This is a genomic window from Mastigocladopsis repens PCC 10914, from assembly GCF_000315565.1.
In the GTDB taxonomy this organism is placed as follows: Bacteria; Cyanobacteriota; Cyanobacteriia; order Cyanobacteriales; family Nostocaceae; genus Mastigocladopsis; species Mastigocladopsis repens.
Genome location: NZ_JH992900.1, coordinates 225,594 through 283,264, shown reverse-complemented (window position 1 = coordinate 283,264; position 57,671 = coordinate 225,594). Strand labels below are relative to the sequence as shown.

49 protein-coding genes and 3 pseudogenes are annotated in these 57,671 nt (G+C 43.0%); 23 read left to right on the top strand and 29 right to left on the bottom strand.

What is annotated here, in order from left to right; genetic code table 11:
- Window positions 1–41: 41 nt before the first annotated feature.
- Complete coding sequence (locus MAS10914_RS33805) at window positions 42–203, bottom strand: hypothetical protein (RefSeq protein ID WP_017314148.1); 162 nt, start codon at window positions 201–203, stop codon at window positions 42–44.
- 753 nt (window positions 204–956) lie between these two features.
- On the opposite strand from MAS10914_RS33805, the gene MAS10914_RS32440 reads away from it, so the two are divergent.
- A protein-coding gene (locus MAS10914_RS32440) for an IS1 family transposase (RefSeq protein WP_156818064.1) occupies window positions 957–1,678 on the top strand; the annotation gives its coding sequence in 2 pieces (ribosomal slippage) (window positions 957–1,278 and window positions 1,278–1,678; 723 coding nt in all).
- A 792-nt stretch (window positions 1,679–2,470) separates the two neighbouring features.
- On the opposite strand, the gene MAS10914_RS0101545 is transcribed toward MAS10914_RS32440, so the two are convergent.
- Entirely contained in the window at window positions 2,471–3,505 is a 1,035-nt protein-coding gene (locus tag MAS10914_RS0101545) for a DUF389 domain-containing protein (protein ID WP_017314147.1), read from the bottom strand.
- 313 nt (window positions 3,506–3,818) lie between these two features.
- On the opposite strand from MAS10914_RS0101545, the gene MAS10914_RS0101540 reads away from it, so the two are divergent.
- Together MAS10914_RS0101540 and MAS10914_RS0101535 are read left to right on the top strand one after the other, a co-directional pair.
- Window positions 3,819–4,754 carry a mechanosensitive ion channel family protein gene (locus MAS10914_RS0101540; protein ID WP_017314146.1) on the top strand — a complete coding sequence of 312 codons (936 nt, stop codon included), beginning with the start codon at window positions 3,819–3,821 and terminating at the stop codon, window positions 4,752–4,754.
- A gap of 75 nt (window positions 4,755–4,829) precedes the next feature.
- Window positions 4,830–6,542, top strand: coding sequence for a mechanosensitive ion channel family protein (locus MAS10914_RS0101535; RefSeq protein WP_017314145.1), 1,713 nt, complete (start codon window positions 4,830–4,832; stop codon window positions 6,540–6,542).
- 180 nt (window positions 6,543–6,722) lie between these two features.
- On the opposite strand, the gene MAS10914_RS34815 is transcribed toward MAS10914_RS0101535, so the two are convergent.
- The 9 genes and pseudogenes from MAS10914_RS34815 to MAS10914_RS0101490 all read right to left on the bottom strand — a co-directional run bounded on the left by MAS10914_RS34815 (window position 6,723) and on the right by MAS10914_RS0101490 (window position 12,219).
- Complete coding sequence (locus MAS10914_RS34815) at window positions 6,723–6,881, bottom strand: hypothetical protein (protein ID WP_017314144.1); 159 nt, start codon at window positions 6,879–6,881, stop codon at window positions 6,723–6,725.
- Window positions 6,882–6,960: 79 nt separating this feature from the next.
- Window positions 6,961–7,419: pseudogene (locus MAS10914_RS29305) on the bottom strand (CAP domain-containing protein); the annotation flags it as partial.
- Window positions 7,398–7,691 (bottom strand): hypothetical protein, encoded by a 294-nt coding sequence (locus tag MAS10914_RS0101520; protein WP_017314142.1) that lies wholly within the window; start codon window positions 7,689–7,691, stop codon window positions 7,398–7,400. The gene MAS10914_RS0101520 and the pseudogene MAS10914_RS29305, both read right to left, overlap by 22 nt.
- A gap of 145 nt (window positions 7,692–7,836) precedes the next feature.
- Window positions 7,837–8,475, bottom strand: a complete 639-nt coding sequence (locus tag MAS10914_RS0101515; protein WP_017314141.1) for a hypothetical protein — start codon at window positions 8,473–8,475, stop codon at window positions 7,837–7,839.
- A 365-nt stretch (window positions 8,476–8,840) separates the two neighbouring features.
- Window positions 8,841–9,665 carry a hypothetical protein gene (locus MAS10914_RS0101510; protein ID WP_017314140.1) on the bottom strand — a complete coding sequence of 275 codons (825 nt, stop codon included), beginning with the start codon at window positions 9,663–9,665 and terminating at the stop codon, window positions 8,841–8,843.
- An 87-nt stretch (window positions 9,666–9,752) separates the two neighbouring features.
- Complete coding sequence (locus tag MAS10914_RS0101505) at window positions 9,753–10,337, bottom strand: hypothetical protein (protein ID WP_017314139.1); 585 nt, start codon at window positions 10,335–10,337, stop codon at window positions 9,753–9,755.
- Window positions 10,338–10,600: 263 nt separating this feature from the next.
- Entirely contained in the window at window positions 10,601–11,167 is a 567-nt protein-coding gene (locus MAS10914_RS0101500; RefSeq protein ID WP_017314138.1) for a DUF3611 family protein, read from the bottom strand.
- A 231-nt stretch (window positions 11,168–11,398) separates the two neighbouring features.
- On the bottom strand, window positions 11,399–11,791 hold the full coding sequence (locus tag MAS10914_RS0101495) for a response regulator (RefSeq protein WP_017314137.1): 393 nt from the start codon (window positions 11,789–11,791) through the stop codon (window positions 11,399–11,401).
- Between the two features lie 74 nt (window positions 11,792–11,865).
- On the bottom strand, window positions 11,866–12,219 hold the full coding sequence (locus MAS10914_RS0101490; RefSeq protein WP_017314136.1) for a hypothetical protein: 354 nt from the start codon (window positions 12,217–12,219) through the stop codon (window positions 11,866–11,868).
- 341 nt (window positions 12,220–12,560) lie between these two features.
- Here MAS10914_RS0101490 and MAS10914_RS0101480 point away from each other — a divergent pair, with 341 nt between their 5' ends.
- The 6 genes from MAS10914_RS0101480 to MAS10914_RS0101455 all read left to right on the top strand — a co-directional run bounded on the left by MAS10914_RS0101480 (window position 12,561) and on the right by MAS10914_RS0101455 (window position 21,042).
- The gene (locus tag MAS10914_RS0101480; RefSeq protein WP_017314134.1) at window positions 12,561–14,591 is read left to right on the top strand and encodes an ATP-binding response regulator; all 2,031 of its coding nucleotides are present in this window, start codon (window positions 12,561–12,563) and stop codon (window positions 14,589–14,591) included.
- A gap of 660 nt (window positions 14,592–15,251) precedes the next feature.
- Entirely contained in the window at window positions 15,252–16,586 is a 1,335-nt protein-coding gene (locus tag MAS10914_RS0101475; RefSeq protein ID WP_017314133.1) for a fasciclin domain-containing protein, read from the top strand.
- 214 nt (window positions 16,587–16,800) lie between these two features.
- Window positions 16,801–18,669, top strand: a complete 1,869-nt coding sequence (locus MAS10914_RS0101470) for a response regulator (RefSeq protein WP_017314132.1) — start codon at window positions 16,801–16,803, stop codon at window positions 18,667–18,669.
- A 534-nt stretch (window positions 18,670–19,203) separates the two neighbouring features.
- Window positions 19,204–19,887 (top strand): general stress protein, encoded by a 684-nt coding sequence (locus MAS10914_RS0101465; RefSeq protein WP_017314131.1) that lies wholly within the window; start codon window positions 19,204–19,206, stop codon window positions 19,885–19,887.
- Window positions 19,888–19,969: 82 nt separating this feature from the next.
- Window positions 19,970–20,470, top strand: coding sequence for a helix-turn-helix domain-containing protein (locus MAS10914_RS0101460; protein WP_017314015.1), 501 nt, complete (start codon window positions 19,970–19,972; stop codon window positions 20,468–20,470).
- Window positions 20,455–21,042 (top strand): IS630 family transposase, encoded by a 588-nt coding sequence (locus MAS10914_RS0101455; protein WP_332248791.1) that lies wholly within the window; start codon window positions 20,455–20,457, stop codon window positions 21,040–21,042. Before MAS10914_RS0101460 ends, MAS10914_RS0101455 begins: the two co-directional genes overlap by 16 nt.
- 315 nt (window positions 21,043–21,357) lie before the next feature.
- Here the strand turns inward: MAS10914_RS0101455 and MAS10914_RS0101450 are convergent, their stop codons facing one another.
- The 6 genes from MAS10914_RS0101450 to MAS10914_RS0101425 form a co-directional block, all read right to left on the bottom strand.
- Window positions 21,358–21,963, bottom strand: coding sequence for a hypothetical protein (locus MAS10914_RS0101450; protein ID WP_026082266.1), 606 nt, complete (start codon window positions 21,961–21,963; stop codon window positions 21,358–21,360).
- A 55-nt stretch (window positions 21,964–22,018) separates the two neighbouring features.
- Window positions 22,019–23,365, bottom strand: a complete 1,347-nt coding sequence (locus MAS10914_RS0101445; protein ID WP_017314129.1) for a DUF2254 domain-containing protein — start codon at window positions 23,363–23,365, stop codon at window positions 22,019–22,021.
- Window positions 23,362–24,375, bottom strand: coding sequence for a mechanosensitive ion channel family protein (locus MAS10914_RS0101440; RefSeq protein WP_017314128.1), 1,014 nt, complete (start codon window positions 24,373–24,375; stop codon window positions 23,362–23,364). The genes MAS10914_RS0101445 and MAS10914_RS0101440 overlap by 4 nt, the downstream gene beginning before the upstream one ends.
- Window positions 24,376–24,747: 372 nt before the next feature.
- Window positions 24,748–25,563, bottom strand: a complete 816-nt coding sequence (locus MAS10914_RS0101435; protein WP_017314127.1) for an ion transporter — start codon at window positions 25,561–25,563, stop codon at window positions 24,748–24,750.
- A 9-nt stretch (window positions 25,564–25,572) separates the two neighbouring features.
- Complete coding sequence (locus MAS10914_RS0101430; RefSeq protein WP_017314126.1) at window positions 25,573–26,859, bottom strand: DUF389 domain-containing protein; 1,287 nt, start codon at window positions 26,857–26,859, stop codon at window positions 25,573–25,575.
- Window positions 26,860–26,925: 66 nt separating this feature from the next.
- Window positions 26,926–28,605 (bottom strand): fasciclin domain-containing protein, encoded by a 1,680-nt coding sequence (locus tag MAS10914_RS0101425; protein ID WP_017314125.1) that lies wholly within the window; start codon window positions 28,603–28,605, stop codon window positions 26,926–26,928.
- A gap of 662 nt (window positions 28,606–29,267) precedes the next feature.
- Between MAS10914_RS0101425 and MAS10914_RS0101420 the strand changes: the two genes are divergently transcribed.
- Entirely contained in the window at window positions 29,268–30,209 is a 942-nt protein-coding gene (locus MAS10914_RS0101420) for an S-layer homology domain-containing protein (protein WP_017314124.1), read from the top strand.
- 239 nt (window positions 30,210–30,448) lie between these two features.
- Here MAS10914_RS0101420 and MAS10914_RS29300 read toward each other — a convergent pair.
- From MAS10914_RS29300 to MAS10914_RS0101395, 4 genes and pseudogenes are all read right to left on the bottom strand, one after another.
- Window positions 30,449–33,148, bottom strand: a pseudogene (locus MAS10914_RS29300) (cation-transporting P-type ATPase); the annotation flags it as partial.
- Between the two features lie 208 nt (window positions 33,149–33,356).
- The gene (locus MAS10914_RS0101405) at window positions 33,357–34,277 is read right to left on the bottom strand and encodes an IS5/IS1182 family transposase (protein ID WP_017314084.1); all 921 of its coding nucleotides are present in this window, start codon (window positions 34,275–34,277) and stop codon (window positions 33,357–33,359) included.
- Between the two features lie 160 nt (window positions 34,278–34,437).
- Window positions 34,438–35,158 (bottom strand): IS1 family transposase gene (locus MAS10914_RS32435; RefSeq protein WP_156818063.1). Its coding sequence is split into 2 segments (ribosomal slippage): window positions 34,438–34,831 and window positions 34,830–35,158, totalling 723 coding nucleotides; the frame shifts between segments, so codons are not numbered across the junction.
- A gap of 23 nt (window positions 35,159–35,181) precedes the next feature.
- The gene (locus MAS10914_RS0101395) at window positions 35,182–35,571 is read right to left on the bottom strand and encodes an alpha-amylase family glycosyl hydrolase (protein WP_017314121.1); all 390 of its coding nucleotides are present in this window, start codon (window positions 35,569–35,571) and stop codon (window positions 35,182–35,184) included.
- A 333-nt stretch (window positions 35,572–35,904) separates the two neighbouring features.
- On the opposite strand from MAS10914_RS0101395, the gene MAS10914_RS0101390 reads away from it, so the two are divergent.
- Together MAS10914_RS0101390 and MAS10914_RS0101385 are read left to right on the top strand one after the other, a co-directional pair.
- Window positions 35,905–37,476 carry a Na+/H+ antiporter gene (locus MAS10914_RS0101390; protein WP_017314120.1) on the top strand — a complete coding sequence of 524 codons (1,572 nt, stop codon included), beginning with the start codon at window positions 35,905–35,907 and terminating at the stop codon, window positions 37,474–37,476.
- A gap of 244 nt (window positions 37,477–37,720) precedes the next feature.
- Complete coding sequence (locus tag MAS10914_RS0101385) at window positions 37,721–39,199, top strand: cation:proton antiporter (protein WP_017314119.1); 1,479 nt, start codon at window positions 37,721–37,723, stop codon at window positions 39,197–39,199.
- Here MAS10914_RS0101385 and MAS10914_RS0101380 read toward each other — a convergent pair.
- The 4 genes and pseudogenes from MAS10914_RS0101380 to MAS10914_RS0101365 form a co-directional block, all read right to left on the bottom strand.
- Window positions 39,162–39,686, bottom strand: a complete 525-nt coding sequence (locus tag MAS10914_RS0101380; protein WP_033364721.1) for an IS630 family transposase — start codon at window positions 39,684–39,686, stop codon at window positions 39,162–39,164. The genes MAS10914_RS0101385 and MAS10914_RS0101380 overlap by 38 nt on opposite strands.
- A gap of 47 nt (window positions 39,687–39,733) precedes the next feature.
- On the bottom strand, window positions 39,734–40,234 hold the full coding sequence (locus MAS10914_RS0101375) for a helix-turn-helix domain-containing protein (protein WP_017314015.1): 501 nt from the start codon (window positions 40,232–40,234) through the stop codon (window positions 39,734–39,736).
- A 57-nt stretch (window positions 40,235–40,291) separates the two neighbouring features.
- Window positions 40,292–41,491 (bottom strand): annotated as a pseudogene (locus tag MAS10914_RS29290) (cation-translocating P-type ATPase); the annotation flags it as partial.
- A 54-nt stretch (window positions 41,492–41,545) separates the two neighbouring features.
- Window positions 41,546–42,055 (bottom strand): hypothetical protein, encoded by a 510-nt coding sequence (locus tag MAS10914_RS0101365; RefSeq protein WP_017314117.1) that lies wholly within the window; start codon window positions 42,053–42,055, stop codon window positions 41,546–41,548.
- Between the two features lie 267 nt (window positions 42,056–42,322).
- On the opposite strand from MAS10914_RS0101365, the gene rppA reads away from it, so the two are divergent.
- Together rppA and MAS10914_RS0101355 are read left to right on the top strand one after the other, a co-directional pair.
- Window positions 42,323–43,039 carry a two-component system response regulator RppA gene (gene rppA, locus MAS10914_RS0101360; protein ID WP_017314116.1) on the top strand — a complete coding sequence of 239 codons (717 nt, stop codon included), beginning with the start codon at window positions 42,323–42,325 and terminating at the stop codon, window positions 43,037–43,039.
- Between the two features lie 180 nt (window positions 43,040–43,219).
- On the top strand, window positions 43,220–43,930 hold the full coding sequence (locus MAS10914_RS0101355; RefSeq protein WP_017314115.1) for an MIP/aquaporin family protein: 711 nt from the start codon (window positions 43,220–43,222) through the stop codon (window positions 43,928–43,930).
- Window positions 43,931–44,080: 150 nt separating this feature from the next.
- Here the strand turns inward: MAS10914_RS0101355 and MAS10914_RS0101345 are convergent, their stop codons facing one another.
- Window positions 44,081–44,686 (bottom strand): hypothetical protein, encoded by a 606-nt coding sequence (locus MAS10914_RS0101345; RefSeq protein ID WP_017314113.1) that lies wholly within the window; start codon window positions 44,684–44,686, stop codon window positions 44,081–44,083.
- A 104-nt stretch (window positions 44,687–44,790) separates the two neighbouring features.
- On the opposite strand from MAS10914_RS0101345, the gene MAS10914_RS0101340 reads away from it, so the two are divergent.
- The 9 genes from MAS10914_RS0101340 to MAS10914_RS0101295 all read left to right on the top strand — a co-directional run bounded on the left by MAS10914_RS0101340 (window position 44,791) and on the right by MAS10914_RS0101295 (window position 54,580).
- Window positions 44,791–46,068 (top strand): sensor histidine kinase, encoded by a 1,278-nt coding sequence (locus MAS10914_RS0101340; RefSeq protein WP_026082264.1) that lies wholly within the window; start codon window positions 44,791–44,793, stop codon window positions 46,066–46,068.
- A 276-nt stretch (window positions 46,069–46,344) separates the two neighbouring features.
- A complete protein-coding gene (locus MAS10914_RS0101335; RefSeq protein ID WP_017314111.1) occupies window positions 46,345–46,698 on the top strand; it encodes a phage holin family protein in 354 nt (117 codons plus the stop codon).
- A 455-nt stretch (window positions 46,699–47,153) separates the two neighbouring features.
- A complete protein-coding gene (locus MAS10914_RS0101325) occupies window positions 47,154–48,305 on the top strand; it encodes a baeRF7 domain-containing protein (protein ID WP_017314110.1) in 1,152 nt (383 codons plus the stop codon).
- 106 nt (window positions 48,306–48,411) lie between these two features.
- Entirely contained in the window at window positions 48,412–49,803 is a 1,392-nt protein-coding gene (gene mgtE, locus MAS10914_RS0101320) for a magnesium transporter (RefSeq protein ID WP_026082262.1), read from the top strand.
- Window positions 49,804–49,982: 179 nt separating this feature from the next.
- A complete protein-coding gene (locus MAS10914_RS0101315) occupies window positions 49,983–50,660 on the top strand; it encodes a hypothetical protein (RefSeq protein ID WP_017314108.1) in 678 nt (225 codons plus the stop codon).
- 36 nt (window positions 50,661–50,696) lie between these two features.
- Window positions 50,697–51,392 (top strand): rhomboid family intramembrane serine protease, encoded by a 696-nt coding sequence (locus MAS10914_RS0101310; protein ID WP_017314107.1) that lies wholly within the window; start codon window positions 50,697–50,699, stop codon window positions 51,390–51,392.
- Window positions 51,393–51,641: 249 nt separating this feature from the next.
- Window positions 51,642–52,898, top strand: coding sequence for an APC family permease (locus MAS10914_RS29285; protein WP_051151107.1), 1,257 nt, complete (start codon window positions 51,642–51,644; stop codon window positions 52,896–52,898).
- Between the two features lie 37 nt (window positions 52,899–52,935).
- Window positions 52,936–53,571 carry an SAM-dependent methyltransferase gene (locus MAS10914_RS0101300; RefSeq protein ID WP_026082261.1) on the top strand — a complete coding sequence of 212 codons (636 nt, stop codon included), beginning with the start codon at window positions 52,936–52,938 and terminating at the stop codon, window positions 53,569–53,571.
- 202 nt (window positions 53,572–53,773) lie between these two features.
- A complete protein-coding gene (locus MAS10914_RS0101295; RefSeq protein WP_017314104.1) occupies window positions 53,774–54,580 on the top strand; it encodes a glucose 1-dehydrogenase in 807 nt (268 codons plus the stop codon).
- 183 nt (window positions 54,581–54,763) lie between these two features.
- On the opposite strand, the gene MAS10914_RS0101290 is transcribed toward MAS10914_RS0101295, so the two are convergent.
- Genes MAS10914_RS0101290 through iscB form a run of 3 tightly spaced genes read right to left on the bottom strand, consistent with a single transcriptional unit; the run spans window position 54,764 to window position 57,470 of the window.
- Window positions 54,764–55,825 (bottom strand): methyltransferase, encoded by a 1,062-nt coding sequence (locus MAS10914_RS0101290; protein ID WP_017314103.1) that lies wholly within the window; start codon window positions 55,823–55,825, stop codon window positions 54,764–54,766.
- Window positions 55,806–56,126, bottom strand: coding sequence for a hypothetical protein (locus MAS10914_RS0101285; protein WP_017314102.1), 321 nt, complete (start codon window positions 56,124–56,126; stop codon window positions 55,806–55,808). Before MAS10914_RS0101285 ends, MAS10914_RS0101290 begins: the two co-directional genes overlap by 20 nt.
- A gap of 60 nt (window positions 56,127–56,186) precedes the next feature.
- On the bottom strand, window positions 56,187–57,470 hold the full coding sequence (gene iscB, locus MAS10914_RS0101280) for an RNA-guided endonuclease IscB (protein WP_017314101.1): 1,284 nt from the start codon (window positions 57,468–57,470) through the stop codon (window positions 56,187–56,189).
- Window positions 57,471–57,671 lie beyond the last annotated feature (201 nt).

Genomic DNA, 57,671 nt, shown 5'->3' with positions numbered 1-57,671 from the left:
CAGCCACAGCAATGCATTGCCAATGGTTGCAACAATCATGTTTATCTAGAAGGTGCCACGCTTCTTGCTACAAGTAAATTGCTGTTTTCTGGAACTATACCCAGGCGATCGTTTTCTTCATATTCAGGTCCTTCACAGCCAGCAGCAAGTGCTAACATTGCTCCAAGAAAAAGCACAGAAATCAATTGTTTAGAAATAGCCATTGTTCTTATCTCCTTGTCATTCTTTGAATAAAATTTTTACCTTTCAGCTTTTATCAACAAAAGATAAAATTTAACCAATCAATTCTAAAAAAGTAGCTTGAGACAATTCCGTGACTACTCTGTTAACAAAACCTTCAAGTTTATTATGAATTAGAGATATTAGAGATCTCAATACTACTTGCTCCTATATTATTAAAAAAAAAGTAAATAAATGTGAATTTTATATCTCAAACAATTCTTTATTTTTTTATTGAGCCTGCAAAATATCTAGATAAAGAATTCAGAAAATATTAAGTGTTTCAACTTAATTGAAGCACTGAGGAACTGTATACAATTTAAAGATAAGCCTCAATAGTGGAAAACTCGTGGAGAATTCAAGCGTGTTTTCCAAAGTAATACTAAAGAGATAGTGCTACTAACTCAATTTGAATAGCTAAGGATGGCAGCAAGCCTTAAGTTGACCGCACTCCTATGCAACATATCTTGGTTCAGGTCATAATACTATTGAGGGCTAAATCAATCTATCCAGAGGAATAAGAATACGTTACTGAGCGTATCTGAGATTCTTCAGTCTTTAGTCTTCTTTACCAAGAAAGAACTTAGAACGAGCATTGCCAGAATTCAGCTTAGGAATTAAAAACTCTGTTGTTAAATATCAGCATGAGTTTTGTACAACCAGAGTGGAGAGTGTTAGTCAGAAGCCCCTAAATTTATTGGCGTTGCAGAATAGAAATATGAATTAGAGCGATCACTATGCAATGTCCAAGATGTGAATCAACTCACATTCGTAAGAATGGTTGGCAACGTGGTAAACAAAACTACATATGTGTTTCATGTGGTCGTCAGTTTATCGATAGTTACGAACCCAAAGGATACTCCGAAGATTTTAAACGTGAGTGTCTAGAAATGTATGTAAACGGCTCCGGTTTCCGTGCGATTGAAAGGGTTAAAAAAGTACATCATACAACTGTTATAAATTGGGTCAAAGAGGTTGGCAACACCTTAGTGGACGCACCGGAATCTCAGGAAATACCAGAAGTGACTGAAATTGATGAGCTTGAAACTTTTATCGGCTCAAAAAAAACAAAATTTGGTTATGGACAGCGGTGGACCATAAGGTTCCAGGAGTTATAGCTTGGGTTTTGGGCGACAGAAGCGCAGAAACATTTAAACGTTTATGGCAACGAATAAAGTGTTGGCATTCTTATTTTTATGTTACAGACGGTTATCCAGTTTATCCATGTTTTATTGATTCAGGTGATCACCTTGTAAGTAAAACATATATGACACGGGTCGAAGGTGAAAATAGCCGTTTTCGACATTACCTCGCTCGGCTTCACCGTAAAACTTTTTGTTACTCTAAGTCAGAAGAAATGCTTAAACTATCTATTCGATTGGTAATACATTATCTAAAATATGGTTCCGTGCCAGTGCGAGCGCTACGCGCCCGCAACCTTGAAGCGATTGCCCTTTAGGGCACTGCGCTCCGCGCAATCGCATGATTCATATTTTGATTCAGCAACGCCGCGGTGACTAACCAAGTCTAAATCAGTCCAGCCATAATAAAAACTCCCTATTGGCAATAAGCTTTTGTGTGTACATTATTGAAGGTAATAAAGAGTCAAGAGCCAAGAGCTAACTTTAATCACTCTAGACTTTTGACTCTCAAGAAGTGACCAATTGTTTTCTATTTCGAGTATCGACGATAAATGTGAATAGAAAGTGACAGCAACGAGGACATGGGGATATAGAGACATGAGGACACGGGGAATATCTCAACCTCTGCGCGTCAGATACGTATTATGCATGGTTTCCGCCGCGTTTTGTGCTACTTACTTTCACCGATATATGACACTCGGTAAATTACGCCGTTGGTATCGTCTGTAAACAATAGCAAACCATCGGGCACGCTGCGCGCTCGCGAAGCGTCCCGAAGGGAAGCGCTCAGTGTGCACTTTGCGCTTACGGGCACACTACGTGCCGAAAGTGCCTGTCCGCAGGACTGACGCCGCAGGCGTGCCCACGGTGAGGGACATAGGGCGATCACCCGCTTCTAGATCAAGCCTTTAAAATGAAAAATAAATCATGTACCTTGGGGCAGACAATAACTTAAAAATTTATAATTCTTAACATAAAGTGAATGACTTCAACACAAAAATATTTTTCATAATTAAAAGTAAACATCTTTTATAGAAGATTGGATTAAGAAACGCTTTACACAACCTACTATAGTTAAGAATGTCTGAGTGTCAACTGACTTCAAACATCTATTTCAATTTAAAATTATCCGGGGTTTTGCGCCTAACTTCCTCTATTTGACCAACTTCAAAAATCAAAGTGAACGGCTGACCCATTTCTTTTTTTAAAAATTCTTCTAAAAGCATCACTTGTCTTGGTGTGACAGGTTCCTTAGTGCGAACATTCAAACGGACTTCCGGCGGATTTGCTAGCCAATTCACATCACTATCTAGTAATATCACTCGTTGAAAGGTAATAGTTCGATTGAGTAAAGCTCTTTTTAGACTGGCTTCAAGCCTGGCTTGTCTAATCAACTGAAAAAAGCTCACGCTTAAAGGAATGACGAGTATTGCTGTAAAAGCTAGTGTCCAGCCAAGGACTTTACGCGCACGCTTCAATGGAGTGTAACCAGTGACCAAAAAAGTCAACATGCAAGAAAGAGTAATTCCCAGCAGATTGGTTAGATAAAGTAGGGTTGCACCGATACTAAGCGACCAATTTGTTTGTGATAAACCCAAACCCACAACACATATCGGTGGCATAAGAGCAACAGCAATGGCAGTACCAGCCAGAGAACCAGAAATTTTTGGCTTAACTTTAGCAAAACCACTAATTCCTCCAGCTGCCACTGCAATTCCTAAATCTAGTAAATTAGGTTTAGAACGGCTAATAATTTCGCTGCCAAATTCTGGAAGTCCTACAAAATAACCAACTAACAAAGCTAAAGTGATTGCCAAGGCTGTTCCTACTACAATTGCAGTCAAAGCTTTCCGGAAAAGGACAACATCGCCTTCTAAAGCTCCAAATGCTAACCCTCGAATTGGTAACATCAAAGGAGCAATTATCATAGCACCGATAATGACAGCGGCACTATTAGAAAGTAATCCTAAGGTGGCAATGACACAGGAGCCTAAAATCAACACGAGATAATTTATATCTATAGTTGATTCTTCTAAGAGTCCGCTTCGTATTTCCTCTATTTCATGCAGCGCGACTCTTTTGTTTTTTAAATTATTGAAACGATGGCGAATATTATTGATGTTTCGCAAAATACTATCCCTCATTCACGAAAAAGGCTGTAGACGAAAATTGAGGAATTATGTTGCAACCCCTCTATGGATTCCCTCAAAACTCTTGTTGTTTTCTGGGTATTTATTCATATTTTGAAACTTTCTCCATCTAGCCAGAGTTATAACATTAAAATGATTGATTTTTTTTGACAAGAGCCAAAGCAGATCATGCCATAACAAACTGGATAAAAGTTATGCTGCGTTAGAAAAATTTGTGTATTGCTGCAATATATGACTGACCTTAGGCAGAAATTATTTTTAAAATTTTCTATTAATATAAGCACCATCTCCCTAGGAAAAAGGTGTAATGAATTTTCAGGAATCAGTATCAGCAGTATGGGTAAAACTTCAGAAAATGCTTGATAGTTTCATCATCATGCTGCCTAATATTGTATTGGCATTGCTCGTCTTTGCGTTATTTTGGTTTGCAGCTAGGATAATTCGGTTTGCTGTCAGACGCCTAACTCGGAGGTACCGCCATGCACGTAATTTGGGGCTGATTCTCGGACGTTTGGCGCAGGGGGCTATCATCTTACTGGGTTTATTTATAGCTTTATCGATTGTCCTTCCAACATTCCAAGCAGGAGATTTAGTTCAACTCTTAGGTATCAGTGGTGTAGCAATTGGTTTTGCCTTCCGTGACATTTTGCAAAACTTTTTGGCTGGTATCCTGATTCTTTTAACTGAACCGTTCCAAATCGATGACCAAATTATCTTTAAAACCTTTGAGGGAACGGTAGAAAACATTCAGACACGTGCTACAACAATCAGAACATACGATGGTCGCCGCATCGTAATTCCCAATGCGGAACTATTTACAAATTCGGTCACTGTGAATACTGCCTTTGAGAACCGCCGCTTGGAGTATGATGTTGGCATTGGTTACGGTGACGACATTGAACAGGCGAAGGAGTTGATTCTCCAAGCAATGCATAGTGTAGATGTGGTCTTAAAAGACCCCGCTCCTGACGTGCTGGTGATGGAACTTGCTGAAAGTACAGTCAATATCCGCGCCCGGTGGTGGATTGCTCCCCCGCGACGGGCAGATAGTCTCGACTCACGGGATCAGGTTCTGACTGCTATCAAAAATAAGCTGACAGCCAACGGCATTGACTTGCCCTTCCCAACGACACAAATTTTGTTCCACGATCAGACAGAAGAAACAGATGGGGATCGCTCGCGTCAGCGTGAAGGATGGCCCGCAGGATCGGGTAAAGTGCCAAAACCAGTAAGAAACCAGTAAGAATCAGTGATGCTCTTGGGAAGCTTGCCGATATGCGAGCACAAAGAGACAATGCGAAAGCAGAAGGTAACGGTAATGCTCGCAAATTGGAATAAGAAGACTTGGTTTCCAAACTCCCGCGAGGTTTTTATGAGTCGCTTTCGTCGCTTTCGCATTATTATCATCATTTCTGCCATTGCTTTAATGATTGTATTGACATGGTTTTCAACTAGCCAAATGTCAGTACAAGCGCAAGGGCGACCGACATCTGTGATTACACTGGATGGTCGTCGGCTATTTGAAGTCAGTCAATCTGGGCAATTTAGCGCTGAAAATCGTGCGGCTGATGCCAAATTGATTTTAAAGGCGGCAGTCCGCTCAACTGAACCAGCAAAGGTGGAGATTGTAGAAAGTAATGAATTACCTGTGATTCAGGTAAATGGTCGTCACTTGCTAACGGTAACCCAACAAGACACTCCTCCTGGTAGAACAAAGCAGGAACAGGCTCAAATCTGGGTGCAACAAATCACTGAAGCTATTTCGCAAGGTCAAGAAGAACGAAGGTTAGGTTATCTGTGGAGGGCGATATTATTTGCAGTTTTATCCGTGTTGGGTGCAGTTGCTCTCCATCTAGTTTTGGGTCGGATTTGTCGTTCTTGGCTACGCAGATTAGTTCCAAGGGCTGCTAATGACCCCAATACGGGAGCGCAACCTAAGGGTATTGAATTATTTGTACAATTGACGCTTTCCTTAGTGCATGCCGGATTATGGTTAGGAACGGTTATTTACATTACAGACTTATTTCCGTTAACGCGGGAGTGGAGTCAGGGCATTGCTAATATTCTTTGGATGAGTCTGACATCACCAATCATTTCTCTAGGGGAAAAGTCTTATTCAGTCATCAATATCATTATCCTAATTGCCCTATTTTTTGGATTAGTGGCTGTTACAGGAGCAGTTACGAATTTATTGCGATCGCGCTTACTACGCATTACTAGTGTTAGCCGAGGTGTTCAAGAATCCATAGCCGTTATTATCAACTACAGTTTAATATTTATTGGTACAGTCGTTCTGCTGCAAATATGGGGCTTGGACATCAGTTCGCTGGCAATAGTAGCGAGTGTTTTGGGTGTAGCAATTGGGTTTGGCTTGCAGGGAATTGCCAAGGAATTGGTGAGCGGTTTAGTCATCACCTTTGAGCGCTCTATCGAAATCGGGGACTTTGTGCAAATTGGGGAGTTTATGGGAACGGTGGAGCGATTAACTGCCCGCAGCACTCATATCCGTACTTTAGATGACATAACGGTGATTGTGCCAAATTCTCGTTTATTAGATAAGGAGGTGGTGAATTGGAGCCATCGTAGCCCTGTGTCTCGGCTAGTATTACCCGTGCGTGTAGCTTATGGTTCAAGTTTAAGTATTGTGCGTTCTGCCCTGCTAGAGGCGGCAAAAGATAATCCTGATGTCTTAAAAAAACCAGCACCTAAAGTTTGGTTTAAAGCCTTTGGTGAAGATTCTTTAAATTTTCAGCTATTAGTTTGGATCTCGCAACCTCGCAAGCAGTTTCAAATCAAGAGCGACCTCTACTTTCAAATTGAAGAAATTCTGCGCCATCGTCATGTTCAGATTCCCTTTCCGCAACGCTCCCTCCATTTGCAGTCAGGAAATCTTCCTTTGGAACTTTCACCCACGTTAGAAAAGTCTTTGTCTCAACTTTCTGAAGTTTTGACCGCTTGGCTGAAAAATCAGTCGCAAAGTGATAACTTGAATGGTTCGACTAAATCATCGAAGAATCAAACTAAACAGTGATAGTCTTCATTGCGCCTCAGCCACTTTAATTGTATCCAAGCTGGCAATAACTCGCTGTGATAGGTCATCAGGCAAAGCCAGATAGCTCAATTCTTCAGCATATTTCTTGCCTTCATCAGATAACGGTCAGCGGATCACATTTTTCAGTGCTTCTGAAGCGGCAGGGTTATCATATTGCTCCTACAGCAGCACCCAAGTCAGACCAATAATCGGGTAAGCTTCCTGTGCAGGTGGATCTGGAATCAGGAGTACAAAATCTTGAGGAACATCAGCACCTTCAATCGCCCTAGCAGCCGAACCTGGCGCAGGTTCAATCACGATTAGTACATCAACTGACATAATACTTACACCTCTGTGATTTAATCTACAAACAAATTTTCCGCACTGCATGAAAGATGTGGTCAGGCGATCGCCCCCACTAAGGTCGTAAATACAACTGCGTAATGTAGTAGGTGTCGCCAGCTCGCCAAACTCCCACACCCGTTTGTGTGAAAACGGGACGCAGAATATTCTGCCGATATTCTGGACTTTTCAACCAACTCTCCACCGCTACATTTCCAGGTTGCGAAATATTCGTCGGACTTTTGAGGAGATTCTCACCCACAACCCAGAAGGAGACTCTCCCAACGCGTACTCGTTGATTAGGGGTACTGCCATCTGCCCCGGTATGGCTGAAGAAGTTTTTTTCAGCCATCTGCCAACTGTAGTTCCGGGCAAGCTGCGCTAGTCTTTCATTGTCTTGCAAAGGTCTCAGTCCATTTTGTTGACGCACTTGGTTGACGCGTTGCCGGACTGCTGCCTCAATTTCGGCGCTTTCGGAGGTTTGGGCAGGAACTGGGGGCGTAGGAGGTTTGTCTAATGGTATGTCAATTCTGGGCGTTGCAGCTCATTGAAGATATTGTCTATGAAAGCTGCAAATTCCTGCGGGTCATTTAATCCTGGTGCAGTAGGAGCAGGTGCTACAGGCGGTTTGGGTGTAGTAATAGGTTGTTGCTGTTGGGGATTTGAAAACGGAAACTTAGCTGGTGCATTTTGAGCCAAACTGGGTAGCCCAGACAGTGATAAAAACAGGATAAATCCAGTCAGCCCAACGAGTATGCGCCTAATGAACGGGTTTTTATAGAGTTTGCGAGTCTGCTGTTTTTTCATTGCTTGGCGTTCCACAGCTTTTGACCAAAATCTCAAGCAAATCTATGAAAAATATAAATGAATTTTACCAGGAATTCCGTCTAGGCAAGTGCATACATATCTGCTCAAAGGTAATTCGAGAGCAGATATATATGCAGATGCAGACTTAGTTCAAAAAGACTTGACCATCCCTTTGAATTCTCAACACACCCTGGTTATTATCGGGGGTAGTCTTCTCATCCAGCGAAACTGCCAACACCCCTGAATCAGATTTAGATAGGGGCATAACTTTGACCAGTCCGCCATCTTCACGCACCATCGTGATTGTCACAGGCGTTGGTAAGTCTTGCAGGACAATTTCTTCTCTACCTGGGAGAATTCGGGGCTGGGTATGTGCGATCGCCTGATAGGTAATGCGGGCGTTAGTGTTGTTTTTCAATCTTACATCTACCGTGCCTGCTGTTGGCATGACGGTAGCAATGGGGTCTTGTCGGCTTTCTGGGTAAGGTATTGGTTGGCGATTAACAGGTAAACCCTGAGGCTGAACCAAAATTCTTGGTTGTACAACAACTCCCCCTTGTCCACTCAGTCTGAAAGTTGCAGTATTTGGTGGGCAACCTTGCGGAACCAAAACTCGACTGTTATGTGGTTCTTCGTAGAAAATAGTAGGGCAGGGGTTAACTTTGGAAGTAGGCTGCTGGGCTATAACTGCTTGAGGAATTGCTGGGATACTGATGAGCAAACCCCCAAAAATTGTTCCTAATAGCCCAACTCTTTTTTGATATAAGTTATTGGGTGTACGCATTGATAGATGCCTCCTAAAAATGTTATGAGCAACCTTGATGAATTAATTCCTGAGTTACGGCTAATCACCCTCATTTGAGAATGACAAATACTCTTTGGTGTCTGAGATGCACGTCTCCGTATAAGCCTAGGCTTAGTCAAAAGTAGCGCAATAAAGTTACATCACTTTTATTGGCTTTTCTCGCAAAAATAAGGACTTCAAGCTTAGTACTGGGTTTTAAATTAACATAAATTTTTCTTGGTGCAAGATGTCAGGTGTCATAATTGAGCAAACATTTAAAACCTTTTAAAGGGGAAGATTGCAAATATGCAGGAGCAGGGGAAATAAGAGAGCAGTGATCTTCCCCCCGCACAAAGTGCTTTGGTTTACTGCGGAATCGCTGAAGGATACACTTCTGTCGCAACTAGTACAGGCTTGTTACTGTACTCTGCTTCTAGCTTTCGTTGCAAGGTTAAATCCCACGTGAGGTCATAGTCTCGCTCCAACTCAGCGACGACAAACGGACGCAACACACCCGTTACAGCAACCTTCTCACCCTCATTGACAGTTCCTTTTGGAGTACCAGCACGTATAACTAACAAGTCTTGTCCACCTAGCAACTTGTCTTCATCTAGAGTGAAGGAGCTCGCACTTCTAATGTCTTCGACTTCACCTGTGACTGCTAGTGTTTTACCGTAGTATTGCTTAGGGTTGGTGGTAATTTCACCCGGTTTGGGTGCTAGTGCAATTGCTTGTGCAATAATCGCAGGTTTGTTTTCGTACTCTACATACAACTCTGGATCTAAATCCAAATTGTATTCTCGCTCAATATCTGCAACAACAAGTTTGCGAACCGGACCCGTAACCTGAACTGGTGTGTCTGAGTCACCAGGCAGAGCAAAAAGTTTACCTGAGGCATTTACAACCAGGATGGGTTCACTGCCAAAGAATTGCTTATCGCTGATCGTAAAAGTTGTTGGAGCAATTTTCTTGATAGGTTCACTCCTCACCGTTACAGTTTTTCCAATCAGTTGGGTTGTATTGTCAGCAACTTCTTCTGCGGTGACATTGGTTTCTGGTACTGCGGCTTCTCGCTCTAAGTTGTTATTACAAGCAGAAAGCAGCACTACGGAGAGTGCCAGAGCAATACTTCCTTTGGCGTTCCACAGCTTTTGAGCAAAGCTCTTATTTTGATCAGATGTATTCATCATGTAGAATCTCCAAAAATTTGTCATTAATTCCGTTGAGGCAAGTGCAAATTGTGTTGATGCGTAGATGTCCAAACAGATGAGCCTTGATTAATCAATTCCTGGCTGACGGCTACTCACGCTCATTTGAGAACGACCAATACTCCTTGGTGCGTCGTAAACACGCCACTGTTGAATCCTCTGACTGTTCAGAATGGTTTCGGCACGACGAATTTCGTGTTCTGTGCCTTCGACTATCAGCAGATAATAACCTTGCGACACCCGGTCATTATAAAATTTGGCTTGTTCTTCAGGAATTCCCCAACCAATTAAACCACCAAGAAGACCGCCTGCTACTGCCCCAATACCACCTGCTAGTAGGGTATTTGCTAATACAATTCCCAGTGCAAGTGCGGGACCCATTCCGGGAATTGTGACCACAGCCAGCCCTTCAAATAAACCTACTAGACCTGCCGTTGCACCACCTGTTACTGCGCCTACTTTAGCGCCTTCACTAGCTAAGTTTCCATTTGGGTCAGTTATGTCAGCACCTCTAAGCTTGCTGTCGGCATTTTTGGCAATTACGGAAACTTTATCAAAAGAAAAACTAGCATCTCTGAGCTGGTGAAGTGCATATTCTGCCTCTTGATGATTGGGAAATACACCAATAGCGTGTTTAAGTGGAGCAAAAGCCATATCGCCTCACACAATGTATAAACGATTGAGCGAACATCTCAAAATAGATGTTTAGTTTGTCCAGTTATTAATGAATTCTTTAAAGAAGTTTTTCTTGACACTTCAAGCTGTTTGGATGTGAAGTTTAAGAAAAAGTTGAGCTGCTCAACTTAATACAACTAACGAGGAACCATCAACAATCTGAATTTAAACTTTAATAGTGGAAAACTCGTGGATAATTCCAGGTATTTCTGCCCCGATGAAATCAATGCTACGCTTCACTTTTACTCTATCCAATTGAGTAACCCAAGCAAAGTCAATCCGCCAAAAAAGTGGGCACCAATCATATTAACGTTTGCTAGCAAGACAAAAATATCCAGCGAATGAATAACAGTTTCTGGGTTATATACTGCTACTCCTTGAGGTTGGGCTAGAGCTTTAGCCAGTACCACGGCAACTGTTTCTTCAGATGCAACAAAAGCTATTAATAGCCCAACCAAACTAACGATTAATCCAACTCGTAAAACTTGGATTACGTCTTCCTTATTAGGGTTGATTTCAAGGGTGGGTGCTTGTAAACGTTTAGCTAAACGTCTGTAACGGAAAGCCCAATAGACTCTGAAACACAGCAATAAAAGACTAATTATAGCTAAAAATATGCCGAAGCCAATGCCTGGATTATTTGTTTGGGCAGAGATGTTACGACTAAAGGACGCAAACAACAAAGCAACCGTGGATACGCTACCTAGTGCTAACTGTACCCAGAAGCTAATCTGACTTGTTACATGAAAAGTAGCGGCAAATTCTTGTTTACTTGGGGGATGCGAAAAAGGTTCTAAATTATTCAACATATAAACCTTCAGATAGCATTATTTAAATATTGATTTCACCGAGAAATCGTTAGATTTACAGCAATTAGCTTGATTTAGCGCCTTAAGCAGTTCAAATTAAATACAGAATGTGGTACATTGTTGACATCAAAGTTTTTACTTGAGAAAAACCTGGGTTAACTCAACACTAAGCCAGAGCTAACTTTAAATTAGGCAGCAATGGTGGAGAACTCAAGGATAGCGGAAAAAATACTACTTAAACTTGACCCTAAGATTCTTCAAGGTTGCTGCTACTTGGTCAGCTAGTTTATGAGGATTGAAGGGTTTATTAATTACGCCTGTCACGCCCAGTCCAGCAAACAGGTGGTGGTCAGCGGCGCGCCCCCTAGCTGTTAGCAAAATGACAGGGATATGCTGAGTTGTCGGATTCGCCTGTAGCTGTTGAAAAGTGGTCGGACCGTCCATATCAGGCATCATGACATCTAGAAGGATAGCATCAGGCTGGGTAGCCTGAGCCAAGAGCAGCCCTTCACTGCCTGAGGAGGCGCTCAGTACTTGCCAGCCCCCCATTATCTCCAAACAGGTCTGAATCAATTTGCGGATATCATCTTCATCGTCAATGACTAGAATTTGCTTGGCTGTCATTGTTATCGTTATTGTCTTCTTTGTTGTTTTCAACTACTCCTCCCATACTCAGTATGAAGGGGTAGTTAAATAGGTCAGTCTAGATTCCAATAGTAACTTCCAGAAATTGTTACTATAACTCCTTTAAGCCGATGGAGAGCATCATGACAAATTGCTATTGGTGCGGTTTTGCCATAAGTCCTTGCCTCTTGTTCAAAGCTGACTGCAAAGGGTAAATCTGGGAAAGCATTCGACTCAGAGCGGTATATTTCAAAGTGAGGACGCTCAGAGTTTTCCAAAGCAAAGACAACTAGTTCTAAGGCTGCCCTCATATCTGTTGAATATGGGCGTAAAGGTAAATTGAATTGTTCAGATACAATCCGATCCAAATCAGCTAGCGACTTAAGCTGAATAGTTTCAGTACCGTATCGTTTGATTGTTGTTTTCATTTTAAACTTGCTTGAGTTATGTGGCAAAAAATGTGTTGGAGTGTTCAGGCGGTGCCCCAAATTAGGAACAATAACCGATAGTTCTTATTTCAGGAGGCATCTGCTCTAATGAATGAAATACAAAAAAGCTGCAATATGGTTTTTAAGCTTTGGAAGAATCAGACAAAGCACAGCCTTCTTGATATCGCTGCCGGAAGAATCTACCCTGACTTGTTTAGGACTACCATGTTTTTTAGATTCATCTTCAAAGTTAGGGCGCAAAAGTGGAAAACTCGGGCAGAAATAGAGAACGCCCAATTATGCCCTAAGTACACCACCGGAGCGACCAGAGAGAACAAAATATGCTGAGATTGACGCGCTCCCGGCTACAACGCTATAGCGTTGCTATAATAACGGTTTTACTAGCTCTGCTACTGACACGGCTCCTATGGCCGCTGCAAAAGCTGACCGTTTACCCACTGTTTTTTGCCGCTGTCATGGTTAGTTCCTGGTATGGTGGTATGGGACCGGGGCTCGTTGCAACTGTTCTGTCCGCTTTAGCCTGCGCTTACTTCTTTTTACTTCCACATTCGCTGGCTGTGAGTTTGCCAGGTATAATAGGGCTGGTTCAGTTCGTGCTAGTGGCACTGCTGATCAACTCGCTAAATGCAGCGCTGCGCTATGCCCAACGACAAGCCGAAATTAATGCACTAAAAGCCCAGGGTAATTACGAGCGCTTACGTAAAATTCAGGAAAGCCTACACCAAAGCGAAGAGCGTTACCGCTTGCTAATAGAAGGAGTAACGAACTACGCCATTTTCATGCTCGGTCCGAACGGTCACTTTGTCAGTTGGAACATTGGAGCAGAACGCATTTTAGGTTATCAAGACGCAGAGATTATTGGGCAGCCTTTCGAGCGAATTTTTACACCAGAGGCGATTGAGCGCGGACAACCTGAGCAAGTCCTGAGAACAGCGGTAGCCGAAGGTTTTTCCAAAGAGAATCGCTGGCACATCCGTAAAGATGGCACACATTTCTGGGCGCAATGTGTCCTCACACCCTTACGAGATGAGAACGGAAATCTGCGCGGCTTCTCAAAAATTATGCAAGACATTACTGAGCGCAAGCTCGCTGAGGAAGAACGCAATCAACTACTGCTACGTGAACAAGCCGCACGTGCTCAAGCAGAAGCAGCAAACCGTTCAAAGGATGATTTCTTAGCAATAGTTTCCCATGAATTACGCACCCCCATGACCGCAATTCTTGGATGGGCAGGGATGTTGCAAACAGGTATGCTAGATGAGGATAGGGTGAGGGATGCGATTGAGACGATTGAGCGCAACGCAAACTTGCAGATGCAACTGATTGAAGACTTGCTTGATATTTCACGTATTGTTCAGGGGAACCTCTCACTGAATTTTAGTTCGATTAACCTGGTGGAAGTGATTGCAGATGCGATAGAAGTTGTACAACCATCAGCAGATGACAAAGCTATTCAACTTAAGTCTGTGCTTGATACCCCGGTAGAACCAATTTGGGGCGATTCAGACCGCTTGCAACAGGTCGTGTGGAATTTACTTTGCAATGCAATTAAGTTTACACCTAACGGCGGACGGGTTGAGGTGCGATTGTCAGTGGTTAGTGGTAGCGAACAACAAGCAACAGATAATTATGCTCAAATTCAGGTGAGCGACACAGGTAAGGGTATCAGTCCTGACTTTCTACCATATGTTTTTGAGCGCTTCCGTCAAGCAGACAGCACAAGTACTCGGTCAAATAAGGGGCTAGGGTTGGGCTTGGCGATCGCACGTCATCTGGTAGAACTGCACGGTGGTATTATCCAAGCAGAAAGCCCAGGAGTAGGACAAGGGGCAACGTTCACAGTAATGCTGCCTCTCTTAGCCATCCCCTCAGCAAAAGAAGCTCAAACCAGCAATTCAGATCAAATACAGGCGCTAACGTTTGGGGAAGACACAGCAGCATTAGAGAATCCTCCGAGGCTCGACGGCTTGCAAGTGCTAGTTGTGGATGATGAGGCTGACGTGCGGGAGTGGATTAACACAGTACTTACTGAGAGTGGAGCGCAAGTGATTGCTGTTGGCTCGGTAGGCGAAGCACTTGCAGCGCTTGAACAATTAAGACCAGATGTGCTAGTAAGTGATATCGGGATGCCAGACGAGGACGGCTACACGTTCATCCGCAAAGTCAGGAAACTGAGTTCAGAGATGGGCGGACACATTCCGGCTGTTGCACTCACGGGGTATGCCAGGGAAGAAGATTACAGACAGGCTAAAGCAGCAGGTTTCCAGCTACACATAGCTAAACCAATCAAGGCAGCTGAATTGGTTGCAGTCGTCAATTGCCTTGTCACAATGTCTGGAAACTGGGAGTAATCATCCTATGAGGGCATGATATGGCATAGATGCTCAAGTTTTCCTTACCTGTCATATCCTTACCTGTGATAGATGTCAAGTCGCTTTAAAAAGTTATAATTTACCAGTCATGGTTTTTACAGATCCTGAGGCATCTTGTTTAGGATTGTCTGCTATCGATAGCAGTGTGTGAACTTGTCATTAGCAATTTTGGCAACACTGCTCAACTCTCCACAAGTTTTCCACCTTTGAGAGATATCTTCAAAGTAGAAGCAGCTAAGTTACTGAACTAGCGTTTCTCAACTTAACTTCAACTTCCTCTTTCACTAATTGTTGGGCGTTGCACATTTGAAATGATTTAGAAAGAAATATATACAAATTAAATTACTAAATCATTTTGTGATTGTGCAATGCCTATTTCTTCTCATAAGGTTGGGAAGAACTAGAGGTTATGCAGCTTTGCTGAATTACTAAATTTTTTGCATCAAAATAAAATCCTGTGATGCACAGCCAAGATTTATATACCTATCCAGTCCCCTCTGGAGACGGGGTGTAGTGAAAAAAGTTAAAAGCCAAAAGATATAATTTTACTTTTTACTTTTCCTACACCCTAACACAGCAGTTTTACTTGGGGTAACGCTTAAGAGCTAGCCCCATATTTGGAGGATATTTTCAACTATGATGAATAATTTCTTACGTTGGTCATCAGGTAACACCTTGCTATCTATTGCTATGACAGTTGGTGCAATGGCTCCCATAGTAATTACTGCTCCCGCCATTACTCAGACGACTTCTCCATCTCCATCACCCACTCCGGGTGCAGCGGTCAACTTTTCTGATGTTGCACCTGATTTCTGGGCTCGACCATTTATTCAAGCCCTAGCCCAAAGAAAAATAATTACAGGCTTTTCTAATGGAACCTTTAGACCAAATCAACCTGTGGAACGCGCTGAATTTGCGACGATGATTGCCAATGCTTTTGAGCAGAACCAAACTAGACCGTTGGCAGAATCTGGATTTAGAGATGTTCCTACTAACTACTGGGCTACTTCTGCAATTGAGGAAGCTTTCCAAACAGGGTTTATGAGAGGCTACGGTGGTGGACAGTTTTTGCCAGAACAACCCATTCCTAGAGCGCAGGCGATAACTGCTTTAGCAAATGGCTTGGGCTTGTCTGTTAATGGCACGCCTGAAGAGATTCTTAAAAGCTCTTATAAAGATGTCAAATGGATACCCGCTTATGCCATCAATCCTATAGCTGCTGCAACACAGGCAAACATTGTTGTCAACTATCCAAATGTACAAGCTCTCAATCCGCTGCGAACTCTCACGCGTGCAGAAGCAGCAGCACTTTTGTATCAAGCTTTAGTACGGCAAGGACGGGTGGAACCACTTGCTAACAATGTTGCAGCGGCTAATTACATTGTGGGTCGTAATAGTGAGGTGAGCCAAACCACTTCAACGACTACATCTACATCAGATACTAGTGGTTCGGCTAGGGCAACCACAACAATGACGACATCTACATCAGATAATCGTGGTTCTACTACTGCAACTACTTCAACGACCTCTACAACAGAGCCTGGTGACATTGTTGCTCTTTCTGCTTTAAACTTCACAACATTGAGTTCTGCCTTACAAAGAGCAGGTCTAGCAGGCACTCTCAAAAGCGAAGGTCCTTATACACTTTTCGCTCCCACAGACCAGGCGTTTGCTGCTTTACCAAAAGAGACGCTGAGAAGATTGCTCCTACCTGAGAACCGAGAAACGCTTGTTAGGATTTTGAGATACCATGTGGTGCCTGGTGAAGTGAGTACTAATCAACTCAAGCGTGGACAACTGAAAACGCTCGCCGACAGACCTATCAACATTCAAATTGATTCTGCTACCAATCAAATCGCGGTGAACGATGCGAGTGTGACCCAGCCAAACATCCAGGCAAGCAACGGTGTTATCCATGCGGTTAATGAAGTGTTAATACCACCTAATATCAACCTGAACCAGTTGCGAAATTAACTGCGTTCAACAAGTACGCTTTAGCGCGACTTAGGAACGTCTTATGAAGCATATTTGGTCAGAGCGCCTTTTTGGGTTGCTTATGGGAGTCTTGTCATTCTAGCTAGATTGAGTCTGAAGTGATCACAGCCTTTGATAGATGTCAGGTGGTTCTACAAAGATATAACCCATTAGTATTGGCGCTAGGGGGTGCTTTGAAAAGCAAATACTCAGCATGAGAATTCTCTTAGTTGAAGATGATCATTCGCTCGCTCAAGCTGTTGCAGACGTTCTCAACACACAACATTATGTGGTTGATATTGCTGCTGATGGTCAAGATGGTTGGGAGTTGGCAGAGGTTTGTAGCTATGATTTGATTTTGCTAGATGTGATGCTGCCCAAATTGGATGGTATTAGTCTTTGCCGGCAATTACGTCAAGAGGGCTATCAGATGCCTATTCTTCTGCTGACAGCACTTGACACTAGAACTGATAAAGTTATGGGTTTAGATGCCGGAGCAGACGATTATGTCGTTAAACCCTTTGATTTTCAAGAGTTAACAGCTCGCATTCGCGCTTTACTACGTCGGGGAAATTCTTCTTTACCTCCTGTTCTAGAATGGGGAAGCTTACGCCTGGATCCCAGTAGTTGTGAGGTGACTTATGGCAGTCAACCGCTGCATTTAACAGCCAAGGAGTTTAGTATTCTGGAGCTTTTTTTACGCAACAGCCAGCGCGTGTTTAGCCGAAGTGCAATCATTGATCAACTTTGGGCGGCTGATAAAGACCCACCAGAAGAAAACACAATTAAGTCTCATATCAAAAGTTTACGGCAGAAACTCAAAGCAGCAGGTGCTAACTATGATTTGATTGAAACGGTTTACGGATTGGGCTATCGTCTGAAGCCTCTACCCCAAGAGCAAAGTTCTCAGACAACCGAAGAAGAGCCATTCTTAGCGCAGCAACAAGCTATGTTAGCAGCCGTTGCCAAGGCGCGGGAGGATTTCAAAGCTAAAGTTGGCTCGCGTATCGCTGTGTTGGAGCAAGCAACCAATGCTTTAACACAGGGGACATTTGATGTTCAACTGCGACTTGATGCTGAGCAAGAAGCTCACAAGCTGGCGGGTGCAATGGGAAGTTTTGGCTTTCTGGCGGGTTCGCAACTGGCTTACCAAATAGAGCAGTTGCTTGGTGGTACCACGCCTATTGACCAGGCTCAGTCTCAACGCCTTTGTGAACTTGTGAAGGAGTTGCAACGGCAGCTAGAGGAAACGCACACTCAGCCAACTTATGTTGAGCCAGTGGCAAGTAAGCAATGTCAGAATGTCCTTTTGCTGATTAGCGATGATCCTAAAGTCGTAGAGCAACTGGTTAAAGAAGCTGCTACCCAAGGAATGCAAGTAAAGACTGCTACAAACACTGCCGATGCCAGAAGTGCGTTCGGCAAAGCCGTGCCGCAGGCATTCGCATCTTCCGATGTAGTGCTACTCGACCTTTGCTGTCCTTATGGTGTTAAGGACAGTTTCAAGCTGCTAGCAGAATTGTCCAACCAAACACCACCAATTCCAGTACTCGTTTTTACAGACCAAAATAATTTTACTGAGCGCCTAGAAGTCGTGCGAGCTGGCGGACGTGGTTTTTTGCACAAGTCCATGCCTGCAAACCTTGTGTTGCAGCTAGTGACTCAGGAGCTGCAACACCTGACTACTAGTGAGGCAAGAGTCATGGCTGTAGATGATGACCAAGAGGTGCTGACTGTTATACAGAAATTACTAGAGCCAAAGGGATTTAAGCTGACAACTCTGTGTGATCCGCGACGTTTCTGGGACGTCCTGACAGAATTTTCCCCAGATTTGCTGCTTTTAGATGTAGAAATGCCTTATATCAATGGGATTGAACTGTGTCAAGTGGTACGTAACGACCCGCATTGGAGCGGGCTGCCAGTGCTGTTTTTGACTGTTCATACACAAGCAGATACTGTTGAGCAGATATTTGCAGCGGGTGCTGACGATTGCATCAGCAAGCCCATCGTGGATTCAAAACTAATCAACCGCATTTTTAACCGCTTACAGCGAAAGGCAAGCCAAACAAGACCGCCTGCTTGATTTACCCCATGATATGCGATCGTACTTTGCCCAACAGCCACGCCAGATGAGTATTTTTGTTGCTCCTTTAGCTTACTAAATTTATGGTCTACTCTATTGAAAACTGCTGTAAATATTTGGCAACATTGCTCAACACTCCACCACTTTTCCACTTTTTAAATATATCGTCAAACTAGAAGCAGTTAAGTTACTTAACTGTCATTCAACAACTTAACCTAAACTTGTTTTACCAATTGTAAGGTGTTGTAGATTTTAAATGATTTAGAAACAATTAAATATCTAAATTATTTTTTTGATTGTGCAATGCTTATTTCTTCTTGTGACGTTAGGAAGATAATGGGTAAGTTAAAAAACAAGGATTTTTTTTGGGGGCTCCAAAATTACATGATTCTTAAAGAGAGATAACAGTCTCATTTGAGTTTCTAGTTGAAATGATGCTTGTTTTTTGACCTGTGTAAAGCGCTCATACCAACAGAGAAGATGTGCAGTGGTTCTATAAAAGTTAATAGGTTTGTAATCTTGTAAGGAGGAAAAATGGCACTTCAACAACGTAAGCGTGCAGTTGGTACGTTTCCTAGCCGACAAGAAGCCGAAGCAGCGTTAAATGACTTGAGAAACTCCGGTTTCAATATGGATAGAGTTTCTATCTTAGCTAAGAACGCAGACCACAATGACCAAATTGCTGGCGCTGATGTCAAAGACCGTGGTGACAATGAGGCTCAAGAAGGTGCTGGGATTGGTGCAGTAGCAGGTACTGTTTTAGGCGGTGTTGGTGGCTTACTTGTGGGACTTGAAGCTTTAATTATTCCAGGAGTAGGTCCTTTTCTCGCAGCCGGGACTATAGCAACTACCTTGGCTGGTGCTGGGATTGGTGCAGCAGCAGGAAGTCTTGTAGGAGCGCTGACTGGTGCAGGCATTCCTGAAGAGGATGCCCAAGCATACAGTAAGTGTGTATCTCAAGGAGACTACTTGGTGATGATCGAAGGCACCGAGGATGAAATTAATCGTGCTGACTCCATTTTACGGAATCGGAACATTCGTAATTGGAATGTATACAACGTATCTAATGACGACCGTAATTACAGTTCCGATGTTGCTCCCCCTGTTAATCAAGCTTCAGATAGATATGAGGACAGAACTGCTCCGAGATACGAAGACAGAACTGCTACTGACCATGAAGTCGTGGAAATTGTGGACAAGCGAGAGCAGACGCGCTAGCTCTTTTCCCACGAGGATGGCTTATACCAATTCACTAAAACTATGATACAGATAAAGAAGGAATAAATATCAACGAGCAAAGATGGCTGGAGTCACCAAAGTAGAAATATATGAGTCAGCAGAAGAATTACAGGAACTGCTGAGAAAACAAAAAATAGTATCAAGTCGTGAACGGATTCAAGCGTTGTATTTGCTGAAAATAGGTCATGTAAAAACAATACAGGATGTAGCGGTGGTGCTAGGGAGAGCAAGGGTAACGGTACAAAGATGGTTGAAGGACTATACCGAATCAGGAATAAAAGGTTTATTGTCAACGAAAAAGAGTCCAGGAAGACCGCCAATGATTAACTTACAAGCAAGAGAGCAGCTAGACAGAGAACTTCAACAGCCACAGGGATTTAAAAGTTATGAAGAAATACGAACTTGGTTAAAAGCAGTGGAAGGGATAGAAGCATCATATAAAGTAGTACACGACACAGTGCGCTATCAAATGAAAGCGAAGCTAAAAGTACCGCGAGCCGTAGGTGTCAAATACGATAGTGAAGCAGAATTGGAATTTAAAAAAAACTGCCACAATACCTAGAAGTAATTAAAAAACACATCATAGCACCAGTCGATAAACAAAAAAAAATTAGATATTGGTGTGGAAACGAAAGCCGTGTGGGGTTGAAGACTGAACCTGGGAGATTAATTACGACAAAAGGAGTCAAGCCCATCGGCATTATGCAATGGAAGCGGGATAATTTTTATTTATATGGATTAGTAGAACCATTAACTGGAGAGCATTTTATTTGGGAATTCTCTCATTTAAATACAGCTTGTTTCAATATTTTTTTAGAAAAATTCTCAGAGACTTATTCTCAAGATATACATATTCTTCAGTTAGATAATGGAGCGTTTCATTTTAGTCAGCATCTCAAACTACCAGAAAATATAGTTTTGTTATTTCAGCCTCCGCATACACCTCAAGTTAATCCAATTGAAAGATTGTGGGAGGAGGTTAAAAGGCATTTAACTTGGGAAAGCTTCTCAACTTTAGATGAATTAAGAGAATTTATTTGGAAGCGATTGGAACAATTAAACACATCAATCGTTGCTTCTATTACAGGTTGGGATTTTATTCTTGATGCTTTATTTGTATCAGGCTTTTCGTGAAATGGTATTATGGTATGCCATTCTACATTTAAGAGTTTAGGGACATAGTGTACAAGCTCAAATAATGAGCTTGTACTCGTTCTAAAACAGAAGGCGGATAAAGATTTAAATTTTCCATTCCGCCTTTTTATAAAAGTATTTAATTGTTTTGACACTCCCACGGCTAGAAGCCGTGGGATTCTAGGCTCAACGTCGAAACTTGCTCAAGCAGATTTGCACCCTTCGGGTTCGCAGTCGCCTACGGAGGGAGACCCTCCTGCAGCGCTGTCTCACCAACCTGAGTAGCGGTTTCAACTCCCCTAGCGTTTCGTAAAGTCAATCTCGACTGTACGATCTAGCTTGTTGATTTCCAAGCCTTGGATTGCGACCTGTCCATTCTTGCAATGCCCAAAGGCTAGTTAAGGCTGCTAATCCTGCTCCCAAGCTGTCCATCACCAAGTCGATAATGGTATCATCTAAACTTCCAATCACTTCAGTAGAGAGAATTTTGCCAGCAGACCATTCGGTCACTTCCCATAAAGCACCAATAGCAATCCCAAAACTGGCGATTGTGAGTAAATACAAAATTTTATGATGGCGAAAAATATTCAGCATTGAGCCGTAAACTAAAAAACTAAGTGCTAAAGCAATTGCAAAACTAGTAAAGGCGTGAACAATCTCGTCATATGGTCCTGGCAGATAAAATAAACCCCACACCCAACCCAAAGCATTCAGCAACGCCGCAAGGACAAACAGGAAATCAAACAAGGCGGGTAACTTATCATCGCGGATGACAAACGCAAAAGATATAATTAAGAAAAATGTCAGCGACAAGGCATTTTGCCAATTACCTTGAAATGCTGCAACTACTACGAAAAATGTTAGTATAGCCTGTCCCATCCACGCAATAACTCGATATCCTTTCCAATTTATACTTTTCATAAGTTCATAAATATTACAAACACGAAACTATTAATTGAAAACGCTCTTTTTCTGGTTAATCGCAATTCTTAATAGCACTGTTACACTCTAAAGCTTTAATGATTGTATAATACCGTTCTTGTAAATCTTTGCGGTCTTGTTCTTGTGAGAGTGCCTCACAGCTATCTTGCAAAATCATTTCAGCATGATGTTGGAGGATTGCACAGTATTTGTTATTATTTGTGTAGGTGGCAATAGTAGCTATGGCATCTAACAAATGATTAACTACTGCTGCATCCGACTTTCCATACCGCCGAATTTGGTTAAAGGCACGGTCAACCAATTCTGGAAAAGTGGGTCCTTGGGCAATGACACGCAGTTTGTTATTTTTATCGTAGCGGTAGGGCGAAGGAAAATCTCTTTGAACTAAATGGCATAGTCCAGCGTTGAGTCGGTCAATACAGCGAGTTGCCGTAAATGGGTCATTTATCCCCGGAGAGAGGGCACGCATGGCAATTTCTACTAATTGATCAATTGGAAACTCTATATCTTGTTGCTCATTACGTTCTCTGCCCAGAATAAAGGCATCATTGATTTGTTTGACAAGTTTTGCATTCACTCGTTCCTCAGGAAAAACCATAACTAAATCGCTGCCTTTAACCACAAATTTTCCCGGTCGAGTCGCTAAGCGCACTAGCAGATTATACTTGCAAGCAATATTTATTAGTTCTTCGTCATCAATTGCTTGCAAATAACCTGTGCCACTAGCTCGAATTGGGCAAGCTTCTTCCTCAAAAGAAACTGGAATGGACGACGTAACGTCCTGTTCTGGTTTACCACGTCCAATTTTTTGTGGGAAAAGCCGCTCGATAACGCTATCTAAATCTGTACTAACGTTCTGAATTACGTACGATGCCTGAATGATGGTTGAAGCATGATGGATAAAATAAATCAATACGCCAATGCTGATAATTGCAAGTAAAGTGCCGCCTGTAACCGAAAGCTGCGGTACAAACAGACTGTATCCATCTCCCTCTCCATGAATAGTCCGAAGTACGAGCAAGCAGTAGATAAACGTACCAATGAAGGTGCCAAGGACAATTTGATTGCCAGTATCCTGCATAAAATTACGCAGTAGCCGGGGACCAAAACTGGAAGCAGCAAGCTGAAGCGCCACAATTGTAATTGAAAAGGCTGTAGCGCAAACGCTCACCATCGAACCTGCAACAGATCCCAGTAGCGATCGCGCTCCATCCGCTCCACCAGTGTAGCTCCACCAATAATTAATTTCGGCTTTGCCTGTGCGGTCAAGCGTTAGCATTGTGAATGCCAGAGCGATCGCTGCTACTGCCATCAATGTTGGTATAAACCAATAGCTAGAGTGGAGTTCATCCCACAGCTTGCCCAACTTGACGTTCTTCATAAGTGGTCGTTATGAGGTTGAGAATCTATCTTGCCATTGCCATCCCGTTGCGCCCGGATTTGGGCTAGCTTTCTGAGCGAACCGCTAATACTGCGCGGTTTAGGAACTTCGCCTTTACCTGCGGGCCAGCCTTCTCGTTGACGAGAGCGATCGCCATCTGTTTCCTCTGTCTGATCATGAAACAGAATTTGCTGTGTCGGGAAGGGCAAGTCAATACCATTTTCAACTAGCTTTTTCTTGATTGCAGAAATGACTTTGTCCCGCGAGTCAAGAGCATCCGCCCGTCGTGGCGGTTTGATCCACCATCGGGCGCGGATGTTGACGGTACTTTCGGCAAGTTCCATCACTAGTGCCTCAGGAGCTGGGTCTTGCAATACACTGTCTACGCTGTGGATTGCTTGTAGCATCAACTGCTTTGCTCGGTCAATGTCATCGCCGTAACCGATGCCGATATCATATTCTAGACGGCGGCTCTCAAAGGCGGTGTTTACTGTGACAGAATTAGTGAACAACTCAGAGTTGGGAATCACAATTCGACGACCATCATACGTTCTGATTGTCGTTGCTCTTGTTTGGATATTTTCTACCGTTCCCTCAAAGTCTTTAAAAACAATTTGGTCATCAATTTGGAATGGCTCAGTGAGCAGGATTAAAATGCCAGCTAAGAAGTTTTGCAGAATGTCACGAAAGGCAAAACCAATTGCCACACCGCTAATTCCTAGCAATTGTACCAAATCGCCTGCTTGAAATGAGGGAATTACAATTGACAGGGCGATAAACAAACCAATCAAAATTGTCACACCCTGTGCTAACCGTCCCAATACCAATCCCAAATTTCTAGCTTGACGGTGCTTCCGAGTCAACCGCTTGACCAGTCCTTTAATTTTCCCAGCAACAAAGAAAAAGAAGGCAAAGACAATTAACGCCAAAACAATATTCGGTAGCAGAACCATGAAACCGTTAATCATGTTCTCAACCTTGTTCCAAGCTGCAGATATTTCTGTGTTCATTAACCTTCCTCGTTTATCAGTCGTTAGTAAAAAGTAGTAAGGTTCAATTCCTTTGTTAACTGTTGATTGGTGTTATCAAAGAAAAATAAGTAGGTTGGTACAAATAAAGTTAACTCGTTAAGGCAGTCATTAGTCATTGGTCATTGGTCATTAGTAAGGATTTTAGAGGGTTTTACATTTCTTAACATAGTTCGGTTTATTTCTATCTAATTAGCTCTTTTACAAAAAATCAATTAATAATAGGTTGATTCAGCTAAAATTAGCCACAGATAACTTTTTTGTTTATTGAGATTGCGCTTAATAGGAACGATAGCGAGCAAAAGCCAGTTTGCTCATATTTAGTTGTAGTAAAGTGATTGCAATTATGAATTTTCAAAGCTCTGAAGTCTGATGCAACAATTGCTGAATCTCCTCTCGCAATGCCGCAATCTCAGTATGAAGCGCTTCAATCGATTTTGCTCCAGCTAACTCGGCTTTGTCATCATCTGCATCACGACCAATAAAGAACGTGGCAAGAGTAGCAGTGACGTAGCCAAACACCGCAAACGCATACAGCGCCAAGAGAAAGCAAAGCACCCGACCTTCAGGAGTTTTGGGCCAATACTCAGAACCCATTGTCGTTATTAGCATTGCCGTCCACCATAAGGCAGTGCCGTAGTTGTTCAGCCCAGACTCATTGCCAATCTGGTTTTCAAATGCATACATCCCCGCTGCTCCTACTAGAGTAACAATCGCCGTCAACGCCACCACGTAACTAAAACCCCGACGGTTAACACTTGCTCCTAAAGCCCGCATTCCTCTATTAGTACGAGTCATGACCCCCAGCAGCCGTAGTCCTCGAACAGCCCGTGCTGTTCGTAATGCCCTTACCAGCAGCAGAATCCGAAAAGTACGTAGAGCTGGCAACATGAGAGAGAAAGCCGTTAGCCAGTTGCTTTTGATATAGGAAAGTTTACGGGGAGCAACGGCTACTTTAAGCAGAAAATCCAAAATAAAAATAATCCAGATGGTAGTGTTAACAGCTTGCAGCAGAGGATTTAGCCCCCAGATAAGCTCAATAATAAATAGCGCTAACCACGCAAAGCCCAATACCACCATTGGGGTTTCCAACCAATCTTCTAGCTGTTGCAAGACTTCACTGCGCTCTCGGTCAAGGACTTGTTTTTCGCTCAAGTTCAGATTACTCATAAATTGGTCTTATGGTTTGCTAGCAGGAGTTTCAAGCACGTTGACATCTACCAGGGGTGTTAGGTTGAAGCCCTGTTTCAATAAATGAGTTTGAATTGCCTGGGTCAGGCGAGAGCTAATTTCCTCATTTGAGGCAGTCACTTCCGGTTTCTTCTGGACATAAACAACACTAAGCAGGGTGTTTTGTCCTTGAATATTGGCTCGTGTGAAGCGAACATTCGACTCAACTAATTTTGCTAAACCGACTTGCTCCACAACCTTCTGGACTTCAGTATTAGCACGTTGGGCGCGGCTGGAGCGTTCTAGATTGGGAGAATTAGAAAACTGCCAGGTCAAAAGACCTGCGAGTGCTATTACAGTCATCACCAAGGCAGAACGAAACACCAATTTTTTCCCACGCTGATAGCGGGTTCCTTGAGTAGATAGCCCGTATATTCGGAACAAGAGGGAAGCTGAAAAATTGATGCCGCATAGTTGCAAAAACAGCAAGAATAGCCCAGATATTACCATGTCCCACCTGCCAAGCGCACTTGCCATACCCACAATTCCCGCAGGTGGAGCCAGCGAAGCGGCAACTAACATTCCGGTTGCTGCCCCAGATACCAAACTACTCCGCTCCGATTGAACCAAGTTGAGCGCCCCTGCTGCTCCGGCTGCCAACGGTAAAAGCACTGCCACCGTTGAGATCTGGCTGCTTTCTACCATTAAACTAGTTGGAATTTCTTGTCGCAGTATCAGGCTAAGTAACCAAGCAGTGACAATTGTGACTAATAATGCCGTAAAATAACGCAAAAGACTGCGCCCGAGGAGTTGGTAGTCTCCCCGCGCGGTGGCGATCGCAGTATTCATTGCCGGACCCGCAAACGGTGCAATCAGCATTGCAGCCACTAGCAGATAAGCTGTATTCGTATACAAGCCAATCCAGACTACCACGCCTGCCATTGCTGCATACCCTAGAAAACCCCGCCAAGAACCAACACTTTGCAGACCAGAGAGAAAAATCTCAATAGGGCTGCGTTCCTCCACATTCACTACCTGCTGCGCCGCTTCTGACGCTGGTGGTCGCAGAGCCATCACGCCAGTTGGTATAAGCGTGATATGTACTTTGGGCAGGTCTTGTAACTGCTCCAAAAATCCCTCAACTTCTCGATTAGAAATATGAACAATTACCACGTCAATCGCTTCATCGCTGCCCTTAGCTGCAAGTTGTGCAAGATTAGCTCCCTTGTGAGAATTAGCGATGTCGAGAACTACTTTGCCCTGCCCCTGTGGCACCTGGATAATTAACTGACGCATACACCCTCCTGGCGCTAACCATCTCGCATTTTGAGGCGATGATTCTCTTCCCAAAGAAATATTTTGTTAAAAGTTGTAGCCAACTCCGATCATCAGTCCAACATCCGTTTCGTCTAGAAAAGCTGCATTTACTGCTGCGTTTGCCGTAAATCGAGAACCTAAAGGCACATCTACACCACCAGTTAGCAGTAAACCAACATCAGCGTCGTCGCTAGTTTCAATCGCTACACCTGCGCCTACGTAAGGAGCGATAGTAAACGTTTGTTCACCAAGAGGATTTGCTGACTGTTGGGAAAAATCGAAGGTGACGGGAACCAGCACGATAGGATCGTCCCCAATCACTGCCGATGGTCGCGCTGATATGCTGCGTGTTAGCCCAAGTTTGCTGAAAACCGCAAAGTTCCCTTCGCTTAAAGCTGAATCACCGCCCAAACCAATGTTGCCACCAACCCCGATATAGCTTCTGCCACCACGAGTCCTTCTACCAATATCAACACCATTGGTATTCACTCCACCATTTTGCGGTTGCTGACTAAGCTTAACGTCAGGTGGTATGAGAACTTGGTTAATTGCATGGATAACACCATTACTTGCTTGGATGTTCGGCTGAATCACTTGTGCATTGTTAACCGCAATTTGATTGGTCGCAGGAGCGATTTGAAGATCAACAGGTCTGCCCTCAAACGTTTTCAGTTCTCCAGCCGCAAGTTCACTAGCTGTTAGTTGACCCCCGACGACATGGTATCTCAAAATCCTAATCAGTGTTTCTCTGTTCTCTGGCTGCTGCAACTGCCGTAGAGTTTCTTGCGGCAAAGCAGCAAACGCCTGGTCTGTAGGAGCAAAAACTGTATAAGGACCTGGTTGTTGGAGAATATCTGCTAGACCTGCTGTCTTTAATAAAGAAGTCAGAGTTGTAAAGGAATTACTCGATGCAGCAAGGGAAACAATGTCGTTGGAAGTTTGAGTGCCGCCAGTGTTTCTACCGACAATATACTGAGTAGCCGCGACATTACTTGCAAGGGGTGGCGTTTGTTGCTGCCGGACTAAGGCTTGATACAAATGCGCCGCAGCTTCTGCACGAGTTAGAGGCGCTAAGGGGTTAAGTTGTCTGACATCTGGATAGTTGACAACAATATTAGCTTGTGTTGCTGCTGCCACTTCATTGATGGCGTAGTTTGGGATAGCATTCACATCTGTATAATAGGTACTGATATTACTTGATGCAGTACGGTCAGCATTCAAACCCAAACCATTTGTTAAAGCAACAATTGCCTGCACCTTGCCAATTTGCTGATTAGGCAGAAACAAGTTCCCAGGATAGCCTGCCATAAATCCGGTTTCGTAAGCTTCCTGGATTGCAGAAGCTGCCCAGTAGTCAGGAGGAACATCTTTAAATCCACCTGCGCCTAACTGCCGAACAGAGGTTTGGTTAAAAGCTTTTTGAATCATTGCGGCAAATTCAGCACGATCAACAGGTTGATTCGGTCTAAAAGTGCCATCAGGAAAGCCAGTAATTACGTTTCTTTCAGCTAAAGCTTGAATAAATGGACGCGCCCAGTAATCAGCGCCAACATCAGAAAAGGTAGTTGCTGTCGTTGTGTTTGGAGTTTGACTTGGAGTTGTCGTTGGAACAGGAACTTGAGCTGAAGCGGTCTCGGAAATCATCAAAGGAGTTACTGTAGCAGTTGCTACTCCAAGGGCTAGCAATACGGAGTTTGCTGATGACCAACGAAATAAACTACACATGAAAATATCCTCCTGGAAGAAGTAGAGTAATCTTTTACATATGACTAAAAAAGTATGAAGTGTGAAGTATGAAGTATGCAAAGTGTATTTATTTTTCAATTTTTATCCTTCATTTTTTATTCTTTTACTGACATCGATTGATTCTGTCAAGAAATTTTCTTAGAGATAAATAACTCTATTGAGAAATCAAGTCACAAGATATATTCACCCAATAGTTGCAGTTGAATGTATAATGTATGACGAAACTTGTTTTAGATTTAGATTTAGATTAAATCTAAATAGTGGAAAAGTCGTGGAGGACTCAGCTATAATCCTCCCCCTCTAACCCAGTTTCCAGTTTTTTATATTTTTCTTGTCTAGATAAAAGATTTTTATCTTAAGATGGATGTCACTAATAAAGTTTTGTGTTTTAAATCAAAACAATAAAATTATTTAATTTAAAAGCGAGAATTGATAGGCAGATTCGGAAGTGCTTCAGGATTTCAAAGCGTTCATTAAGCATTGATAGCTTTTGTTTTCTTCAGTGATACGTTAGCTATACCTAAAGGTATAGCTAAATCCAATCTCAAGTAGTATTTTGGCGCATAGTAGGAATTTCTCCACGAGATTTCCACTATTTATTAACCACTATTGAATGATTAGAAAAATAGGAGGCATTGATAATGACTCGGTTGCTTCAGTTAGCATCAGCAGGTGTATCTTTATTAACTTTAAATTTGACAGTGCTTGCAGTTGGAGCGTTGGAAAGTTATGCTCAACCTTCTGTGAGTACCTTTAGTGATGTGAAATCTAACTACTGGGCACAACCATTTATTCGGGGTTTGGCTGCAAGAAATATTGTGACTGGATATCCTGATGATACATTCCGACCAGAACAGCCAGTAGACCGAGATGAGTTCGCAGCAATCATTCGCAAGGCTTTTGACCAACCGCCAATTCGCCAGGTACAAAGTGGTGCTGTATATAAAGACATTCCTGCTGGCTATTGGGCTACTCGTCCCATTGAGTCAGCGTATCAACAAGGATTTATGGCGGGTTATCCTGGTGGTTACTTTCGTCCCAATCAACCCGTTTCCAAGGTTGAGGCAATAGTTGCTTTGAGCAGAGGTTTGGATCTAACTACTGGTACACCAGCGGTTACTGTACCGACAGTCACCCAGAGAGCTGTCGCCCAACAACCCAAACCAAAAGCCGCAAAAAGACGCATATTCTTGCCGCTTGGAATGACTAGTTTGATGCAGCCTTTATTAATAGCAAAAGCTCAGGCTGCACCTCCTACTGCTGTGACTCCTTCAACAACTGATACACAAGCTGCGAATCTTAATCGTCCTGCATCATTTATTATCACCAACACTTACGCAGATGCCAATAAGATTCCGCAATATGCAGTTGGAGATGTAGCAGCAGCAACCAAAGCAAATATAGTGGTCAACTATCCAAATTCAAAAGTTCTCAACCCTACGAAGCCTGCTACCCGTGGGGAAATTGCGGCTTTCATCCATCAAACATTAGTTGCCCAGGGAAAAATAGAACCACTTGCTGACAATTCACCCGCCAATCAGTATGTTGTTCGCGCTGCTAGCAGTAACCAAAATGCTCAATAACCGTGGTTCAGGTGAAACCAGGCGAAAGTATCATACCAAGTTGCCTTCAAAGAGAGAATTTTCTGAATTAACCGCAGAGAACGCCCCAGAACGCAGAGAGGAAAAAGAGAAAGTTATCTGTATGAATGCAACTTCGTATCACCGTTGAAAACTTGGTGAGCATTTTAAATACTACTTAAACAGCGACCAGTAAACCTGGCAACTCCCAAGGTTGCTTGTAAGTTTTGTATAAAACTGACTCAGTTAGGAGGATCGAAACGATTGACTAAGGCGGATACTGCAATCATGGGCAACCCCACAAGCAGACAAATCAACCATTGATTCAAGTTCAGTGGTGCAGTGGAAAATAAGTTATTCATTAAGCTCCACTGACTGAAAATTATCTGTAAAACTATAGTGCAAACTATTCCAATAACAATCGCTGGGGCATCGCTAATCGTCTGTCTGATGCCACGGAGTTTATCGATGACAGCACTTCCTAATTGACTAATACTTAAAAGATAAAAAATTCTCCCTGCGACTAAAGCCTGGATTGCCATTGTGCGGGCTAAATCGATATTTCCTGTAGTTTGTCGCATCCATTCAAAGACGCCAAAAATTAAAATCCAGTTAAAGGCAGAAATTGCCAAGATGCGCTGTACTAAACTTTTGGAGAGCAACGGTTGATTGGGTTTACGTGGAGGTTGTCGCATCACCCCAACAGACTTTGGCTCAAAGGCTAATGGTACAGTCATGGCGATGGAATTCACCATATTTAGCCACAGAACTTGTAAAGACAAAATTGGTAACTCTCTAGCAAGCAGTACACTAATCAAAATCGTCATCGATTCGCCACCGTTGACTGGGAGAATGAAGGCGATCGCCTTAAGTAAATTCCGATAAACCGTTCGCCCTTCCTCCACCGCAGCTTCTATGGAGGCGAAGTTATCATCTGTCAAAATCATGTCCGAGGCTTCTTTCGCCACCTCAGTCCCAGCACCCCCCATCGCAATACCAATATCCGCTTGTTTGAGGGCGGGTGCATCGTTGACACCATCCCCCGTCATAGCAACGACTTCGCCTTTAGACTGTAGTGCTTCAACGATACGAAGTTTCTGTTCTGGTGCGACACGGGCAAACACCACCCCATCTTCTATTGCTGTGGCAAGTTCTTGTTTGTCCATTTGAGCAAGTTCACGCCCTGTGAAGGCAAGAACTTCGCCATTTTGATTAAAGCCCATTTGAGAAGCAATGGCAGCTGCTGTGACAGCATGATCGCCTGTAATCATCTTTACCTGAATCCCAGCTTCTTGGCAGGCTTCCACAGCTTTTATTGCTTCTTTTCGGGGCGGATCAATCATCCCTTGCAACCCTAAGAAAATCAAATCCTGTTTGATGTCTGCATGATCCAGCGTGTCTTGAGTCTCTGACACAGATTTCTTCGCAAAAGCTAGCACCCGTAAACCAAGGTTCGCCATTGCATCAACTTCCTGATGCACAGTTTCTGCTTCCACAGGGCTAAGGTTTCCCTCAGCATCCAACCAAAGCTGACAACGATTGAGAATAGCCTCTACCGAACCCTTAACGTAGATAGTTTTGTGTCTAGTGTCACTTGCTAATGACAAAGTTTCATGCAAAGTTGCCATGTACTGAAACTCAGACTCAAATGGAATGGCATCCAGCCTAGGCATTTCCTCTTCTAAGCCGCTACGAGTTAGTAAAACTTTATTGGCAACAGCTATCAAAGCTCCTTCTGTGGGATCGCCAACAACCAGCCATTGCTCATCTTTTTTTTCCAAGTGCGAATCATTACATAACAATCCGGCTTTGAGACATTCCTTAATGGTAGGAGAATTATTCCAATTCACTGGCTTATCATCTAGCAAAATTTCTCCTTGTGGAGCATACCCCACACCATTGACTGTATAAGATTTATCACCTGCATAAATTGCTTGTACCGTCATTTGGTTTTCAGTTAGGGTGCCAGTTTTATCCGAGCAGATAACTGTGGCACCGCCGAGAGTTTCCACCGCTGGTAACTTGCGAACAATTGCGTGACGGCGTGCCATGCGGGAAACACCTATCGCCAGCGTGACTGTTACTACAGCAGGCAATCCTTCAGGAATGGCACTCACAGCAAAGGCGACGGCTGCTTCAAACATTTCTCCCCAAGAGTAGCCGTATCCTAGCCCGACTGCAAACAAAAGCGCCGCTATCCCTAAAATGATGTACAGCAAAGTGTGGCTAAATTTGTCAAATTTACGGGTTAATGGGGTTTTCAGGCTGGTTCCTTGCTCTATGAGTTGGGATATGCGCCCAGTTTCTGTTGCCTCTCCAATAGCAACAACAATACCCCTACCAGTGCCAAACGTCACAAAGCTGCCAGCATAAGCCATGTTGGTACGTTCTGCTAATGGTGCATCTGGGTTTAGAGGTTGCGTGTTTTTTTCAATGGCGATAGATTCCCCAGTGAGGGCTGATTCATTAACTTGCAGATTTCGTACTTGCACAAGACGCAAATCGGCTGGTACCTTGTCTCCAGACGTGAGAAGCACCACATCGCCTGGGACTAATTCGGTGGAAGGAACTTGCACCTTTGCACCATTGCGGAGAATGGTTGCGTTTGTTTGAACTGAGGAAGCTAAGGCTGCGATTGCGCTTTCAGCTTTAGATTCTTGAACAAAACCAATAATAGCGTTAATCAGAGTGACACCCCAAATCACCCAAGCATTCACCCACTGCCCTAGCAACGCCTTGATTGCTCCCGCAATTAACAAGATATACAGCAGCGGTTGGTTAAATTGCAAGAAAAATCGCACCAACGGACTTTTTCCAGGTTTACTCTTGAGTTCGTTAGAACCAAAACGCTCTCGTTTTTTTGTCACAAGAGGAGTGGTTAAACCTGTGTCTAGATTTGTGTCTAAACGCCGAGCAACTTCCTGCTCACCGAGATTATGCCATTAGACATCTCCGAAAATACTCAAATTGTTTGCCGAAGTGACTTTTAGCGTGCGATTGCCCAAGGGGCACTGCGCTTCGCGCAATCGCCAATTCCAAAAGTGAGCTAGACAACACGTAACAATAAGGGTTTGAGATGTTTCTTATTAAGAAGAGGGCAAAAATAAGTGGCTATGTACAGGAATTGTACTTGAGAATTATTCCGCTCTTTTATGATGAGAAAACTAAGGTTCCAAGTCGGAGTCTTACAAGTCCACAAATAGTCATAATTATTTGTTCATATTTATTAGGATTTAACCGAAACCGTTCTTGGGCTACTCGGAATATTTTCACGACACGAATTAAATGTTCAACAAATATTCGTTCCTTGGCCAATTCTTTATTTCGTTCTTTTTGTTCCGGAGTTAATTCTTGTTTTTTTGGCTTTTTCGTTGGGGTCTTGATTGATTCTTCTCCTGCGTATGCTTTGTCACCATGAAACCTCTGATTGGGGTCAAATCCTTTTTGATGTTCCCGAAATAAATTGATGTCACTTTTTGTTCCTGGTTTTCCTGCTACTACATCAATAATATCTTTCCCCTCAGGTAAAACGATAATTTGATTTTTCATAGTATGGTTTTTCTTTTTGCCAGAGTAATATTCTTTTTGCTCTTCATATTCCCCAGGCCGCTCTCTTGGCTGTTCATAGCTATCTACTATTAGCTCAAACTCGGTTAAAATTTCTTGAACAACTTGGTAGTCACTTGAGTTTTTTTTTACCTGCTCAAGTAGGCTTGGTGGTAATAATTCTCCTAGAATTGGAAACCAATAATTGAATGTATCGTTTGCAGTTGTCTCACTTACCCCAAATTGGATGCCCAGCAATTGAAATGTTGTTAAATGTCTGAGATATGTCAAAGTTAAAATTATTTGCTCTTCCAACGACAGTTTAGGTCTGCGACCTCCTCCACCCGCAATAATTCTTACCTTTTTAGACTCAGATGATACTTGTTTTTGGTTATGCACCTCTCTCGCTTGTTCTAAAAGTTGCTCTAATTGCTCATACTTGAGACCAATTAAACGCTGTGCATCTAGAGGATGATGTTGAATATGCTCAAATAGAGAACCCACAATAGTTTGGTAAAAATACATTTGTATATGATTTTACCAGGAATTATTTATTTTCCGGAGATGTCTATTGATGTTCTGACAATTTATTTGTGACTGATGCTGTCATGTTGTTCACTCCAATAAAATCCCCGGCGTTGCTGAATCAAAATATGAATCATGCGATTGCGCGGAGCGCAGTGCCCTAAAGGGCAATCGCTTCAAGGTTGCGGGCGCGTAGCGCTCGCACTGGCACGGAACCATATTTTAGATAATGTATTACCAATCGAATAGATAGTTTAAGCATTTCTTCTGACTTAGAGTAACAAAAAGTTTTACGGTGAAGCCGAGCGAGGTAATGTCGAAAACGGCTATTTTCACCTTCGACCCGTGTCATATATGTTTTACTTACAAGGTGATCACCTGAATCAATAAAACATGGATAAACTGGATAACCGTCTGTAACATAAAAATAAGAATGCCAACACTTTATTCGTTGCCATAAACGTTTAAATGTTTCTGCGCTTCTGTCGCCCAAAACCCAAGCTATAACTCCTGGAACCTTATGGTCCACCGCTGTCCATAACCAAATTTTGTTTTTTTGAGCCGATAAAAGTTTCAAGCTCATCAATTTCAGTCACTTCTGGTATTTCCTGAGATTCCGGTGCGTCCACTAAGGTGTTGCCAACCTCTTTGACCCAATTTATAACAGTTGTATGATGTACTTTTTTAACCCTTTCAATCGCACGGAAACCGGAGCCGTTTACATACATTTCTAGACACTCACGTTTAAAATCTTCGGAGTATCCTTTGGGTTCGTAACTATCGATAAACTGACGACCACATGAAACACATATGTAGTTTTGTTTACCACGTTGCCAACCATTCTTACGAATGTGAGTTGATTCACATCTTGGACATTGCATAGTGATCGCTCTAATTCATATTTCTATTCTGCAACGCCATAATTCCGGTACTTTGAATTCTCATCCTTGCAAGCTGCTTGAAACCAAGGGTGTTGGTCGGATGTATGGTTGATTACCAGGTCAACTATGATACGGATACCGCGTTCATGCGCTTGACGGGTAAATTCGACAAAATCACCAAGCGTTCCTAAACGGGGATCAACGTTGTAGTAATCCATCACGTCATACCCGTTGTCTTTGTTGGGAGTAGGATAAAATGGCATGAGCCAAATGCAGGTAATTCCCAACCCAGCGATGTAGTCTAGTCGCTGAGTCAGTCCCTCAAAGTCACCGACCCCATTGCCATTGGCGTCCATGTAGGTTTCGACGTCAATGCAGTACAAGACAGCGTTTTTGTACCAGAGATCCAACATAGAGAATACCGTGGAGGAGTTGTGTGTACAGGAAATCTTTGGCGTTGAACCTGATTAACTCATAGGCTAAAAAGGTAGTAGAAAACCGCTTTGTCAACCTGTAAAAGTTTCTTGATGTTTCCAGTATTGGAAATCAATGTGACTAAAAAGTGACAGCGATGCAGCACTTCAACTCAAGCGAGTTTCTAGCAGAAAGTTTCCTTAGTACAGCTTCTCATAAATCGATAACGTTACCATATTGTGCAATCCTGTACTAAGTGAATTACGTCTCCTCAGTACCGCATAATTGAGGACAATCCGTTTGATGTGGCAAATAAGGAGCCTAGAATTGTTATGGCGCTTGAGTCGGTGCAATCTTCTGCCATCATTGAAGACAATCTGAAGCAATTTCTTTTGGTACTCTCAGTATCTCTAAGTGTAGCAACGCTGCCGCAGATTTTTAGCTGGTTTCGCCAGATTCCCTATACCTTGTTGTTAGTAATTGTGGGCTTAGGTTTGGCATTTGTCGATGTCCGCCTCGTGAATCTTTCTCCGCAATTGATTCTGTCAATCTTTTTACCACCACTCTTATTTGAAGCGGCATGGAATTTGAAATGGTCGGACTTGAAGCGAGATTTAGTTCCCATCTGTTTGTATGCGGTGCTAGGGGTAGTGATTTCGATTTTAGGAATCGCTTTGGGGTTAAATCAACTCACTGGAATGTCGTTAACTACGGCAATGCTTGTTGGGGCAAGTCTATCTGCTACTGACCCGGTTTCTGTGACAGCGTTATTTCGAGAACTAGGTGTAGGAAGTCGTCTGACAACGTTGATGGAAGGTGAAAGCCTGTTTAACGACGGTATGGCAGTAGTTGCCTTCAGTTTTTTGGTGGCGCTTCCCTTAGGTACTGCTAACTTGGGGATTCAGTCGATTTTAGTTCAATTGTTTTCAGTTGTTGGTATTGGTATTGCTGTTGGCGGTCTGATTGGTTTTGGTATTTCCTATCTAACTCAACGGTTCGATTTGCCATTGGTAGAGCAATCATTAACTCTGGTTTCTGCCTACGGCACTTATCTGATTACCGAGGATTTGGGGGGATCGGGAGTGATTGGGGTAGTTACCACAGGCTTAATCCTAGGTAACTTTGGCTCTCGCATCGGTATGAACCCGCGCACCCGAATTATTGTGACTGAGTTTTGGGAGTTTCTGGCGTTTTTTGTCAACTCCATTGTGTTTCTGCTGATTGGAGATCAGATCCACTTTGCCATTCTAGGAGAAAACTTGGGAATTATTGCCGTAACCGTGGGAGCGATGATTTTGACACGGGCGATCGCTATCTACGCTCTGAGTAGCCTGAGCAATCGCTTCGTTAACTCGTCGATTCCCTTACAGGACCAAACGGTACTGTGGTGGGGCGGACTACGAGGTTCAGTCTCCATCGCTCTGGCATTGAGTATACCTGCTATCCTGCCTGAACGGGAGGAAATCATTGCCACAGTTTTTGGGGTGGTGTTGTTTACTTTGCTAGTGCAGGGATTGAGTGTTAAACCTTTGTTGGAGAAACTCAATCTTTTGGGGGATCAACCTCTGCGTCAGAGATATTCGGAAGCGATCGCGCGTTTGGCCGCGCTCAATCGTGTTCTGCAATACCTCAATCAAGTAGAGGAACGTCCGGGTGTTGAACCAGAGTTTTACCGCTACCAGGAAACGCTGGTCAAAGGGGAGTTGAACCGTTTGCAACAAGAGATTGACCAACTGCAAGATGAGTATCCTAATTTGCGGAACTTTACGGCTGAACAGCTGCGCTTAGAATTGCTGGCGATTGAGGCGGACACCTACGCTGAATTTGTGAAAGCAGGTCGGTTGAATCAGGAATTGTCTCCTTTTCTCCAGGAAGATTTTCCAGAAGGCGACGCTACCCTATAGCTTTGGAACAATTATCTAAAAAGCGCCAAAATCCAACATAGGTCTAGTCGTGGTTTCAACAGTACTAGGGAAATTTGCAGGGTAAAAAATTCGACAGATTGTTAATTCAATGTTTTTTTCAAAAAAAATCTACCATAACAATGGCTCAAACACTCTCCATCAAGCATGACAAAAATTTTTGACATTTGTATGACCTTTTTGGCAACGTTTATCAAAGAAGTTAAGACAAATTTGTAGAACCAAAGTGGAAGTAGCTTCCTTAGTCACTGTTTCAATTATTCTCCTACTCCTAGCCACTGGTGTTGCCCTGCTAACGCGGCGGCTTCGTGTTCCTTACGTTACAGGTTTAGTGTTGGCAGGTTTGCCAATCACTGAACTATTGTCTCGTCGTATTGGTTTAGATCCAACCCTTGTTTTGAATCTTTTTCTGCCGATTTTAATATTTGATGCTGGCATCAATACAGATATTAGCCGCCTACGAAGCACGTTTAAACCAATTGCCCTCCTAGCTGGTCCAGGGGCTGTGTTTTCCAGTGGTATTATTGCCGTCCTATTGAAATTTGGGCTGGGACTGACTTGGATACCTGCTCTATTTGTAGGAGTCATTCTGGCAAACACTGATACGGTTTCAATGATTGCCGTCTTTAAGGAGATACCGGTACCCTCCCGGCTTTCCACCATTGTTGAAGGAGAAACTCTATTCAATGATGCCGCTGCCCTAGTTTCGTTCAACCTGATTTTGCAAGTCTATTCGACAGGTTCACTCACGTTACTAGAGGGAATTCAACAGCTGCTATTTATCGCTCTAGGAGGCTGCGGAGTGGGGTTAGTCTTGGGCTACTTGAGCATACCTGTATTTACCCGTTTAGATGATCCCCTGAGCAGTCTCTTACTGACGGTCGCAGTTGCATTAGGAACTTTTCAGGTTGGGCAATTTCTAGGTGTATCAGGTGCGGTGGCTGTCGTTGTAGCTGGATTAATTTTCGGGAATTTTGGGCTTTCTCGTAATACTTCTGCTTCTAGTCGCATCACCTTGTTGAGTTTCTGGGAATATGCCAGTTTTACTGTCAACACCTTTATTTTTCTGCTGATTGGTGTAGAAATAAACCTGGTAACGCTCTGGAGGGCTTTACCTGGAATTCTCCTTGCAGTTTTGGCGTATCAAGCAGCGCGAGTTCTTACGGTCTATCCGCTGCTAGCAGGGGTTCGTTGGTTTGACCGTCCAATTCCATTGCGCTGGCAACATTTACTCTTTTTAGGCAACATCAAAGGTTCACTCTCAATGGCTTTGGCGTTGAGCTTACCCACCACACTGCCAGGGCGAGAAGGTCTCATTACTTTAGTCTTCGGTAGTGTGCTGGTGTCATTAGTAGGTCAGGGGTTAAGCTTGCCTTGGCTGGTAAAACGTTTAAAATTATCCAAATTTTCAGAGGTTCAGCTGCAGGTTGAAGAGTTGCAAGCTCAGCTGATGACGGGTAAAGCAGCACAAGATGAATTAGACAGCCTCTTGAAGTCAGGGGTGTTGCCAAAATCTGTCTATGAGGAGATGCGTTCTACTTATCAGGCACGAGTGGCAGGAGCAGAAAGGACACTGCGGGAATTTTATAATCGCCGCCCAGAGGAGTTTGACTCTAAAAGTGGCGAACACAAGAAACTTGATGCCATCCGCCGCCGTTTATACCATTTCACGAAAAGCCTGATACAAATAAAGCATCAAGAATAAAATCCCAACCTGTAATAGAAGCAACGATTGATGTGTTTAATTGTTCCAATCGCTTCCAAATAAATTCTCTTAATTCATCTAAAGTTGAGAAGCTTTCCCAAGTTAAATGCCTTTTAACCTCCTCCCACAATCTTTCAATTGGATTAACTTGAGGTGTATGCGGAGGCTGAAATAACAAAACTATATTTTCTGGTAGTTTGAGATGCTGACTAAAATGAAACGCTCCATTATCTAACTGAAGAATATGTATATCTTGAGAATAAGTCTCTGAGAATTTTTCTAAAAAAATATTGAAACAAGCTGTATTTAAATGAGAGAATTCCCAAATAAAATGCTCTCCAGTTAATGGTTCTACTAATCCATATAAATAAAAATTATCCCGCTTCCATTGCATAATGCCGATGGGCTTGACTCCTTTTGTCGTAATTAATCTCCCAGGTTCAGTCTTCAACCCCACACGGCTTTCGTCTCCACACCAATATCTAATTTTTTTTTGTTTATCGACTGGTGCTATGATGTGTTTTTTAATTACTTCTAGGTATTGTGGCAGTTTTTTTTAAATTCCAATTCTGCTTCACTATCGTATTTGACACCTACGGCTCGCGGTACTTTTAGCTTCGCTTTCATTTGATAGCGCACTGTGTCGTGTACTACTTTATATGATGCTTCTATCCCTTCCACTGCTTTTAACCAAGTTCGTATTTCTTCATAACTTTTAAATCCCTGTGGCTGTTGAAGTTCTCTGTCTAGCTGCTCTCTTGCTTGTAAGTTAATCATTGGCGGTCTTCCTGGACTCTTTTTCGTTGACAATAAACCTTTTATTCCTGATTCGGTATAGTCCTTCAACCATCTTTGTACCGTTACCCTTGCTCTCCCTAGCACCACCGCTACATCCTGTATTGTTTTTACATGACCTATTTTCAGCAAATACAACGCTTGAATCCGTTCACGACTTGATACTATTTTTTGTTTTCTCAGCAGTTCCTGTAATTCTTCTGCTGACTCATATATTTCTACTTTGGTGACTCCAGCCATCTTTGCTCGTTGATATTTATTCCTTCTTTATCTGTATCATAGTTTTAGTGAATTGGTATGAGCATCGTTGCACAACACTCCTGCAAGTAAGCATTCATGTAAAGCCGAATCGTCCCTCAAATCAACGGGCTGTTCATCTAATAAAATTTCACCGTCAGCAGCATAACCCACACCACTCACTGCATAATGCTTGCCGCTGACAAAGATATCTTGAACCGTCATCTGGTTTTCAGTGAGTGTACCAGTTTTATCAGAACAGATAACAGTCGTACTGCCTAAAGCTTCAACAGCTGGTAATTTCCGGATAATGGCGTGGCGACGAGCCATGCGGGAAACACCAATCGCCAAAGTAATTGTGATAACTGCAGGTAAACCTTCTGGAATCGCACTGACTGCTAAAGCGACAGCTGCTTTAAAGCCATCAACCCAAGATTCTCCTCGCGCTAAACCAACTGCAAATGTTAGTGCGGCTAGTGCCAGAATAACGTAAAGCACTTTTTGACTAAATCTATCAATCTTGCGCGTCAGGGGTGTTTGCAGATCCGTACTTTGATCAATTAACTGTGAGATTCTACCTGTCTCAGTTGTGGAACCGATCGCCACAACAATGCCGCTTCCCTGTCCAGAAGTTACCAGACTGCCAGCATATGCCATATTCCTTCGCTCTGCCAGTGGGACTTCTGTTTCGAGTGGATCTGTTGCTTTCTCAACCGGGACAGATTCCCCAGTTAAAGCTGACTCGTCAACTTGTAAATCCCGGACTGTGATCAGCCGCAAATCGGCTGGTATTCGGTCACCGGAGGACAGCAAAACTAAATCGCCTGGGACTAACTCGTTGGAAGAAATCAGTGATTTTTGACCGTCGCGCATCACAGAGGTTTCTGTGGTCGTCATCTCTGCCAAAGCGGCGATCGCACTCTCAGCTTTTGATTCCTGGATAAAGCCAATAATTGCGTTAAGCAGTGTCACAGTGAAAATTACCCCAGCATCTACCCAATCTTGAAGTAAAGCTGTGATGACTCCCGCTACTAGCAAGATATATAATAGGGGCTGATGAAATTGCAGCAGAAATCGTAACCAAGGGCTTTTCTTTTCCTGACCAGACAGTTGATTAGCACCAAAACGTTCCTGCCGATTGGCTACTTCATCGGAGGTTAAACCATTTTCATTGTCACTGTCTAAACGCTGTGCCACTTCCTGTGTAGAGAGAGAGTGCCATTCGTTTTCCGACAAATCCTTATCAGCTGTTATTGGCATATTGGCTCCAAAATCTAGTAAATGCTCCCGCTTAATTGGCTTAAAGCCTTCGACTTATGGATCAAAAACACGCCAATTCTCAATCCCGCACTGTTTTAAAATAGGTTCAGCACGACAGATCTCCTCCTGTGTACCTTTTAGCGTCAACAAATAATCTTTTTGGTATATTCGGTCATTGTAGAGTTGAGCGACTTCTTCGGGAAAAAACCAACCTCGTACTGCGCCAAGAAGACCACCAGCAGATGCACTTCCCAAAAGAGCCATTAAAACAGACCCTGCTGTCAGCGCCGAACCAATTCCAGGAATTAGCAACGCAGCAAAACCTCCGCCTAAGACAAGTAAACCTCCCGCCGTAGCTCCTGCTACCCCACCTGCAACCGCACCTTTTGCTGAAGTCATATTACTTTTCTCAGTTGTGTCAGCACTATCAAGTTTAGGTTTTTTGGTGATTACAGAAACTTTGTGCATTGGGAAGTTAAGACTTCTCAATTTGTCAAGTGCCTGTACCGCACTTTTACGGTTAGGAAGTGTACCAATAGCTTGCTGGAGTTGATGGGAAGCCATTTGCTGTTCAAATTCTGATGAACCAAAATTTTTGCGTTGTTTGGGTTATCTTGAACGTAAACAACAAATATGACTAGAAAGTGATCGTGCTAACTGTGTGCGTAGGTTAAAAAGCTTAAGTTGGCATTTGCCTCGGTAAGGGCAAAACCGCTCTAATAATTCACCTTATCACTCTCAAAGAATCTAACTGGTGGAAGACGTGGGGAGTCTGAGGCTCTTCTATTATAAATAAGCCATTATTGCAAAGAGGCGCAACCGAAACGGCTTATGCGGATCTTAGTTGTAGAAGACGACATCGAACAATTAGAGCCATTGCAAGGTTTGCTCTCGGAAGTCGGATATATTGTGGATGGTGTTGAAGACGGGGAAACTGCACAATGGCTGTTGTCTCAAAAAGAATATGACCTGTTGATTTTGGACTGGATGTTGCCGGCAATCAGCGGGTTGAGTCTGTGTCGTCAGTATCGCCAAGCAGGTAAAACCGCACCTGTACTGATGCTCACTGCTAAGGATACTACCCCAGATAAAGTCACAGGTTTAGATGCCGGGGCGGATGATTATTTGGTCAAGCCTGTAGATTTGGTGGAACTTTTAGCGCGGGTACGTGCTTTGGCGCGGCGAACGCCCTTATGGCAGGGAGAAATCCTCCGCATGGCAGATTTACAACTGCATCTAACTACGTTAATGGTGGAACGGGGTGACGCAAGTGTGGAATTATCGCCCCGCGAAGCTCAACTGCTAGAGTATTTGATGCGTCACCCCAATCAGATTTTAACTCGCAATCAGATAGAAGAAGCATTATGGGAATGCGGTATGGAACCCGAAAGCAATGCTTTAACTGTACTGGTACGCAAGTTGCGGCATCGGTTGCACTTCGTTGGTGCAGAAGATTGGATTAAAACGGTCTACGGCATGGGCTATAGCCTTAAACCCCCTGAGGAGAGTAGGGAAGGGGACAGCAATGCCTTTACTCTACCCGACTAAGATAATTCGCCCAATGTGTTGCACGTCAGTAATGTTGCTTAATCGTTGCTGTCAACAATAAAGCTTATCGCTATGTATTGATTGAAAACTTATGTAGCCTTGACAAATCAATTTTTTTGAAACAATTTTATTGATCAATTTTTTTGAAATGACAGATTCCTGTTGGAGCAGGGAATGGGCATGAAGTCAGCTTTATTGGTTTCACTACGACAGTCGGTCATTCATTGCTGGCAACAGATGCTAGCAGAGGGCATTGGTACATTCATTTTAGTGTTTGCAGGTACTGGCGCTGTAATGGTGAACAACCTTAGTGGCTTTGCTGTAACTCATGTGGGGATCAGCTTTGTATTTGGTGCCGTTGTCACCGCTTTGATTTACTCGATAGGGCATCTTAGCGGCGCACACTTCAACCCAGCCGTTACATTAGCATTTTGGACAAGTGGTTTTTTCCCAAAACGCCGAGTATTACCATATATTTTGGCGCAGTCAGTAGGAGCAATAGCAGCTTCAGCTTTACTATTAGTTAGCTTGGGACCAATTGCCAATTTAGGAGCAACCTTACCACTGAATGGGAATTGGTTGCAATCTTTGGTTTTAGAAACCGTTCTCACATTCATTCTGATGTTCGTGATTTTTGGTTCTGGACTAGACCGCCGCGCTTACATTGGTTTCGCAGGGTTGGCGATTGGGTTAACAGTGGGACTAGAAGCGTTGTTTATGGGACCCATTACAGGAGCAAGCATGAATCCAGCCCGGTCACTTGGTCCAGCTCTTGTAGGAGGAATTTGGCAGCATCACTGGGTTTATTGGGTCGCACCCATTCTGGGAGCGCAATTAGCAATGATGGTTTACCGACAGCTTTCCAACGAATTTCTTGATTTTAAAGAATAGCTTGAAATTAAAAGAACAAGGAGGTTCCAGCATTGGCAGCGCTCAATTGCTTGAAAGACGCGGAACTAGCATTGCTTTTTGGAAATTTTATCGAATTCGTAGCAATCTAGTGTGGTTTACCCTAACGATGGGGAGTATTTTGAATGCTCGCTAGCTTTTTACTCGATAGCTGACTAACATCGTGGCATTTTCAGGAGACAGTCCTAGTTCTTGAACAATCATGGCTTTTACAGAGCTTAATTCTGTGACTGGAAACTCAAATTCTAACTTTTTGAGTACAGAGTCTGCGGTGTTGACCTCAACTTTGGTAAACCCCTGCTCCTTATCGATTTCAGCTAGGATTCCTAGCGCCTTGACTGCAAGCTGCACCTGCATTTGTGTATTAGGTTGCAGAGTTTCTATTTCCGCAGATACTCCCAGTTCTTGAGCAATCATGGCTTTTAGGCTGCCTAATTCTGTGACTGGAAACTCGAATTCTAACTTTTTGAGTACAGAATTGGCAGTATTAAGTTCAACTATGGTATTTTCACGCTCCTTTTCAATTTCAGCTTTGATGACTTGCACATTGACTAAAAGCTGTATTGTTAGCGTATGTGTATCAGCTTGGAGCTTGTCTACTGTACCGTAGTAACGACTCAATAGCAGGTTTGTTAATGGTTCACCACCAAGTCCAAAAGCAATTAAAAGCAGTGGCACAGGCAGCACAAATTCTAGCTTGAAAGACTGTAATTTTAGCAACCAACGGGACAAGGACATAGGGTAACAAGCGCGAATAGGCAACGAGTAAGCAGATTAGAATCTAGATAAACCAAGTATCACAATTCTCCCCTCTGCATGATACTAACCTCTCGCCTCTAGTTATGTTTAATCGTAGTCGTGGCAATCTAGCTCTATGGTTTACCCTAACGATGGGGAGTATTTTGGTCGTTTTTGCCGGAGTACTTTACTACCAGAAAGTCTTAAACGAACTAGAGGATTTAGATCGCTTACTCTACCAAAAATCCAGAGTGATGGCGGTGAACGCGAAGTATGATCTGCGTCAGGGACAGTTAGACCTAGAAAATGTGCCCCTCTTAGGGACTAATTTCCCACCACTGGGTACTGAACTTGTATACGCGCGTTGGTACGATACCAAAGGGCAACTGGTGCAATTTTTTGGTACGACTCCAAGAGCGCAGTTGACAATGACCCCTGGATTTCATACTATCAAGACCGCGCTTCATTCCTCAAGTGCAATGCCCACTGTTATCTGGCTCCGTCAGTTAACGCTGCCCGTTTACCAAGATAATCTGTTAATCGGTTATCTTGAAGTTGCAATGCCACTGACACCGACCCAAAATGATCTGGCTCAGTTACGGCTGGTTTTGCTCGTCACAGTGCCAGTGACTTTAGGGATAATAGGTCTGGCTGGTTGGTTCTTGGGGGGAGTAGCAATGCAACCGATTCGTCAGACTTACGAACAGTTACAACGCTTTACAGCTGATGCTTCTCATGAATTGCGATCGCCTCTAGCAGCAGTTATCAGCAATGCCCAATACGGCTTACTCTCTACATCTAGCAATCCCGCCCAACAACGTCAGCGCTACGAGAAAATCGTTCATGTTGGCAAGTCAATGAGTCTCCTTATCAATAATCTGCTGTTTCTGGCGCGTCATGAAGGACGATTACCTCCGCAATCGTTGCAATCAGTTGATTTGAACAAATTGCTTATTCAGCTAGTAGATAACTATGCAACACAAGCAGATGCACAACATATCAGCTTAACTTGCGAATTGCCCCCTGACAATGTGAAAGTGCAAGCTGAACCAGACTTACTGCGTCAAGCAGTGGTTAATTTGGTTAGCAACGCCTGCAAATATACGAACGCTGACGGGAAAGTGCTGTTGCGGCTTTTCACCCAGTCACATCAGGCTGTCATTCAAGTCGTAGACAATGGGATTGGGATTCCTGAAACTGATTTACCGCATATTTTTGAGAGATTTTATCGAGTCGATAAGAAGCGTTCCCGTAAAACAGGCGGGTTTGGTTTGGGGTTGGCGATCGCCCAACAAATTGTTCAAGCACACGGCGGTGAGATTAGCGTCAAAAGTGCCGTTGGGGAAGGTTCAACTTTTCAAATTGTTTTACCACTTAAGTAGCCGCAGCAATTGTCGCTGTCATTTTCTGCTCACATTTCTTGGCAATACTGAAGATAGCTAGAGAAAAAGGTTATCACTCCTTGTAACCTCTAACTATTTGTTGTGTGTTGTGGGTTGAAAACCCATACGTGTTGGAACTGATGGGGCGATAGGACTTTTGTGTGTAGACGCCCTACGCACTTCTACCCGTAAGGGTAGCACCTTCCCATCAGCTTCATTTACTATCGCTTAATTGCAACTCGCTATCAAACTCTAACCAGTGACGAGATTTGAACCATGTTGATAGTAAACTTCTTACTGACTTGGCTAGTTGCTGCTTTATCACTATTATTGACAGCTTATCTTGTACCAGGCTTTGCTTTTGATAGTTTTGGCACAGCCGCGATTGCAGCATTGATTTTAGGGTTAGTCAATGCATTTGTTCGACCTGTTTTGTTCATTTTGACGCTTCCCTTCACCATTGTGACGCTTGGTTTGTTCCTATTTGTCGTTAACGCACTCATGCTTTGGCTGGTAGGATTCCTCGTTCCTGGTTTTATAGTTGCTGGTTTCCTACCTGCGTTATTAGCTTCAGTTGTTCTGACACTTGTTTCTACACTGTTAAGTCTTTTTGTCAGAAATGCTATTTAATATTGTTAGTTTTTTCTCAGTCGTTGTCATTTTCTCTTCACATTTATTGTCAATACTGAAAATAACTAGCGCGGATTGAATCAACTGTGAATCAAATAGATGAATTACCAATTCACTTTTTTGATGTAACAGTTGATATTCTTCCTTACCCCCATATTCCTGGACTGCTAGGCATAAGCGGGGGTTAAGGATTTTTCTGTAGCACATCAAAATAGAAATTGAATTTTTGCGTTCAATAATTCATCTTCATACCCCCAATAATATTATGTCCGAATCAACACTTATAAAAAACAAAAAACTCACCTGCCGACGGCACCTTCTCCTTATTAAGGAGAGGGTTGGGGTGAGATCAAGCAGGAATTCTAACTAATTAAGGTGGCTTGATATAACTCACATGAAAAAAAAATGATACCAAATTTTTCAATATCTTGTCTTTTTATGAAGGAGCCAAAGCCATGAAAATATTGTCCATTTATCAACTAAAGACTTTAATAGAAAAACAGGATGGCGTTTGTGTCTCAATTTATATGCGAACTCCTCGGCTAGGAACAGAAACGCAACAAGACCCAACTCGGTTTAAAAATTTGCTGCGAGAGGCAGAGGAACAGCTCATAAAAAGTGGGCTTCGTGGTCAAGATGCAAGAGAGTTGTTAGAAAGAGCTAAAGAACTCGATGAATATAAATTTTGGCAGCACCAAAGTGATGGACTGGCAATTTTTATTTCTAATAACTTGTTTAGCTATTACTGCCTTCCAATCAATTTTCAAGAGTTAGTCGTTGTCACCGACCGTTTTCATCTGAAGCCCTTGCTACCTCTGCTTACAGGTGATGGACAATTTTATATTCTGGCTCTCAGTCAAAATCAAGTGAGACTATTTCAAGGGACGCGTTATAGTGTCAGCGAGATTGAATTGGAAAATGTACCTCAAAGTATTGCTGAAGCATTGAAATATGATGATGCTGAAAAACAGTTACAGTTTCATACTGGCACGTCACAAGCAGGCGGCGATGCTCGCGCTGCAATGTTTCATGGTCAAGGTGCCGACAATGATGAGCAAAAGGATAATATTGTACGATATTTTCGTCAGGTGAATGCAGGATTACAAGAGTTATTGAAAAATCAGCAAGCGCTTTTAGTATTAGCGGGTGTGGAATATTTATTTCCTATTTACAAAGAAGCAAATACTTATCACTATTTGATGGATGAAGGAGTGACTGGTAATCCAGATGAGTTAAAAGCACAAGAATTACACAGGTGTGCCTGGGAAATTGTACAACCCTACTTTCAAGAAGCTCAAGAAGCAGCAGCTGATCGCTATCAGGCATTAGCAGGTACAGGGCAAACGAGTAACAATATTAAAGAAATTGTTCCTATGGCTTATTATCAACTGGTTGATACTTTGTTTGTTGCAGTTGGTGTACAGCGGTGGGGAAATTTTACGCCAGACGATAATTTAGTTGAATTGCATTGGAAACAAGAAATTCAGAAGGAAGATTTAATGGATTTTGCTGCTATCCATACTTTATTGAACGGTGGAACAGTTTATGCAGTTGAGCCAGAATTAGTCCCAGGTAATGCACCGTTAGCTGCTGTGTTCCGATTTTAATTCATGATGTAATGAGTTCAAGGGTGATTGATTTTGTTATTCACACTTGAATCTTGTCCATCTACCACAAAGGTTTTTATTTAAGTCTGCATCAAGGGGGTTTACTTTGACTGAGAATCGATTTCCCTCTCTAGGACGACCGAATCGACAAGAACTTGTGGAGTTAGTGCGATCGCAACTACAAACACTGCTACAACAAGAAAACTTGCAGGGAGCAAAAGCCTTACTTGTACCTGTACAACCTGCGGATATCGCCCAAGCAATTGAAGGGTTACCAGAAGCAATGCAGGCGATCGCTTTCCGCTTACTTTCCAAACAGGAAGCGATTGAAGTTTATGAATATCTCGACCCCAGTGTCCAGCAGTCGCTGATCGCAGAATTCAAACATCAAGATGTCCTCGACATTGTAGATCAAATGCCGCCGGATGACCGAGCGCGACTCTTTGACGAGTTACCTGCTAAAGTTGTCAGGCGGCTGCTTCAACAACTGAGTCCTGAGGAACGCCAAGCGACAGCCCTGCTTTTGGGCTATAAAGTAGGTACTGCTGGGCGATTGATGACCCCAGAATATATTTCGCTCAAGGAAAGTATGACAATTGCCCAAGCCTTGGAGCGAATTCGCAGTTTAGCAAACGCTACGGAAATTATCTACTACTTGTATGTTACTGATGGTCACCGCCATCTGACAGGAACTCTTTCCCTACGGGATTTAGTCATGGCACAGCCAGAGCAAACAGTTAGTGAAATCATGACGCGGGAAGCGGTATTTGTCCACACCGACACCGATCAAGAAGAAGTGGCACAAATCATTCAGCACTATGACTTTGTTGCCTTACCTGTGGTAGATACCGAGCAGCGTTTAGTTGGTATTGTCACTGTTGATGATGTCATTGATGTTTTACAGCAGGAAGCAACAGAAGACATTTACACTCTGGGTGGTGTTCAGGCTGGTGGCGACAATTATTTCCAAACTAACCTAGTTGTTGTTGCTCGTAAACGTGTTGTTTGGCTGCTGGTGCTGCTGGTCACTAATACGGCTACCGCTGTGGTGATTCAAAATCAAGAGGCGATTTTAGAGCAAGTTGTTGCCTTAACTTTTTTTATTCCATTATTAATTGACGCAGGTGGTAATGTTGGAGCACAGTCTTCAACGGTTGTCATTCGGGGACTAAGTACTCAGGAAATTCGCTCCAAAAGGGTAGTAGGCGTGATTGGACGGGAGGCGATTGCTGGGGCAATTTTGGGGTTAATGTTAGGGACAGTGGTGACGGTATGGGCTTATTTTCTCCAAGGCAATTGGGGAGTGGCACTTTCCGTGGGAATTAGCCTATTTGCAATTTCTGTTTTAGCCTCCGTGTCAGGTTCTGCCCTACCTTTTTTGTTTCGTCGTCTCGGTCTAGATCCAGCCTTGATGTCAGCTCCGTTTATTACCACTGCGGTTGATGTTTTAGGTGTTTTTATTTATCTATCGGTAGCAAGACTTATTTTACAACTTTAGATAGTAACAAGTATTTGTATTTATCGATATGCCAACTCTATCTTTGTAAAGTACCAAACAAGATATTTAATTTTAGTGAACTTCTATTCTTATTAACTCTTCTTCCTATCTTTTTGTCACTTTCTAATCACATTTTTTATTCAAAATAGAGACAACACAATGAACAAGAAAAAACAGACATGAACAATATTTTTTGGCAACGCGCATCTACTTTATTAGCTCTGACATCTGTGACTTTCGTTGGTATGATGCCAGTTCGTGCAGAAAATACTACTATTAGTTCTGATAATGTAGTACAAAAGCAAGAAAATAGCAGTGAAACTGCTGGTACGACTTTGACTTCTGCATCTGCTTTGCTAGCTGCACCAACATCTCAAATAGAACAAACACCGACAGCAACTACACCTCAGGCTGAATCAACGCAGGTTGCTCAAGTTGTTTCTCCTGGGAGAACCACTCGCTCTGGTCCTAGTTATATTGGTATTGGCGGTAATATTGGTTTGACTGGTAATACGACTTTAAGTGAAGGTGCATTTAGTGTCATTAGCAAAATTGGACTAACCAGAAACTTGTCTGCCCGTCCGGCTGCTGTCATTGGCGATAACACAGTCTTTCTGATTCCACTGACTGTAGATTTTCCCCAAGAAAATTTGGAAGTGACCCAACTGAATATAGCGCCTTATATTGGCGGCGGTGTGGCAGTTTCTACGGGCAGAGATAGCACTGTTGGCGCATTAATTTCTGGTGGTGTAGATGTTCCTTTATCTCCACAAATTACAGCAACGGGTGGGGTGAATGTCAGTTTTATTGATGAAACTGATGTCGGGGTGTTAGTGGGAGTTGGCTACAACTTCTAAAGATTCAAAGAATGGTCATTGTGAGGAAAAACAACCGTGGTTCCTTTGCGAGATAACAACCCTACAACAATTACCCCATTTGTTACATACGGGATAATTATTGCTAATATCGTTGTTTTTCTTTATCAACTGAGTCTAACACCGCAACAATTGCAAGAGTTTTTCCGGACTGCAGCCCTAGTACCGTGCCAACTTTCAACCACCTGTCCCAGTAGCTTGGAAAATTCACTGATACCAGAATGGATGACCTTGATTACGTCTCAATTTCTGCATGGCGGTTTTTTGCACTTGGCAGGGAATATGCTGTTTCTGTGGATTTTTGGTAACAACATTGAAGACCGCTTGGGTCATGTGAAATATCTCATTTTCTATCTAACGTGCGGTGTTTTGGCAGCATTGAGCCAGTGGTTCTTTTCACAGAATTCTACAATTCCTTCCTTGGGTGCTAGTGGCGCAATTGCAGGAGTTTTAGGTGCATACATTCTCCGTTTCCCAAAAGCCGAGGTTCTCACCTTAGTTCCCTTGGGATTTTTCTTGACTACAGTCCGACTTCCCGCATTTTTCTTTCTTGGGTTTTGGTTTGTCCAGCAAGCCTTCTATGGTATCGCTAGCTTACAGGCTCGTACCAACGTTGGTATGGAAAGTGGCGGGATTGCTTACTGGGCACACGCAGGAGGCTTCGTCTTCGGGGCAATTCTTGGTCCTCTATTCGGCTTGTATAAGCGCCGCTAGAAAACTCTAAATTTCAGTATGAAATGAATTCGCTCCTTTAAAGTCTACCACCTTAGTAGGAAGCTATTAATCCCTTCGCCTGCAACACTTTCAGTCAATATGCCAGGAAATTTTTATCCAACTGGGATGGTACCAAAGTGAGCAAACGCACAAATTATCCTTTACCAAATACTGTGGTTGCAAGCAAAGTCGCGCCGCAAGGGACGCTTTCCTTAAAAGACGCGATCTGCCGAAGGCAGCAGCGAAGCTATCGCCCTAATTGTTGGCGTTGCTATCGGTGTTGGTATCTTTGAGACACCATCCCTCGTCGCAGCAAATGTCGAAAGTGCGTTTGGGGCGCTGTTTGTTTGGTTTTTAGGTGGTGCAATGTCGTTGATTGGTGCTATGTGTTACGCCGAATTGGCGACAGCGTATCCCCATGTTGGTGGTAATTACCATTACCTCATGCGTGCTTTTGGCAAAAATTGGGCGTTCCTATTTGCTTGGGCGCGAATGACGGTGATTCAAACTGGTTCTATTGCACTTTTGGCGTTTGTGTTCGGAGACTATATTTCACAGTTGTGGCGACTTGGTGATTATTCCCCGTCTATTTACGCTGCTGGTGTCATCGTCATTTTGACCATCGTCAATATAGTTGGTATCCAACAGGGTAAATCCACCCAAAAATGGCTAACAGTTGCCACAATACTCGGCTTAGTGTTAGTTATTGTTGCTGGTTTAGTTTTTACTCCACCACCTGTAGTGTCTGCTGCACCGACATCCCAAGGAAATTTCGGTTTGGCGATGGTTTTTGTGTTGCTGTCTTACGGCGGTTGGAATGAAGCGGCTTATATTTCCGCAGACTTACAAAACACTAAACGCAACATGGTGAGGTCACTTCTGTGGAGTATTGGCATTATTACAGTAATTTACTTGTTGATCAACATAGCTTACATAACCGGATTAGGACTATCAGGAATGGCACAACAAGAAGCTGTCGCAGCTTCTTTAATGCGCCGCGCTTTTGGCGAACTTGGTGCTGTGTTTATCAGTTTACTGGTTGCGGTTGCTACTTTGGGTGGAATCAACGCCACGATTTTTACTGGTGCTCGTAGCAACTATGCACTTGGGCAAGATTTTGCGTTGTTTTCTTTTATGGGCGACTGGAGAAATCGCTCCAGTACACTAACGAAGGCAATGCTGGCGCAGGGTGCAATAACGCTTTTTTTGGTGTTATTGGGGACTGTGACGCGCAAAGGTTTTGAAACGATGGTGGATTACACCGCCCCCGTGTTTTGGTTCTTTTTCTTACTCAGCGGCGTGTCGCTGCTCGTGTTACGCGTGCGTGAACCTCATGTATTCCGACCCTTTCGCGTCCCTTTTTACCCTCTAACACCGATACTCTTTTGCCTCATTTGCGGTTATTTGCTTTATTCGAGCCTTGCGTATACTGGAGTGGGCGCGCTCGCGGGAGTAGCAGTGGTGTTAGCTGGTGTACTGCTTTTGCCCATATCTAGGCAACGCTAATTTTTATGAAAATTGCGGTAATTTCAAACTAAACAGTATGCAGTTACATCGAATGCTTGGATTATTGGTTGTAAGTGTGAGTGTTAGTAGCTTGATGTTTACAGGTTGCACTCAACAACGCAATTTTGAAGCAGAAGCAGAAGCCCAAACGCCAACCACCGCTGCACAACCTCAAGAACGTCAGGCTAATGTACCTTACGTTCCGACACCTGAAAAAGTCATTGAGCGAATGCTGAAACTGGCAAATGTGTCAAGTAACGATGTGCTTTATGACCTTGGTAGCGGTGATGGGCGGATTCCAATTACTGCCGTGCAAAAATACGGTGCAAGTCGTGCTATTGGTATAGAGATTAATCCCGAGTTAGTTCAGCGAAGTCGAGAAAACTCTCAAAAGGCAGGAGTGACTGACCGCGTGAGTTTTTTACAACAAGACCTTTTCCAAACTGATTTGAGTCAAGCTACAGTGGTAACGCTCTATCTGTTACCTAGTGTCAATTTGCAACTGCGACCAAAGCTGTTGCAGGAACTCAAACCCGGTACGCGCATTGTTTCCCACGATTTTGATATGGGGGAGTGGAAACCTGAGCGTGTAGAGCGGGTACAGGGTTCGGCTCGTCAGCACACCATCTACTATTGGGTCGTTCCTGAGAATCCCTCAGCTAATTTGCAATGAAGTTTTCAATAGACCTCTCCAAAAAACAATGTAGAGACGTGCCATGGCACGTCTGGTACAAGGGTTGTAGACAACGCACAATTAATTTCTAGAGATGTCTAATTATCAGTCACTACTTATTAGTCGATAATGATGAGTACTCCTCATTAGCTAACTTCTACCAATTGCCCATTACGTAACTTATTCAGGAGGTTCAATCGCGATGAAAGGTTTGAAAGGCAAAAATGTGTTGGTAACGGGTGCGAGTTCAGGAATTGGGCAAGCAATTGCAGTTCGATTTGCTCAAGAAGGTGCAAATGTTGCCATTAACTACCGCAAAAATCCTGAAGATGCCAAAGAAACTGAGGAAATGGTAGAAAATGCCTGCGGTGAGATTCGAGGTTGTGGTGTTGAAAGCCTTCTGGTCCAAGCTGATGTCTCCCAAGAAGAAGATGTCGTCAAAATGGTGGCTGCTGTTGTGGAAAAGTTTGGCAGGCTTGATATTTTAATCAATAATGCTGGCATTCAAATTGAGGGGGCAGCTCATGAAATGAAAATTGAAGACTTTGACCGAGTTGTTGCCGTAAATCTTAGAGGTGCGTATATCTGCGCCCGTGAAACGCTTAAACATTTTCTTTCTCGTAGCGGCGGTGGTGTAATTCTTAACATTTCCAGCGTTCACGAAATCATTCCCAAACCGAAATATGTTGGGTATTCCGTGAGCAAAGGAGGGATGGAAAACCTGACGCGTTCCTTGGCTTTGGAATACGCATCCAATAACATTCGTGTGAATGCAATTGCACCAGGAGCGACTATTACACCAATTAACAAATCATGGATTAACGACCCTGAGGCAAAGGCAGAAGTTGAGAGTAATATTCCTATGGGTCGTGCTGGAACCTCAGAAGAAATGGCAGCATCTGTGGCATTTCTTTGCTCAAATGAAGCTGCTTATATTACCGGACAAACCCTGTTTATTGATGGTGGATTGACGCTTTATCCCAGCTTTCGTGAGCCTTGGTCTTCATAAGAAAGTCAAAGCGCGTGGCATATATGTCAATGTCAATAGCGTCGTTTGATGCGATTATTTGAGACTCTATTGAGAACAGAGTCTTGTTAATGACGCGCTGGCGTTTGCCTTCCCCATGCAGGAATAGGTATGTTACATACCTATTTTCATCAACCTGGTAGTATGCTATGCGCTTGTAATACATTACGGCTTATTTATTTTGATGATCCGGGTAACTACACCTGTGGGGTTGTTTGATTGGATAAAGGCATCTTTGGGTAGAGATTCTTTGTATGTATCTCGGCTATCTAACCATGCTTTAAAATCTTGGTATTTGCGATTAAAGAATACTGACTCTGGAATTATTGCTATTAGTATTCCTCCTGATTTCATTAACTTACACGCATGGTAGATATGCTCAATTAATTGAGAGAAGGGAGGGTTCATAATGATATGCGAGTAGAGATTCTCAGTTGTGTAATCTAGAAAATCTCTACCTACTAAATTGAATCTTTTCAATTCAAGTATCTTGCGTAGAGTTGGATTAATTTCTACGACTTCTAAATTGGCTTGAGGATATTTTTTGAATATGGATTCAGCAATGCAGCCAGAACCAGCACTGGGTTCAAGTATGCGAGAATTTTCATTAATTTCTGCTAGTTGAATTAGGCGATCGCAAATAGAAGAAGGGGTGGGGAAGAAGTCTCCTGACTTCATTCCGATGATTTCTAATTCCAGTCGGTTTAACTCTTGTTGGGTGGTATCAACCTCTTCAAGTTTAACAACTTTCTGAATTTCAGCGATTGCAGACATAATCTCGCTTGCGGTGTAAATACTTGCACGGTTGAGAGACTTTACCCTATCTTGATAAGATTCATCCTTAAAAACTTCCTTGACTTCTTCGAGAGTCTTTGCTCTTTGAGAGATTTTGTACAAGGCTTCTACTTGGGACTTTTGGGAGATGCCGCGCAGCACTTCGGGAATATTTCCGAAGAACCACATTTCGGCTATTGCAAGCAACCAAGACTGGATTGTCTGTAGTTCCACTCCTTCGGCAATAATTCCTTGGGCTATTGTTTTGCGGCGTTTGGTTGCCCGCTGTTTGTTTATAGCGGGATTGAGCTTACTGTTAATTGATTGTTGCATTGAGGCAGCAAGTTCTCGCAGTTTTGCAGCTTGCTTAGGGTTAGGAGTGTTGAAATTGAAGGTACAAAAGCTGCTGGGGGTTGTGTGTTGTGAAGTTCTTTTAAAGAGTGATAGCTGCATTTTCTTGCAAATCCTTAAGCGCACATTGAACGATGAGAGATTCTTCAGTATCCCAGGCTTTAACTTCCCAAGGGGTAGGGAGTCGTTCGCTTGGGCGAACTATAGCCTGAGAGCATTTGTTCTTACGAATTATCCAGTTTTGAAAGGTTTTGGCTTTTTCTTTTGAGTCAAACCCAAAGTAAGTAGTTTTCCTCACTCCCATAGGGCTGGTGATAGTGGCGACTCGTGGGGATAAGATGTTGAGTGTCCAACCATCGGATGTAAGTTCAACTTTTTTGACTTTAATTTCGAGCGAGTTCATCTAAATCTCCTAGAAAGCTCCTTTTATGAGTTGTTTAAGGGGAAAGGAATAGGAGACAATTTAACTGTACCCATACCCATCTTTCTTTTGAACAATTTGACAATATTGATGACTAATACCTTGGACTAATCCATTTTTGGTTGAGATATTGAAGCTACCACTACTTCTAGTTGCTACTCTGCCAATATAAATTCCAATCTTCTTGCCTTTAGTAACAACTGCGCGAGCGATATCGCCTGTTTGAAATCCAAAGTGGAACTTATTTCGAGGACAGTATCGATTGGGAAATCCATATTTATTGGTTCGAGCTATTTGTCTTGTTCCATGTCCAGTTGCTTTAATTAAAATTGGTTTTACTCCTTTAAGAAGAAGTTTTTCAGGTGTACTAATTCCAACATTACAACTATCTATCCAGTGGGCTTTTTCCAAATCTCGAGTCGTACGATTATATTTGGTTAATCCACCACTACCTGTTTCCACTGGCAAACCTATTGCTTGTAATCTTCTGAATAGTTCCCATCTAGTAGTGTTTACCACTGCTGCATCAACTAGTGGTTTTTTTGATTGAGATAATATTTGTTTTAGTAATTCAGGTTTACGTTTTAAGAATTCCTCTACTGGTTTATTTCCCTTCTTAATATTGCATCTTTCGCATGCAATAGTGAGATTTGAAATTCGATTACTTCCTCCTTTACTTTTGGCAAGAATATGTTCAATTTGTAGTGGCGTATTTTCTGCTTGACAGTATGCACATTTGTAATTCCATTTTTGCAGTAAATACTCGCGTACTTCATATCCTGCTCTGGTTCCTTGTTGATATTCCACACTTTGTATACTTGAGTTTTGAATTAGTTGTGTGTCAAATTTCACCAGTTCTTGAGAAAGTGCTGTTGTTGGGCAACTTTTTCTTAATCTATTAACCCAAGTTATGATATTTTCTACTCGGCTATTAAGCGATGGCGAAAGCCAGCCTTTCGAGCGACGACGGTTGAGAAATTTAGCTTTACGGTATCTGGTTTTTCTATTCCTCCTGCTTCTTCTAATTTGTCTTCTAGCAAGCAATGCTTCTCGGATTTGAAAACCACGGTGGGTAAGGTGACTAGCAAATACTACTCTACCTGTTTGCTCTTGAACTATTGCTAATCCTGTAATGCGCGAACCAGGGTCAATTTTCAATCTGTGATTGCTGATAGTTGAATTTTCTAATTTTCTATCCTTTAGAATTATAGTAAAGGGATAGCGTTTGAAGATGGCAGCACGACCAGATTTAAGTAGTTGTCTTGCTCGTTTTGGATGACAAGGATCGAGTGGTTGTTTTTGTTGATCTAGGACAAATACCTGCATTTTTTTGAATTAGTATGTAAGTTGCTCTCTTCCCTAACGGGAGTGAAGTTTGCCTCGCCCGGTTATCTAGATTTGTTGTGCTAACCACACTGTTGGGAATACCCTGATACCATTTCACGAAAAGCCTGATACAAATAAAGCATCAAGAATAAAATCCCAACCTGTAATAGAAGCAACGATTGATGTGTTTAATTGTTCCAA

Bases quoted from the DNA above. Each gene is read 5' to 3' on its own strand.
- MAS10914_RS0101495 (WP_017314137.1), bottom strand. From the start codon at position 11,791: ATGACAGCCAAGCAAATTCTAGTCATTGACGATGAAGATGATATCCGC.
- MAS10914_RS0101285 (WP_017314102.1), bottom strand. From the start codon at position 56,126: ATGAACTCGCTCGAAATTAAAGTCAAAAAAGTTGAACTTACATCCGAT.
- MAS10914_RS0101540 (WP_017314146.1), top strand. From the start codon at position 3,819: ATGAATTTTCAGGAATCAGTATCAGCAGTATGGGTAAAACTTCAGAAA.
- MAS10914_RS0101465 (WP_017314131.1), top strand. From the start codon at position 19,204: ATGGCACTTCAACAACGTAAGCGTGCAGTTGGTACGTTTCCTAGCCGA.
- MAS10914_RS0101325 (WP_017314110.1), top strand. From the start codon at position 47,154: ATGAAAATATTGTCCATTTATCAACTAAAGACTTTAATAGAAAAACAG.
- rppA (WP_017314116.1), top strand. From the start codon at position 42,323: ATGCGGATCTTAGTTGTAGAAGACGACATCGAACAATTAGAGCCATTG.
- MAS10914_RS0101510 (WP_017314140.1), bottom strand. From the start codon at position 9,665: ATGATGAATACATCTGATCAAAATAAGAGCTTTGCTCAAAAGCTGTGG.
- MAS10914_RS0101315 (WP_017314108.1), top strand. From the start codon at position 49,983: ATGAACAATATTTTTTGGCAACGCGCATCTACTTTATTAGCTCTGACA.
- MAS10914_RS0101435 (WP_017314127.1), bottom strand. From the start codon at position 25,563: ATGAGTAATCTGAACTTGAGCGAAAAACAAGTCCTTGACCGAGAGCGC.
- MAS10914_RS0101365 (WP_017314117.1), bottom strand. From the start codon at position 42,055: ATGGCTTCCCATCAACTCCAGCAAGCTATTGGTACACTTCCTAACCGT.
- MAS10914_RS0101355 (WP_017314115.1), top strand. From the start codon at position 43,220: ATGAAGTCAGCTTTATTGGTTTCACTACGACAGTCGGTCATTCATTGC.
- MAS10914_RS0101535 (WP_017314145.1), top strand. From the start codon at position 4,830: ATGCTCGCAAATTGGAATAAGAAGACTTGGTTTCCAAACTCCCGCGAG.
- MAS10914_RS0101300 (WP_026082261.1), top strand. From the start codon at position 52,936: ATGCAGTTACATCGAATGCTTGGATTATTGGTTGTAAGTGTGAGTGTT.
- MAS10914_RS0101430 (WP_017314126.1), bottom strand. From the start codon at position 26,859: ATGCGTCAGTTAATTATCCAGGTGCCACAGGGGCAGGGCAAAGTAGTT.
- MAS10914_RS0101445 (WP_017314129.1), bottom strand. From the start codon at position 23,365: ATGAAGAACGTCAAGTTGGGCAAGCTGTGGGATGAACTCCACTCTAGC.
- MAS10914_RS0101420 (WP_017314124.1), top strand. From the start codon at position 29,268: ATGACTCGGTTGCTTCAGTTAGCATCAGCAGGTGTATCTTTATTAACT.
- MAS10914_RS33805 (WP_017314148.1), bottom strand. From the start codon at position 203: ATGGCTATTTCTAAACAATTGATTTCTGTGCTTTTTCTTGGAGCAATG.
- iscB (WP_017314101.1), bottom strand. From the start codon at position 57,470: ATGCAGGTATTTGTCCTAGATCAACAAAAACAACCACTCGATCCTTGT.
- MAS10914_RS0101475 (WP_017314133.1), top strand. From the start codon at position 15,252: ATGAATAATTTCTTACGTTGGTCATCAGGTAACACCTTGCTATCTATT.
- MAS10914_RS0101375 (WP_017314015.1), bottom strand. From the start codon at position 40,234: ATGGCTGGAGTCACCAAAGTAGAAATATATGAGTCAGCAGAAGAATTA.
- MAS10914_RS0101545 (WP_017314147.1), bottom strand. From the start codon at position 3,505: ATGAGGGATAGTATTTTGCGAAACATCAATAATATTCGCCATCGTTTC.
- MAS10914_RS0101500 (WP_017314138.1), bottom strand. From the start codon at position 11,167: ATGTTGAATAATTTAGAACCTTTTTCGCATCCCCCAAGTAAACAAGAA.
- MAS10914_RS0101470 (WP_017314132.1), top strand. From the start codon at position 16,801: ATGAGAATTCTCTTAGTTGAAGATGATCATTCGCTCGCTCAAGCTGTT.
- MAS10914_RS0101345 (WP_017314113.1), bottom strand. From the start codon at position 44,686: ATGTCCTTGTCCCGTTGGTTGCTAAAATTACAGTCTTTCAAGCTAGAA.
- MAS10914_RS0101390 (WP_017314120.1), top strand. From the start codon at position 35,905: ATGGCGCTTGAGTCGGTGCAATCTTCTGCCATCATTGAAGACAATCTG.
- MAS10914_RS0101290 (WP_017314103.1), bottom strand. From the start codon at position 55,825: ATGCAGCTATCACTCTTTAAAAGAACTTCACAACACACAACCCCCAGC.
- MAS10914_RS0101480 (WP_017314134.1), top strand. From the start codon at position 12,561: ATGCTGAGATTGACGCGCTCCCGGCTACAACGCTATAGCGTTGCTATA.
- MAS10914_RS0101490 (WP_017314136.1), bottom strand. From the start codon at position 12,219: ATGAAAACAACAATCAAACGATACGGTACTGAAACTATTCAGCTTAAG.
- MAS10914_RS0101425 (WP_017314125.1), bottom strand. From the start codon at position 28,605: ATGTGTAGTTTATTTCGTTGGTCATCAGCAAACTCCGTATTGCTAGCC.
- MAS10914_RS0101395 (WP_017314121.1), bottom strand. From the start codon at position 35,571: ATGTTGGATCTCTGGTACAAAAACGCTGTCTTGTACTGCATTGACGTC.
- MAS10914_RS0101515 (WP_017314141.1), bottom strand. From the start codon at position 8,475: ATGCGTACACCCAATAACTTATATCAAAAAAGAGTTGGGCTATTAGGA.
- MAS10914_RS0101440 (WP_017314128.1), bottom strand. From the start codon at position 24,375: ATGAACACAGAAATATCTGCAGCTTGGAACAAGGTTGAGAACATGATT.
- MAS10914_RS0101505 (WP_017314139.1), bottom strand. From the start codon at position 10,337: ATGGCTTTTGCTCCACTTAAACACGCTATTGGTGTATTTCCCAATCAT.
- MAS10914_RS0101340 (WP_026082264.1), top strand. From the start codon at position 44,791: ATGTTTAATCGTAGTCGTGGCAATCTAGCTCTATGGTTTACCCTAACG.
- MAS10914_RS0101450 (WP_026082266.1), bottom strand. From the start codon at position 21,963: ATGAAAAGTATAAATTGGAAAGGATATCGAGTTATTGCGTGGATGGGA.
- MAS10914_RS0101295 (WP_017314104.1), top strand. From the start codon at position 53,774: ATGAAAGGTTTGAAAGGCAAAAATGTGTTGGTAACGGGTGCGAGTTCA.
- MAS10914_RS0101335 (WP_017314111.1), top strand. From the start codon at position 46,345: ATGTTGATAGTAAACTTCTTACTGACTTGGCTAGTTGCTGCTTTATCA.
- MAS10914_RS34815 (WP_017314144.1), bottom strand. From the start codon at position 6,881: ATGTCAGTTGATGTACTAATCGTGATTGAACCTGCGCCAGGTTCGGCT.
- MAS10914_RS0101460 (WP_017314015.1), top strand. From the start codon at position 19,970: ATGGCTGGAGTCACCAAAGTAGAAATATATGAGTCAGCAGAAGAATTA.
- MAS10914_RS0101405 (WP_017314084.1), bottom strand. From the start codon at position 34,277: ATGTATTTTTACCAAACTATTGTGGGTTCTCTATTTGAGCATATTCAA.
- MAS10914_RS0101520 (WP_017314142.1), bottom strand. From the start codon at position 7,691: ATGAAAAAACAGCAGACTCGCAAACTCTATAAAAACCCGTTCATTAGG.